47 protein-coding genes and 2 pseudogenes (1 of these 49 running past the window's edge) are annotated in these 57,671 nt (G+C 58.5%); 22 read left to right on the forward strand and 27 right to left on the reverse strand.

The window, feature by feature from the left end; translation table 11 throughout:
• Positions 1–411: 411 nt before the first annotated feature.
• From ACLBW8_RS27205 to ACLBW8_RS27215, 3 genes are read right to left on the reverse strand one after another with little or no spacing between them, the layout of a single operon-like run.
• Entirely contained in the window at positions 412–1,149 is a 738-nt protein-coding gene (locus tag ACLBW8_RS27205) for a CPBP family intramembrane glutamic endopeptidase (protein ID WP_447806773.1), read from the reverse strand.
• Positions 1,150–1,168: 19 nt separating this feature from the next.
• Positions 1,169–1,639: a RidA family protein gene (locus tag ACLBW8_RS27210; protein WP_128592254.1), complete on the reverse strand. Its 471-nt coding sequence runs from the start codon at positions 1,637–1,639 to the stop codon at positions 1,169–1,171.
• Entirely contained in the window at positions 1,636–1,854 is a 219-nt protein-coding gene (locus tag ACLBW8_RS27215; protein ID WP_064452652.1) for a DUF6434 domain-containing protein, read from the reverse strand. Before ACLBW8_RS27215 ends, ACLBW8_RS27210 begins: the two co-directional genes overlap by 4 nt.
• 257 nt (positions 1,855–2,111) lie before the next feature.
• Here ACLBW8_RS27215 and ACLBW8_RS27220 point away from each other — a divergent pair, with 257 nt between their 5' ends.
• The gene (locus ACLBW8_RS27220) at positions 2,112–2,543 is read left to right on the forward strand and encodes a nuclear transport factor 2 family protein (protein ID WP_064452653.1); all 432 of its coding nucleotides are present in this window, start codon (positions 2,112–2,114) and stop codon (positions 2,541–2,543) included.
• A 28-nt stretch (positions 2,544–2,571) separates the two neighbouring features.
• On the opposite strand, the gene ACLBW8_RS27225 is transcribed toward ACLBW8_RS27220, so the two are convergent.
• Positions 2,572–3,897 (reverse strand): aminotransferase-like domain-containing protein, encoded by a 1,326-nt coding sequence (locus tag ACLBW8_RS27225; protein WP_447806799.1) that lies wholly within the window; start codon positions 3,895–3,897, stop codon positions 2,572–2,574.
• Between the two features lie 88 nt (positions 3,898–3,985).
• Between ACLBW8_RS27225 and ACLBW8_RS27230 the strand changes: the two genes are divergently transcribed.
• Positions 3,986–4,876, forward strand: a complete 891-nt coding sequence (locus tag ACLBW8_RS27230; RefSeq protein ID WP_262664910.1) for a DMT family transporter — start codon at positions 3,986–3,988, stop codon at positions 4,874–4,876.
• A 5-nt stretch (positions 4,877–4,881) separates the two neighbouring features.
• On the opposite strand, the gene ACLBW8_RS27235 is transcribed toward ACLBW8_RS27230, so the two are convergent.
• Positions 4,882–5,448 (reverse strand): YceI family protein, encoded by a 567-nt coding sequence (locus ACLBW8_RS27235; RefSeq protein WP_128592259.1) that lies wholly within the window; start codon positions 5,446–5,448, stop codon positions 4,882–4,884.
• Positions 5,449–5,570: 122 nt separating this feature from the next.
• On the opposite strand from ACLBW8_RS27235, the gene ACLBW8_RS27240 reads away from it, so the two are divergent.
• The 3 genes from ACLBW8_RS27240 to ACLBW8_RS27250 all read left to right on the forward strand — a co-directional run bounded on the left by ACLBW8_RS27240 (position 5,571) and on the right by ACLBW8_RS27250 (position 7,601).
• A complete protein-coding gene (locus ACLBW8_RS27240; protein ID WP_432751848.1) occupies positions 5,571–6,065 on the forward strand; it encodes a PaaI family thioesterase in 495 nt (164 codons plus the stop codon).
• A 44-nt stretch (positions 6,066–6,109) separates the two neighbouring features.
• Positions 6,110–6,997: a YghX family hydrolase gene (yghX, locus tag ACLBW8_RS27245; RefSeq protein WP_447806774.1), complete on the forward strand. Its 888-nt coding sequence runs from the start codon at positions 6,110–6,112 to the stop codon at positions 6,995–6,997.
• Positions 6,998–7,298: 301 nt separating this feature from the next.
• Positions 7,299–7,601: a DUF6124 family protein gene (locus ACLBW8_RS27250; protein ID WP_128592265.1), complete on the forward strand. Its 303-nt coding sequence runs from the start codon at positions 7,299–7,301 to the stop codon at positions 7,599–7,601.
• Between the two features lie 338 nt (positions 7,602–7,939).
• Here ACLBW8_RS27250 and ACLBW8_RS27255 read toward each other — a convergent pair whose 3' ends face one another.
• Complete coding sequence (locus tag ACLBW8_RS27255) at positions 7,940–8,482, reverse strand: immunity 42 family protein (protein WP_447806775.1); 543 nt, start codon at positions 8,480–8,482, stop codon at positions 7,940–7,942.
• Between the two features lie 189 nt (positions 8,483–8,671).
• On the opposite strand from ACLBW8_RS27255, the pseudogene ACLBW8_RS27260 reads away from it, so the two are divergent.
• A pseudogene (locus ACLBW8_RS27260) lies at positions 8,672–8,836 on the forward strand (IS4 family transposase); the annotation flags it as partial.
• Between the two features lie 179 nt (positions 8,837–9,015).
• Here the strand turns inward: ACLBW8_RS27260 and ACLBW8_RS27265 are convergent.
• From ACLBW8_RS27265 to ACLBW8_RS27305, 9 genes are all read right to left on the reverse strand, one after another.
• Entirely contained in the window at positions 9,016–9,315 is a 300-nt protein-coding gene (locus ACLBW8_RS27265) for a hypothetical protein (protein ID WP_082895992.1), read from the reverse strand.
• A 169-nt stretch (positions 9,316–9,484) separates the two neighbouring features.
• Positions 9,485–9,709: a hypothetical protein gene (locus ACLBW8_RS27270; protein WP_447806776.1), complete on the reverse strand. Its 225-nt coding sequence runs from the start codon at positions 9,707–9,709 to the stop codon at positions 9,485–9,487.
• A 75-nt stretch (positions 9,710–9,784) separates the two neighbouring features.
• Complete coding sequence (locus ACLBW8_RS27275) at positions 9,785–10,177, reverse strand: DUF2846 domain-containing protein (RefSeq protein ID WP_447806800.1); 393 nt, start codon at positions 10,175–10,177, stop codon at positions 9,785–9,787.
• A 362-nt stretch (positions 10,178–10,539) separates the two neighbouring features.
• Positions 10,540–11,043, reverse strand: a complete 504-nt coding sequence (locus ACLBW8_RS27280; RefSeq protein ID WP_447806777.1) for a pentapeptide repeat-containing protein — start codon at positions 11,041–11,043, stop codon at positions 10,540–10,542.
• Positions 11,044–11,162: 119 nt separating this feature from the next.
• Positions 11,163–11,561, reverse strand: coding sequence for a hypothetical protein (locus ACLBW8_RS27285; protein ID WP_221294922.1), 399 nt, complete (start codon positions 11,559–11,561; stop codon positions 11,163–11,165).
• On the reverse strand, positions 11,561–21,931 hold the full coding sequence (locus ACLBW8_RS27290) for a two-partner secretion domain-containing protein (RefSeq protein ID WP_447806778.1): 10,371 nt from the start codon (positions 21,929–21,931) through the stop codon (positions 11,561–11,563). The genes ACLBW8_RS27285 and ACLBW8_RS27290 overlap by 1 nt, the downstream gene beginning before the upstream one ends.
• A gap of 30 nt (positions 21,932–21,961) precedes the next feature.
• Positions 21,962–23,674 (reverse strand): ShlB/FhaC/HecB family hemolysin secretion/activation protein, encoded by a 1,713-nt coding sequence (locus ACLBW8_RS27295; RefSeq protein ID WP_447806779.1) that lies wholly within the window; start codon positions 23,672–23,674, stop codon positions 21,962–21,964.
• A 365-nt stretch (positions 23,675–24,039) separates the two neighbouring features.
• Positions 24,040–25,224 carry a DUF2252 domain-containing protein gene (locus ACLBW8_RS27300; protein WP_064452665.1) on the reverse strand — a complete coding sequence of 395 codons (1,185 nt, stop codon included), beginning with the start codon at positions 25,222–25,224 and terminating at the stop codon, positions 24,040–24,042.
• Positions 25,225–25,298: 74 nt separating this feature from the next.
• Positions 25,299–26,177, reverse strand: coding sequence for a LysR family transcriptional regulator (locus ACLBW8_RS27305; protein ID WP_447806780.1), 879 nt, complete (start codon positions 26,175–26,177; stop codon positions 25,299–25,301).
• 132 nt (positions 26,178–26,309) lie between these two features.
• Between ACLBW8_RS27305 and ampC the strand changes: the two genes are divergently transcribed.
• The 5 genes and pseudogenes from ampC (at position 26,310) to ACLBW8_RS27330 (ending at position 31,518) form a co-directional block, all read left to right on the forward strand.
• Positions 26,310–27,452 carry a class C beta-lactamase gene (gene ampC / locus ACLBW8_RS27310; RefSeq protein ID WP_447806781.1) on the forward strand — a complete coding sequence of 381 codons (1,143 nt, stop codon included), beginning with the start codon at positions 26,310–26,312 and terminating at the stop codon, positions 27,450–27,452.
• 129 nt (positions 27,453–27,581) lie between these two features.
• Positions 27,582–28,270 (forward strand): annotated as a pseudogene (locus ACLBW8_RS27315) (LysR family transcriptional regulator).
• 32 nt (positions 28,271–28,302) lie between these two features.
• Entirely contained in the window at positions 28,303–28,791 is a 489-nt protein-coding gene (locus tag ACLBW8_RS27320; protein ID WP_447806782.1) for a GFA family protein, read from the forward strand.
• Between the two features lie 94 nt (positions 28,792–28,885).
• Positions 28,886–30,709, forward strand: coding sequence for a serine hydrolase domain-containing protein (locus ACLBW8_RS27325; RefSeq protein WP_447806783.1), 1,824 nt, complete (start codon positions 28,886–28,888; stop codon positions 30,707–30,709).
• 17 nt (positions 30,710–30,726) lie between these two features.
• Positions 30,727–31,518, forward strand: a complete 792-nt coding sequence (locus ACLBW8_RS27330; RefSeq protein WP_447806784.1) for a MipA/OmpV family protein — start codon at positions 30,727–30,729, stop codon at positions 31,516–31,518.
• A 149-nt stretch (positions 31,519–31,667) separates the two neighbouring features.
• On the opposite strand, the gene ACLBW8_RS27335 is transcribed toward ACLBW8_RS27330, so the two are convergent.
• Together ACLBW8_RS27335 and ACLBW8_RS27340 are read right to left on the reverse strand one after the other, a co-directional pair.
• On the reverse strand, positions 31,668–32,945 hold the full coding sequence (locus ACLBW8_RS27335; protein ID WP_064452671.1) for an ATP-binding protein: 1,278 nt from the start codon (positions 32,943–32,945) through the stop codon (positions 31,668–31,670).
• A complete protein-coding gene (locus tag ACLBW8_RS27340) occupies positions 32,946–33,653 on the reverse strand; it encodes a response regulator (protein WP_064452672.1) in 708 nt (235 codons plus the stop codon).
• A 157-nt stretch (positions 33,654–33,810) separates the two neighbouring features.
• On the opposite strand from ACLBW8_RS27340, the gene ACLBW8_RS27345 reads away from it, so the two are divergent.
• The gene (locus tag ACLBW8_RS27345) at positions 33,811–35,010 is read left to right on the forward strand and encodes an MFS transporter (protein WP_447806785.1); all 1,200 of its coding nucleotides are present in this window, start codon (positions 33,811–33,813) and stop codon (positions 35,008–35,010) included.
• Here ACLBW8_RS27345 and miaE read toward each other — a convergent pair.
• Entirely contained in the window at positions 34,966–35,568 is a 603-nt protein-coding gene (miaE, locus tag ACLBW8_RS27350; RefSeq protein WP_447806786.1) for a tRNA isopentenyl-2-thiomethyl-A-37 hydroxylase MiaE, read from the reverse strand. The genes ACLBW8_RS27345 and miaE overlap by 45 nt on opposite strands.
• 157 nt (positions 35,569–35,725) lie before the next feature.
• Here miaE and ACLBW8_RS27355 point away from each other — a divergent pair, with 157 nt between their 5' ends.
• Positions 35,726–36,589, forward strand: a complete 864-nt coding sequence (locus tag ACLBW8_RS27355) for a universal stress protein (RefSeq protein WP_221294930.1) — start codon at positions 35,726–35,728, stop codon at positions 36,587–36,589.
• Positions 36,590–37,776: 1,187 nt separating this feature from the next.
• On the opposite strand, the gene ACLBW8_RS27360 is transcribed toward ACLBW8_RS27355, so the two are convergent.
• Positions 37,777–38,247, reverse strand: a complete 471-nt coding sequence (locus ACLBW8_RS27360; protein WP_064452676.1) for a DUF1289 domain-containing protein — start codon at positions 38,245–38,247, stop codon at positions 37,777–37,779.
• A 395-nt stretch (positions 38,248–38,642) separates the two neighbouring features.
• Between ACLBW8_RS27360 and acnB the strand changes: the two genes are divergently transcribed.
• On the forward strand, positions 38,643–41,252 hold the full coding sequence (gene acnB, locus ACLBW8_RS27365; RefSeq protein ID WP_064452677.1) for a bifunctional aconitate hydratase 2/2-methylisocitrate dehydratase: 2,610 nt from the start codon (positions 38,643–38,645) through the stop codon (positions 41,250–41,252).
• A 50-nt stretch (positions 41,253–41,302) separates the two neighbouring features.
• Here acnB and ACLBW8_RS27370 read toward each other — a convergent pair whose 3' ends face one another.
• From ACLBW8_RS27370 to ACLBW8_RS27380, 3 genes are all read right to left on the reverse strand, one after another.
• On the reverse strand, positions 41,303–42,955 hold the full coding sequence (locus ACLBW8_RS27370) for a SulP family inorganic anion transporter (RefSeq protein WP_064452678.1): 1,653 nt from the start codon (positions 42,953–42,955) through the stop codon (positions 41,303–41,305).
• Positions 42,945–43,562, reverse strand: coding sequence for a ParB-like protein (locus ACLBW8_RS27375; protein WP_221294932.1), 618 nt, complete (start codon positions 43,560–43,562; stop codon positions 42,945–42,947). Before ACLBW8_RS27375 ends, ACLBW8_RS27370 begins: the two co-directional genes overlap by 11 nt.
• A 127-nt stretch (positions 43,563–43,689) precedes the next feature.
• A complete protein-coding gene (locus tag ACLBW8_RS27380) occupies positions 43,690–44,967 on the reverse strand; it encodes a serine/threonine transporter (protein ID WP_447806787.1) in 1,278 nt (425 codons plus the stop codon).
• Positions 44,968–45,379: 412 nt separating this feature from the next.
• Between ACLBW8_RS27380 and ACLBW8_RS27385 the strand changes: the two genes are divergently transcribed.
• On the forward strand, positions 45,380–45,880 hold the full coding sequence (locus tag ACLBW8_RS27385; protein ID WP_447806788.1) for a DUF4822 domain-containing protein: 501 nt from the start codon (positions 45,380–45,382) through the stop codon (positions 45,878–45,880).
• 127 nt (positions 45,881–46,007) lie between these two features.
• On the forward strand, positions 46,008–46,454 hold the full coding sequence (locus tag ACLBW8_RS27390; protein WP_447806789.1) for a hypothetical protein: 447 nt from the start codon (positions 46,008–46,010) through the stop codon (positions 46,452–46,454).
• Between the two features lie 373 nt (positions 46,455–46,827).
• Here ACLBW8_RS27390 and ACLBW8_RS27395 read toward each other — a convergent pair whose 3' ends face one another.
• The 4 genes from ACLBW8_RS27395 to ACLBW8_RS27410 all read right to left on the reverse strand — a co-directional run bounded on the left by ACLBW8_RS27395 (position 46,828) and on the right by ACLBW8_RS27410 (position 49,673).
• Complete coding sequence (locus ACLBW8_RS27395; protein ID WP_447806790.1) at positions 46,828–47,526, reverse strand: hypothetical protein; 699 nt, start codon at positions 47,524–47,526, stop codon at positions 46,828–46,830.
• 71 nt (positions 47,527–47,597) lie between these two features.
• Complete coding sequence (locus tag ACLBW8_RS27400; RefSeq protein ID WP_447806791.1) at positions 47,598–48,497, reverse strand: hypothetical protein; 900 nt, start codon at positions 48,495–48,497, stop codon at positions 47,598–47,600.
• 58 nt (positions 48,498–48,555) lie between these two features.
• A complete protein-coding gene (locus tag ACLBW8_RS27405) occupies positions 48,556–49,233 on the reverse strand; it encodes a hypothetical protein (protein ID WP_447806792.1) in 678 nt (225 codons plus the stop codon).
• Positions 49,234–49,289: 56 nt separating this feature from the next.
• Positions 49,290–49,673: a hypothetical protein gene (locus tag ACLBW8_RS27410; protein ID WP_447806793.1), complete on the reverse strand. Its 384-nt coding sequence runs from the start codon at positions 49,671–49,673 to the stop codon at positions 49,290–49,292.
• 551 nt (positions 49,674–50,224) lie between these two features.
• On the opposite strand from ACLBW8_RS27410, the gene ACLBW8_RS27415 reads away from it, so the two are divergent.
• The 5 genes from ACLBW8_RS27415 (at position 50,225) to ACLBW8_RS27435 (ending at position 55,720) form a co-directional block, all read left to right on the forward strand.
• Positions 50,225–50,752 (forward strand): cysteine hydrolase family protein, encoded by a 528-nt coding sequence (locus ACLBW8_RS27415; RefSeq protein ID WP_447806794.1) that lies wholly within the window; start codon positions 50,225–50,227, stop codon positions 50,750–50,752.
• A gap of 94 nt (positions 50,753–50,846) precedes the next feature.
• Positions 50,847–51,797 carry a 2-hydroxyacid dehydrogenase gene (locus tag ACLBW8_RS27420; protein ID WP_064452684.1) on the forward strand — a complete coding sequence of 317 codons (951 nt, stop codon included), beginning with the start codon at positions 50,847–50,849 and terminating at the stop codon, positions 51,795–51,797.
• Between the two features lie 90 nt (positions 51,798–51,887).
• On the forward strand, positions 51,888–53,744 hold the full coding sequence (locus tag ACLBW8_RS27425) for a pilus assembly protein TadG-related protein (RefSeq protein WP_447806795.1): 1,857 nt from the start codon (positions 51,888–51,890) through the stop codon (positions 53,742–53,744).
• Positions 53,745–53,874: 130 nt separating this feature from the next.
• Positions 53,875–54,942 (forward strand): phosphotransferase family protein, encoded by a 1,068-nt coding sequence (locus ACLBW8_RS27430; RefSeq protein WP_447806796.1) that lies wholly within the window; start codon positions 53,875–53,877, stop codon positions 54,940–54,942.
• A gap of 10 nt (positions 54,943–54,952) precedes the next feature.
• Complete coding sequence (locus ACLBW8_RS27435) at positions 54,953–55,720, forward strand: SDR family oxidoreductase (RefSeq protein ID WP_128591280.1); 768 nt, start codon at positions 54,953–54,955, stop codon at positions 55,718–55,720.
• A gap of 113 nt (positions 55,721–55,833) precedes the next feature.
• On the opposite strand, the gene ACLBW8_RS27440 is transcribed toward ACLBW8_RS27435, so the two are convergent.
• Positions 55,834–56,463 carry a DNA-3-methyladenine glycosylase I gene (locus ACLBW8_RS27440; protein ID WP_447806797.1) on the reverse strand — a complete coding sequence of 210 codons (630 nt, stop codon included), beginning with the start codon at positions 56,461–56,463 and terminating at the stop codon, positions 55,834–55,836.
• Positions 56,464–56,679: 216 nt separating this feature from the next.
• On the opposite strand from ACLBW8_RS27440, the gene ACLBW8_RS27445 reads away from it, so the two are divergent.
• Positions 56,680–57,671 carry the 5' portion of a C4-dicarboxylate transporter DctA gene (locus tag ACLBW8_RS27445; RefSeq protein WP_447806801.1) on the forward strand. It continues 334 nt past the right edge of the window, so the window shows 992 of its 1,326 coding nt (coding positions 1–992); it begins with the start codon at positions 56,680–56,682; the stop codon falls past the right edge of the window.

Genomic DNA, 57,671 nt, shown 5'->3' on the forward strand with positions numbered 1-57,671 from the left:
GCCCGCTCCCACATTTTGACTGTATTTCAAGTCGAGCTCGGTGGGAGCTGTGTTTTAGATCAGGGCATGCAGCGCCACAACGGCCTGAACGCGATCAACCTGTGGGAGCGGGCTTGCTCGCGAAAGCGAAGTGTCAGGCGATGCATCAGGTGACTGACACACCGTCTTCGCGAGCAAGCCCGCTCCCACATTTTGACTGTATTTCAAGTCGAGCTCGGTGGGAGCTGTGTTTTAGATCAGGGCATGCAGCGCCACAACGGCCTAAACGCGATCAACCTGGGGGAGCGGGCTTGCTCGCGAAAGCGGAGTGTCAGGTAATGCATCTGGTGACTGACACCGTCTTCGCGAGCAAGCCCGCCCCCACATTTTGACTGTATTTCAAGTCGAGCCAGGTGGGAGCTGTGTTTCAGATCAGGCCATGTAGGGCACGGCAATCAGCAGGATGGCGGTGCCATGGGCGATCGTCGCCGGCAACACGCCATAACGCATGCGCACCAGCGCGCACGCCAGGCCTTCGATCAGGGTAAACAGCAACACCGGCCAGCCCAATTGGGTGACGCTTAAGGCCAGGAAAGCATGACAGGCTGCAAAGGCCACGCCGCTGATCAACGCCGCCCGCAACGGTGTGACCTGCTGCTCCAGATAGCCCTGTAAAAAGCCGCGAAACAGCACCTCCTCCAACGCATTGGCGCCATACGCCAATACCACCATGCCCGGCAGCCACACCCAGTAGCCGTGGATCGCGGACGCCTCGATGCCTTGGTAAACCCGCAACGGCACGCCGATCAAGCAGCCCACGGCCAGCGCGACAGCCAGGCCAACCGTCGGGTTGCCGATGGACCAGCGCACCCACTGCCACAGCTCCGGTGCTATCCGTGCAAGCAGCACTATCAACAGCAGCGAAAAACCACCCAGCGCCGCCAACACAAAGGCATTGCCGCTGAATGCAATCTGCACATCGCCGCTCAACGACCAGATGCCCAACGGCGTCATCGCATCACGCAGCAACACAAATGCCATCAGCAAGATAAGGATGCGTACCGCGGCCAACGCTTTGGGCGTAAGCGCGAACCACAAGCCAAACAGCAGCACGCCGGGTGCCAGGTAGCGTGCGTAGTTGACCAGCACCACCATGCCTGAGGTAATCATCAACGGTTATTCCCGCAGGTTAAGCGTGAGCAATGGCCAGCATTTCGATTTCAACCGCCGCTGATTTTGGCAACTGCATCACACCAACCGATGTCCGTGTATGCGCCCCGGCGGCACCGAGGATTTCATGCAGTAGGTCGGAGGCCGCATTGGCCACTTCGCTCTGCTGGTCGAAATCTTCAGCGCTACGCACGTACACCGCAATGCGCGGGATTGCCTTGACCTGATCCAGCGAACCCAAGGCCTGCTTGAGCAACCCCAGGCAACGCAATGCGCTGATACTCGCAGCGATTTGCGCCTGGGCCAGGGTCAGGCTTTCACCGACTTTGCCCGGCAGCACGATGGTGTCGCCGACACGGGGAATCTGGCCACTGATGTACAGGTGGTTACCGTCGCGCACCAGCGGCGTGTAGTTGCCGCCGATTTTGAATGCTTCCAATAGATAGCCGATGCGCTCTTGCGCGGCCTGGTATTTCTGATCCGGTGTCATACGCGTGAATCCTCCTGGCGACGTTGCCATTCATCCACCACATCGCCCAGCGTCTTGGGGATGTCGTTGCGAATCCAGGCCATCAACGGCCGGTCGAACTTGAACGCCGAGCCGCAGTGTTCAAGCATGAATCGGCGAACTTTCTGGGTATTTTTATAGTGTGGCGTCACCGGGGTGGCGCGGGTCATGACGCCGCTGTGCCAGTCAAAATCCATTTTGCACCTCGGGCGAGTTGTTGTTTCGGCAGTAGCATAGCGATGTGCTACTGGTGCAGGAAGTGGCAAGCGCAAGCCTTGGCGCTTATTTGATGTGTTGGGACGTCGTATAAGATAGTCTTATTTCCATGAAGCCTTTAGGCCTTAACTTTTTAAGACTTTTAAAAATTTCACTTTCCTTCCCAGACGAAAATATTGCATGGTTGTACGACGACTAAAGTGGTCGTTGCGCCCCCCACAACAATAAGGAAACACCCATGCCAAACGTCAAAGTGCTGATCGGTTTTCTGTGCCTGTTTTCCGGTTATGTCGCAGCGGCGCCTGCCGCCGCTGAAAAGGATGTGGCTCAAGCGGTCGACCAACTGACCCAAGCCATGCTGCACCTGGACCTCAAGCAGCTCCACGCGCTGACGTCCGACAAACTCACCTACGGCCATTCCAGTGGCAAAGTGCAGGACAAGGCGCAATTCATCGCCGATCTGGAAACCCACACCAGCGCCTTCAAGACCCTCGAAATGCAGAACCAGACCATCACCCTGCAAGGCGACACCGCCCTGGTGCGCAACCACTTTCACGCGCTGGCCGTGAACAGCGGCGTCGACGTGCCGACCGACATCGACAACTTTCAGGTCTGGCAGAAGCAAAAAGGCAAGTGGCTGCTGATCGGGCGTCAGGCGTACAAATACTGATGACGGCGTTGAGCCGCCCAAGCTCGGCTCACCACTGCACCACCCTGCGCACGCGCACCAGCGCCGTGCGCAGCGCCGTCATGTCCACCGAGCCCAGTGCCAGGCGCAGCGCATGCGGCACACACGCCGAGACGGCAAACGGCTCGGCGGTGGACACCGAAATGCCCTCGCGTTGCAGGGTCATGGCGACCTGATCGGCCCGCGCCTCTTCTTGCAGCGGCAACCACAAAAAATACGACGAGGGGTGGCTGATGTAATGCACCCCGGCCAACACCTGCGCGGCCAAGGCTTGTCGCGCCTGGGCATCCTGGCGCTTTTGCGCTTCCAGGCGTGCGACGGTGCCGTCCTCGATCCAGGCGACGGCAATTGCGCTCATCACCCCGGGCACGTTCCAGGTGGTGGCCATGATGGTGCGTTCAATCGCCTTTACCCATGCCACAGGCGCCGCAACAAAACCGACGCGCAAGCCGGTGGCGACACTCTTGGACAGCCCGCCGACGTACACCGTGCGTTCAGGCGCCAGGGCCGCCAGTGGCGGCGGTGCGTCCTCGGCCAGGTACGCGTAGGCCGCATCCTCGATCACCATCAGGTGGTGCTGGCGGGCGATGGCCACCAGTTGTGTTCGTTGCTCCAGGCTCATCACCCAGCCCAACGGGTTATGCAGGGTCGGCATGCTGTACACGGCGCGCACCGGCCGCTGGCGACACAGGCGTTGCAAAGCCGCCAGGTCCGGGCCGTGGGCAGTGACCGCGATTGCGACGATTTCCAAGTGCAAGGTTTCCGCCAGCACCTTGAACCCCGAATACGTCAACGCGTCGACGGCGATCACATCCCCTGGCTTGAGCAACGCCATCATCGCCACCGCCAAACCGTGCTGGGCCCCGCTGACCACCAGCACCTGCTCGGCCTCCACCGCCAGCCCTCGGCTCAACAGGTGGCGAGCCATGGCCGCGCGCTCATGCAAACGGCCGGGATGGGGCTGGTAACGCAGCAACGCTTCCAGGTCGCCCGATAACGCCAGTTGGCGCAAAGCCGTGCGCAACAGCTCCGCCTGCCCCGGCAGCGACGGGTAGTTGAAGTTAAGGTCGAGCATCCCCGTCGCGACGGTCATCTGCCCACTGCCCTGCCCAGGCGGCAACGCGATCTCGCGCACAAACGTGCCACGGCCGGTTTCACCGCTGACCAGGCCCATGGCCTCAAGTTCGGCGTACACCCGGCTCGCGGTCACCAGTGCCAGGCGGTGGTCGGCGGCCAGTTGCCGGTGGGTGGGCAGGCGCGTGCCGGGCGGCAAAACCCCGCTGCGGATGTCCTCGGCAAAGGTGTCGACCAGCGACTTGTAGCGGGCGCGCGGCATAGACGGTGTATCCATTACAATTTTTTGATTGTGCTGATATTCGACCCTAGGATGCCCGTCACGCAACCCCTCCTTTCGAGCACAGCCCATGGAACGTACCTCAGCGCTCAACCCCCTCGACAGCAGCACCCAAGGGTGGATCAACGGTTTTATCGGCGTCGTGATTTTCAGCGGTTCATTGCCGGCCACACGCTTGGCGGTGATGGAATTCGACCCGGTGTTCCTGACCATGATCCGCGCCACCCTCGCCGCCGTGCTGGGGTTATGCCTGCTGCGGCTGTTCCAGGCGAAGCGCCCCGCGCGCAATCAATGGCTGCCCCTGGTGATCGTGGCCCTCGGCGTCGTGATCGGCTTTCCCTTGCTCACCGCCCTGGCCTTGCAGTACGTCACTTCCGCACATTCCATTGTGTTTATCGGCTTACTGCCCCTCGCCACCGCAGTGTTTGGCGTGCTGCGCGGCGGCGAGCGTCCGCGCCCGGTGTTCTGGTTATTTTCGAGCCTGGGCAGCCTGCTGGTGATGGGCTACGCCGTGGCCCAAGGCTTGAGCGCCGCCCCCGCCGGTGACGTGCTGATGCTGTTGGCGGTGTTGGCCTGTGGCCTGGGTTATGCCGAAGGCGCCAAGCTGTCGCGCAGCCTGGGTGGCTGGCAGGTGATCTGCTGGGCGTTGGTGGTGTCGCTGCCGGTGGTGGCGCCCTTGAGCCTGATCCTGGCGCCTTCGACCCTGGCCGGCATCAGCCTGCCGGCCTGGCTGAGCCTGGGTTATGTGGCACTGTTCAGCATGCTGATCGGCTTTGTGTTCTGGTATCGCGGCCTGGCCCAAGGCGGCATTGCCGCCGTCGGCCAGTTGCAGTTGCTGCAACCGTTCTTCGGGCTGGCATTGGCGGCGGGCCTGCTGCATGAGCCGGTCAGCCTGGGCATGGTGCTGGTGACGGTCGCAGTGATCGGCTGCGTGGCCGGCGCGAAACGGTTCGCCCGTTAACGGCCCTAGCGTTGTGGCGCGACCATCTTGAATTTGATGTTGATGCCGTTGGACACCACGCTATTACCAGCCCACTCGCCCTCACCAATTTTGAAGTCGTCACGGTTGAGGATGAACTCACCGTCGAACACGCCGATACCGCTTTGCTCCTTGAGCACGACCTCAATATTGACCGGCCGTGTAATGCCCTTGATCGTCAGGTTGCCGGTGATCCTGTAGCGGTTGTCCCCCAGCGCGCGGGCACCGTTGGATTCATACACGCCCACCGGATAGGTTGCGGTGTCAAACCACGCCGGTTGCTGCAACTGGGTGTTGGCGTCCTGGCTGCCGGCATCGATACTGGCGAGCTGGATCTTCAGCAATGCGTGCGCCGCCTCGGGCTTTTGCGTATCGAAGGTCAGGCTGCCCTCGAAGTCGCTGAAGGTGCCGTACACCCGCTGCCCGAATTGCTGGAAGGTAAAGCTGATCTGGCTGGCCGTGCGGTTGACGTCTTTGTACTCCACGGCCTGGGCATTGGAAAACCAACCCACAACCAGAGCCAGCATTACGACCGGGTGCGTTCGACGCTTCATGGAAAACTCCGCAGGAGAAAAGAACACGCGTGCTGAGCTTACACGCCACGCCGTGGATGTATTCCCATCAGGCGTTTGTCCTGTTAAACAGAGTAGTCGCCCCAGAACAATAAGGACTTTGCATGCACACCCCTTCTCTGCAGGACACCACCGCGCCGGAAGGCATCTGCTACGGCTGCGGCGGCAGCAACCCGCACGGCCTGCACATCAAAAGCCGTTGGGACATCGATGGCGTCCATGTGATTGCCGAGCATCAGCCGGACGCCAAATACAGCGGCTGGCCCGACCTGGTCTACGGCGGCCTGATCGCCATGCTGGTGGACTGCCATTCCAACTGGACCGCCATGGCCTACCACTACCGCGCCGAGCAACGCGCGCCCGGCAGCCTGCCGCGCATCGACTGCGTGACCGGCAACCTGGGGATCAAATTTATCAAGCCGACGCCGATGGGCGTAACGCTGAGCCTGCGCGCACGGGTCGAGGGTGACGTGGGGCGCAAAAGCCGCGTGGTCTGTGAGGTGTACGCCGGTGACGTGCTCACGGCCATCGGCGACTCGGTCTTTGTGCGCGTCGATACCGGCCAATTGGCTGCCGCCGCCCATGGCCGCGAAGGCTGATCCTGGTCTACATTGAATGCCACTGCTAATCGAGGACTGCTCCGATGACTCGTCTCACCGCGAAAGACTTTGCCCCCGAACTGCTGGAACTCTATGACGGCTACGCCCACGGCAAGCTCAACCGCCGCGAATTTCTCGACCGCGCCGCGTTGTTCACCTTCGGTGGCCTCACCGCCTCCGCGCTGCTGGCGGCCCTGAGCCCCAACTACGCGCTGGCCGAACAAGTCAAATTCACCGACCCGGACATCATCGCCGACTACATCACCTACCCCTCGCCCAAAGGCAACGGCACCGTGCGCGGCTACCTCGTGCGCCCGGCCAAAGCCAGCGGCAAACTGCCCGCCGTGGTGGTCGTCCACGAAAACCGAGGCTTGAACCCCTACATCGAAGACGTCGCCCGCCGCCTGGCCAAAGCCGGCTTCATCGCCCTGGCACCCGACGGCCTCACCTCAGTGGGCGGCTACCCCGGCAACGATGAAAAAGGCGTAGAGCTGCAACAGAAAGTCGACCCCGAAAAACTCATGAACGACTTCTTCGCCGCCATCGAATGGCTGATGCACCACGACAGCAGCACCGGCAAAGTCGGGATCACCGGCTTCTGTTATGGCGGCGGCGTGACCAATGCGGCGGCGGTGGCCTATCCGGAACTGGGTGCGGCGGTGTCGTTCTATGGGCGCCAACCTGAGGCCAAGGACGTGCCACGCATAAAAGCACCGATCATGCTGCATTACGGCGAGCTGGATACGCGGATCAACGAGGGTTGGCCGGCGTATGAGAAAGCGTTGAAGGCCGCAGGCACGACCTATGAGGCGTATATCTACAAAGGCGCCAATCATGGCTTTCATAATGATTCGACGCCACGGTATGACGAGGCGGCGGCGAATCTGGCGTGGGATAGAACCCTCGGCTGGTTCCACAAATACCTGGCCTGATCACAATCTGAAAGGTGGGAGCTGGCTTGCCTGCGATGGCGGTCTTCCAGTGACAAATGTGCTGGCCGGCCTGGCGTTATCGCAGGCAAGCCAGCTCCCACATTTGATCGGTGCTGCCCGCTCGCCATGCATGGTCAAAGGCCAGCAATCCATATCGCTTTAATTTGCAGGAAGTTTCCTAGACAATCCTTTGGCCTTGCGCCTGCTCACGCCACTGGCTAGCCTTCGCTCTGTCGCTGCCTATCAGCGAACAGGAGTGGAAACCTGAGAACAAGTAGGCCCCCTTATCAGGAGCTTATGTATGAGCAAAAGCCATTCGGATTCAACTCGCTTCACCCCCGACCGCAAGATCTTTGATCGCGCCCTGAGTCACTATCTGCAACCCGCTTCACCGCAATCGTTTACCGTGCATCAAGACCTAAGCTTCGAAGACGCCCTCGCCCAAATCTGCAACCTGCTGCGCTGTGCTGCGGCCACCGCTGCCGACACCACCCAAGGCCTGAGCGGCGATCAACGCCACATGGCGGGTGCAACCGAGCACCTGATCGACATGGCCCGCACACTTGCCGACCGCGCACTGGATTGCCTGCAGCCCAGGGCATAAGCCAGCGCCCCTGACACGGCACAAAACAAAGGTGGGAGCTGGCTTGCCTGCGATGGCATCACTTGGGTCTGGCAGAAAAACCGAGGTGTTTGCATCGCAGGCAAACCAGCTCCCACATTGGACACTCACTGTTGTCGGAATCAATGCTCCAACGCATACCGCCGACAATGGTTCAGATAGCCCTGCTCATGGCTGACCACCAGTTGAACTAAAAATAGAAAAACCGGAAAAGAAAAATAGGGATCAGAATACAATTAAATAAACTAAAACCTTCCAGAGCAACTAAATCGCGGCCTAACCGGGCTTTCTTTTTCCGCTTGTCAAATTTCTTGTCAAACCTATATAGACGCATAGTAATTTTTAACGCTAGCAAGCAGATCTTTCATTTTATTTTTTTCAACATACGCTTCTTTTACATCAAAATTCACTATTCGCTCCCAATGACACCCACCCTTTCCATCTTGCTTTAACTTACTGTGTCTTGCACCGACAACCCTAACCAAGTTATTGTCTGAAACAGCAAAACAAATGTAACCAGAGTCATTAATATTTTCCGTTGATGCCTGAAACCTATAATTTTGCTCAAACTCTTCCGCCTCTTCCCCCCCTATTAACTCTGGGGAAACCATTCCAAGCATGTGAACGAAAGCAGACCTAGCATCTTTCTCAAAAATATCTTTATCTTCCTGAAAAAAACATAAGGGATTCGCGCTATCAAGCAGAGAGCAGATATCTACCCAGAGTGTTGAAGAATTTATTTCTTCCGGAAAAAAATAACCATCAACACAAAAATGAAATACTCCATTTTTGGATAAGCTATCACCCCACTCAGGTAAGTACTGTACCAAAATCGCAAAATTATGCGGATCTCCAAATATCATTTTCTCATCTCCTCTTATAACCCATAAAAATAAAGGTCAGACCACGTTTGAAAAATAAGGGAAAAATAAGGGTCAGACCCTGAGGGATCCCCGATTCTTCTTACCAAAAATCAAGAAGTTGGAATATTGAAGAGGCCTGCATGAGTCGGCAACTTGGTTTGCACCACACAAAAACAAGAACCCGAACCCATGCAGGCCATCCGATTTTTACACAGAGCGCTCGCTCAAGCACTGCCTTCAATCCATTCTCGCCGCCTGACAACGCTGATGAGTTGTGTCAGTTCGTTACTGCAAGGCCGTCGCCTGACGCTGACAGCGCTGGGACGTTTTATGCCAGGTCAGGCGTATCCAAAATGAAAAATAAGGGTCAGACCACGTTTAGTGCTCCGCCAGTAGAATAGTGGTCTGACCGCATTTTTTGCATCATCAAGCGCAGAGCTTGGAGTAAATTTGTGGGGATCCCTCAGGGTCTAACCCCGACTTCCTGACAGGCAGGCGTCAGAAAAACATCTGCTTATCCTTTTGCACTCCAACTACTCACTACGTCCCTCACACACTGCTTTGAGCCCAAGCATTGTAGTTGGAGTAGGCCCCAAATGAGATACGGTGCTAACGAGCATATTGGCGTCTTTGTCTCCTTCTAAATGGTAATCCGCACCACCACAGGCCTTTTTAGCCTCTTGATTAATATTTTCCAATAGCCCCGCCCTTGAATTGAAAATACTACCACTGCTGGTAATCATATACTCACCCGGTGCAATTTTACTGGCATCCGTCCACGTGCAACCTGTCAAATGCAAAGCAACGAGGCCGACCAATATTAATTTTTTCAATTTCACAACCTCACGTAGATTACTTATTTGAAGGCCATTTTTTCTTCGCATCATTTACGCAAGTGAACATCACACTTACCACCCAGACACCTTTATATTAATTACTTTAAAAAAGTTCTGAGAAAATCAAACAACTCTACCGCCCTTTTCCAGCTCTCTTTGTCACACTTCAAAAGTACGAGGCAAAAAAGGGGAGAGATTTATTTCTCAAAAACGCCGCAAGGAACCCACCCTTGGCCGTCACGGCGGGGACGAACGCCGAAAGCACCTCGGCGCTGAACTTGACGATGAAAAAGATCAGCACCGCGATGCCAGATTCGATGATTCGGGCCAGCAAGCGACGGCCAATGCTGTCTAGAATGGTCGGCCGTTTAGCGGGGGCAATTGCGTCCATACAGTGTCACTCCGGCTTATGTAAACAGCAACAACGGCCGAGCTCAGCGCCCGGCCGCCTCAAGCGCTTTTTAACTCACTTGCTTTCTTTTGCCACGGTACCCAACGACGCGTCCTTGACCAGATAACGGCCTTCCACATCGCTCAGCACTTTGAGGCTGTTGCGCGCCACGGCGAAGCCCATTTCGACTTCCTGCTTGAGGTAAACCACCTCACCGGCCTTGACGTTGATCGGCATGTCAGCCCAGTTTTCAGCTTTAGAACTGATCACGTGCTTACCCGGCGTCACGAAGAAATAAATGTACTGGTTACCACGGTTGTAACCCATCTCCGAGTCGGCTTCCTTGTCATCCAGGAACACGTTGAACCGCACCATCATCCCCACGTTGCTTGGGCGTACGACATACACCAGGCCTTTATCGGCGACCGCGGCCTTGGGCAACGAGTAGTTCGCCACGTCAGCCTGCATCTTCTCCACCGACGGCGTCGAGGAGCAGCCAAACAGCGTGGCCAGGGACAATACAACAGCAGCTTTGCAGAACAGCTTGATCATGTACTTCTTCCTTGTGGTGTGACGGTAGAGCGGGTTGAGAGCGCCGGCGATTGGCCGGCGCGGGTTCTTTGATGCGTTTAATCATCGCCAGGGTGTCGGCCATGGGGATGAAGACGTGAAGCGTTGTGCGTGGGTCAGCACTTTGATGCCTTGCGGGGGGTTGGGCGCGGGGCTTTTATTCCGGCCCGTCGCCCATATGGCGATCAGGTTTGGCGACCTGACAAGAGAGTACAAAAGCAACCCGCTTCTTTATTTAATTTTCCGAGGTCCTTTGTTGCTTAAATAAATCCGTCCCCATTTCGCCTTTTATTTATTAAACCATGTTCTTCGGGATTGAAATTCTCCGGCCATATAGTTTGATCATCGTACGAAGCCCCCTCCAGATTACACTGATCCAGCCCGACAACAGTGACGTCCGCACCTGAAAACTCAACGTCTCGAAAGTCCCCCCCAACTACGGTGGCACCTCTTAAGCTTGCCAAGCTAAAGTCAACCTTAGAGAAATCAGAATACATAAGTAAAGATCCAGAAAGATCAACCCCTCTCATTTTGGATCCGATCAATATCGCATTAACCAATGAAACATTTATCATTCTCGCATCATTCAATACAGAAAAATAAAATACAGAATTCCTCAAATCACAACCTGTAAAGTCGGCCTTACTAAAATCTAAGCCCTCAAATATCGCACGATGAAAACTAATACCTTTAAGATGCGCACCAACAAAGGTTTCAATAGAAAGCTCTAGGCAGTCACCTCCCTCAAACTTTACTGTAATCATCTGTCATCCCAGTCCAAAGGTGAAAATTTCAAAAAAACAGAAAAAAGCAGCGGTTAGACCACGTTTAGTGCTCCGTCAGAAGAATAGTGGTCTGACCCCATTTTTTCATTTCTCTTCCTTTACGATGCAAAAAAACACCCGTTTTTATCTATCCAAATCACTCCAGGAATCTCATAAAAATAAACTGTTAATTCTACATCATTTTCAGATTCTGCGCCTTTAGGCCAGCCTTCTCTTAGATAAGAAATAATCTCTTTCACACTTAGATCCCAATGGGCTGCTTCATCATAAATAGAGAGCTTGGGAAGTGGATTACTTGGGGAAATATAGCAATCAGCACCTGGCTTAATGAATTTAATCTTACCGTTAACCAGGAGACACTCGACCATGTAAAAAAACGCATCTTTTCTCTGTTCAAATGTAAATTCAGGGTTCCATGAGCCAATTGAGCTAAAAAGAGCCGATACCCATAGACCAAACGAATCACGCACTATTTCATCAAAAAACTTTACAGTCATCATGGCTTCCCAATCAAAAATTTTATTTCCGGATTGTACGTGGTACCTGTAGCTGCTTTGGGAACATCTATGGTCCACGCAGGCCCAGTCTGACCGGATGAAGACGAGAAGTTTCTCAAGGTGAAGTTCCCTTCCGGAGTACTTACAACATAAATATCACCTTTCCCTGGAATAGTGCGGGGAGAAGGTAAAGAAGTAGACCTTGTTAGCTCTGAAAAATATCGCTTAACCTCTACGTCTGTTGCACCAGAGAATATTTTAGCATTGCCCGTGTTCGGAACCTCAATGAGAGAGCGATCACCAATTTGGATTCCACTTCTGGTATTGGTAGGACTAAACAGCTCAGCTATCTCCGCGCTACGACTTATGCCTGGATTGCCTTTCGGACCTCCATTCGGCCTCATCCCTCCAAGTGTCGCACCTAGTAATGTACCAGCAGCGGCATCCCAAAATGAAGACTGGTCTCCATCTCGCAGTGCAGCCAACTCCGTTGCGATCGTTAAAGTCGCAGTCGTGTTGTTGCTGATGATAATTGCCGCGATCGTAGTGGCTTCATTCGTATGACCTTGTGCATAGAGCGATTTGGCCAATTCACGCAGCTTGGGCTCATCAGCGATTAGTCGACTTGATGCTGCGTCACATGCGGTGGGAGCAGCTTTGCAAACCGATCGCAACTCTACGTTTCTATCCTCGTCAAGTTGCGCGTAACGGGCACGAATCTCATTTTTCTCATCCTCAGTTTTCTTGCTATCAACCTCCTCAATCATCTCCTCTACTTCGTGGTGAAACAGGTAGTTGTACTGTGTCGCAGTACCCGCCACCCATGCCCCCGTTTGCAGACTTTTCGCATCAGCACCATCTAGTACCGAAGCCGCAAGCACACCAATCAACTGCGAGTTCATGACCAGCAAACCTTTCTTCTGGTCATCGGGCATGGCGGCGTAGTTCTTGGCGAGGCTATCTACCAATGCTTCAGTTACGCCAGCTGCCAGCGCTCCTGTGCGGAAGTCGCCTCCAGAAGCCTCTGCTGCCAACCCGCCCATCAACGCATGCAACCCAATCTTGGTAATGCCACCCTCTGCAAACCGGCCCTTGGAAACATCCCCGACCAGGTTAAATCCATAAGCCGCAAATGCATTGGCCAAGCTATTTTGCAACGCCTCCCCAAGACGGGCTTCCCCTCCGAGCGCGCGATCCACCAAGACGGATGTTCCGTTTTGCAGTACTTGGTTGGCCGTGAACTGCCCCACGCCTTGCCAAGTGCTCAACGGACTTACGGTGGCAACAGCGCCAGTGTTGGGTAGTGCGGTGGAAGTACCGGTCTGAGTGCTGGTCCACTTGTCATAAACACCAGCAGTCAAGCCAGCAGTGACACCGGATACCACATAGCCCCTCATCGCATCGCTCGAAGTTACATCCTTCAAGACAGCGCCCAGGTTGCCACGGTTATTGATGGTGCTGATTGCACCGTTACTCGCCATGCCGCCGAGAACGACGCTCCCCGCAGCATTGGCCCAGCCCGCAGCAGAGGTAGCGGTGGCAGCAGCCGTCGCCCCTGCCATCGACGTCCCAGTCCCTGCAGCAGCAATTGCACCGCTGGCGGCACCCATCGTGAAGTACGTCACGATGATTGCAATGATGATTTGCGCGCCGGCGCCTAAGCCTGAATTGCTATATTTGAAACTGTCATGCAGCTCTTTAACCTGGCGCCAATCCACATCTCCGCGCTTCTCGGCCTCTTTCAGCCAAGCCAACTGCGGGTCGGCTTTAACCATCGCATCAATCGTCTGGCTAACCGTATTCTGATCGATCTGCTTGATATCAATCTTCAAGCCATCGACGGCTTTAATCACGACGTTGCCTTCTGCAACTATCTGCGTCTGGCGTAGAGTCTCGTCGGTGTTGCCCTTGCCCTTGGAGCTAGTCCAGGCGAGATCACCCTTGCTCTTGGTGTGGCTCTCGTCGTGCAAATCCTTCACCGCCTCAAACGTCACCGCCCCACCACTGACAATCGCAATATCCCCGCCACTGTCGAGCTTCGCCGCTTGATACTTCTGGTCCCCGCCGCTCTGCAACGTCAGGTCGCCACCGGTCTTGATCTCACTCCCCACATTCGTCACCTGGGTGACTTCATCACGCTGGGTTTTCTTGCTGCCCCAACCGCCCTTTTTGCTCATGTCGTACAGCGAATAGTTGCTGTCTTGCGCGGCCAGCAGGCTCAGTTCGTTGTCGGCGTGTACGTAGGCTTCGTTGCCGGCGCTGATTTTGCTGGCGACCAGGGTCAGGTCGGTGCCGGCGATGGCGATGAGGTCGCCGCCGGCTTTGAGTTCGGCGCTTTGCTGGGTGACGGTGTCGAGTTGGGTGGTGGTTTTGGTGCCGCCTTTTTTGCCTTTTGAGTAGTCGTGTTGTTCGTTGGCGGCGGCGGCCAGGGTGAGGTTTTCGCCGGCTTTGACGCTGAGGTCTTTGGCGGCGCTGACGGTGCTGGCGACCACGGCGATGTCGCGGCGGGCGTCGATGGCGAGGTTGCCGCCCACGTCCACGTTCGAGCCGTGTTGCAGGGTGGTTTGCTCGGTGCCTTTGACGCGGCGGCGTTGGTAGGCGTAGTCGTCCTGTTCGGTCTGGCTGGCGATCACCACGTCGCGCCCGGCGGTCACGCTGGCGTTGCCACCGGCCTTGAGGTCGCTGCCGATGTTGAGCACATCGCGCCCGGCGTTGAGCTTGAGGGTGTCGGTGGCTTCGAAGCGCGAGGCGTCGCTGGCCACGTCGTTGCGCAGTTGGTAGCCCTCGCCTTCCTGTTTGAAGGTGGTGACGGTGCGCTCGTTGAGGATGTCGCCGGTCACGGCGGTGGCGCTGATGTCGCGGGCGTTGATGATGCCGCCACGGGTGTTGCGGATCGAGTCGGTGGCGAGCATTTCCAGGCGGTTGCCGGCTTGCATCAGGCCGCTGTTGTCGATGTTGCCGGCGACCATGCTGAGGTTGTTGGTGGCGCGCAGGGTGCCGCTGTTGTGCAGGTCGCCGCCGGTGATCAGGCTCACGTCCTGGCCCTGAATCAGTGCGCCGTTGGGCGCCAGGCGGTTGTTGGCCTGGGCCAGGTAGAGCACCGGGGTCAGGACTTTTTGGCCGTTGACCTCGGCTTCTTCCATCCACACGATGTCGTGGGTCAGCGCCGCGACTTGTTCGGCGGTAAGCGACACGCCGAGTTGCAGCTTGAGCGAGTCCTTGTAGCTGATGGCGTTGTCCATCAGGTAACGGAACAGCGCGTCGTCACTGGCGATGCCGTCGATGTAGCGCTGGCCGGTGCGGGCCACCACGGCTTCGCGGATCAGGCGTTGCTCATAGAGACCATCGCCCAGGCGTTTCCAGGCGGTATCAGGGTTGTAGCCCAGTTTGCCCAGCAGATAATCGGAGCTCATGAACTGCTTGAGGTCGGTGAGCGCCGGGTTGGTTTCGATGAGGTATTTGTGGCTGTTGTCGACCGCGGCGATTTGCGGCAGCCCTTGCACGCGGGTAACCGTCGGTGCGCGGATGTCCAGGTTCAGCGGGCCCTGGCCAGTGACTGCGCCGCTGAGTGGCTGGCCATCGACGCTGAATCCACGCTCTTGCACGGCGCTGTAGTCCAGCGGTTTTTCGCGGTCTTTGTCGGCAATCTGGCGGCCGCCGACGCTGAAGTCGCCATTGCCCGTGGAGGCGCTGGCGGCGCTGTCCGCCTTGGCTTGTTGGCCGCTCAAGCGGAACAAACCGTTCTGGCCGGTGGGCAGGCTGAAGCCGGGCAAGGTGGCCGGGTTGACTTGGCGCTGGGCCAGGTCTGGCGGCAGTTGCGCGGTAATCGCCGGTTTCACCGTGGAGGCGAACACGTCGGAGTTGGTGTTGTGGTTTTGCGCCGGGGCCTTGATGTCGGTGGCGTTGGGGCGAATCACGCTGTTGTCGATTTTCTGCGTGGCGTTGACCGTCACCGATCCAGCCGCCTGAATCACCGCTTGGGCAATAACGCTGCCGGCGGTCGGCACCACGTAGGTGCTGGTTTCGTAAAAGTTACCGATGCCGGCCATGATCTTGGCCAGGGTCATTTCACCTGGGCGGTAGTCGCCGGAGTTGGGGTTGTTATAGACGTTGAACTGGTTCTGGCGCTCCATGAAGGTGTTGTAGAAGCTGCGGTCACGGGTATAAAAGCCCGAATTCAGGTGCACTTCTTCGCCGCCGGCCGCGCCACGGTTGGTCAGCACGTCGGTGTTGATCAGGATGTTCTTGGCGGCAGACACCGAGCTGTAGAGGTTATCGAAGGTCTGGCTGCCGACGGTCAGATCACCACCGGCGTTGATGAACGCCGAGGCCGAGCTGCCGACCAGCACGTCTTCGTATTTCTCTACGGAGGTGAAGTACAGCTCGCAGCCTTTGCCCTTGCAGAAGTCGTTGGAATAGATATTGAGGTTGCCCGAGACCAGTTTCTTTTCCGTGCTGAACTGGTCGCGGCGGTTGCTCAAGGTGTCGGCCAGCAGGCGCATGTTGCCGGCACTTTCCAGGCTGCCGGAGAGGTTTTCGATCAGGCTGCTGCGCGCGCCCGCATCGTCGCGGGCTATGTCCAGGCCGCCGAGGCTGTAGAAGTCGCCGTAGCTGTTGCGCACATCGTTAGCGCGCAAGGTCATGTCGTTGCCGCTGAACAGCAGGCCCCTGTGGTTGAGCAGGTGGGTGGCGTTGAGGCGGACTTTTTCCGCGCCGCCCAAGGTGCCGTAGTTGTTCAGGGTGGTGGCGTTTACCGTGAGGTCGCCGAGGGCGGTCAGGCGCCCGCGGTTGGTCAGGGTGCTGCTGTTGACCTGGGTGACCGCGCCGCCGGCAATGCGGGCGTTTTCGCCCAGGTCCATGCTGGCGCTGGTGAGGGTCATGGCGCCGAGGCTGCTGACCCGGCCGTTGCCGCTGTAGCCGCCGCTGAGCGTGAGGTTGAGGCTGCCGTCACTCGCCAGCAGGCCGTCGTTGGTCCAGGTGTCGCCCGTGCCGGTCAGGCTTTGTGCGCCCAACAATTGGCCGCTGGCGGTCTGGGTGAATTGGCCGATGTCGAGGTTCAAGCGCCCGGCCTGGATCACGCTGCTGTTGGTCCAGCTCGCTGCCTTGATGTCCAACTGGCCGTTGGTGACAAAGCTGCCGCCGGCACGGGTGACTTGATCAGACGTCAGGTCGAATTTGCCGCTGCCGGTGTGCACGATACGGCCACCGTTGTTGTCGAGGTTGCCGGCTTGCAGGTTGAGATTTTCGTTGGCACTTTCCAGCGCGCCGGAGCGGTTATCCAACAGCCCTGACACGTTGATATCGGTGTTGCCCGCGCGGCCCATGGCGCGCAGGTTGCCACCAGCGTTGTTGAGGGTTTGCGCGGCAAGGCGCAGGGTGTCGTCGCTTTCGATCAGGCCGAAGCGGTTGCTCAAGGTGCCGGTGAGGCCGAAGTCGATGCTGCGGGCGCCGACCTTGCCGCCATTGTTGGCCGCCGTGCCCTGGTTATCGAAGTCTGCGGCGGTGACCTTGAGCAAGGTGTTGGCATACACGCCGCCGCCCTGGTTGTTCAGGCTGCTGGTGACAATGCGGTTTTCACCGCCCAGGGCGGACAGGTGCCCCAGTTGGTTGAGCACACCGCCCTTGGCGTCGATATCCAGCGATTGCGCCTGGGTGATGCCGCCGCCGTTGTCGAACAGGCCGCTGACCAGTTTGATCCAGCCTTTGCCGCTGTTGAGGATGCCGCCGCTGGTGTTGGCCACGTTGGCCGCGTTCAGGTCCAGGTTGCCGCTGAGGCTGTCGACTCGACCGCCCTGGTTGTTGAGGGCGCCGCTCAGACGCAGCAGGTTGTCGGTCTGGCTTTGTAAGGTGCCCTGCTGGTTATTGAGGGTGCGTGCGGCAAGTTCCAGCTTGCCCTTCTGGCTGTAGATCAGGCCGTCTTGCTGGTTGTTGAGGTCACCGGTCAGCAGTTTGATCAGCAGGTCTTGCTGGCTGGCGAGGGTGCCTTTGCCACTGTTGTTCAAATCGCCGCTGGCGAGGGTCAGGTCGAGCCGGTTTTGGCTGACCAGTTGGCCGCCACGGTTGTCGAGGCTGGCGGCGTTCAGCAGCAACGCGCCGCCACTGGCCAGGCGCGCGGTGTTGGCGTTGATCAGCGCACCGCTGAGGGTACCTTGCAGGCTGCCCTGGCTGATCAGTTGGCCGGCGCTGTTGTCCAGGCTCTGGCCGATCAGGTTGATGTTGGCCGCGCTGATCTGGCCGCCACGGTTGAGGATCTGGCTTTGGGCGTGATTGAAGCCCAGCAATTGGCTGGAGGAAATCAAGCCGTTGTTGCTGTTATCCAGGCGCCCGGCAATGCTGAGGCCCACATCGCCCTGACTGGAGATGATGCCTTGGGCGTTGTTGAGGCTCGCCGCGCTGAGGGTTTGCAGGCCCTGGCTCACCAGAGCGCCCGCCGCGTGGTTATCGAGAGCGCCGCTGAGGTTGGCTTGCAAGCTGCCGTTTTTGCTCGACAGCGTGCCTTCGGCGCTGTTGTCGAGGCTGCCGCCGGCCACGGTCAAACCGTTCCAGCCGGAGATCAGGCCCTTGTTGGCGTTGATCAGGGTGTTCGCCTCGACACGCAGTTGATCGGTGCTAAGGATGACCCCGCGATCACTGTTGTCGATACGCTGGGCCGCCACGCTGAACCCGATATTGCTGGAGATTTCGCCTTGTTCGCGGTTGGTGAGGTTAGCCAGGCGCGCAAAGCTCAGCGGCCCTTTGGCGCTGATCAGGCCGGCGCTGTTGTCGAGGTCGCCGCCTTGCAGGTCGATGGCCACGGCGCGTTCGCCGATCAGGTGGCCCTGGCGCTGGATCAGCTTTTGCACGACAAGTTGCAGGTTGCCCTTGGCCGAGACTTCACCGCCAAGGCTTGAGTCCACACGCTGCCCCGCCAGGCTGAGGTCGCCCTGGCTGTTGATCAGGCCTGCGGTGTTGTCGAGGTTAGCGACGTTCAGGCTCAAGGCCTGTTGGCTGCCAATCACGCCGTTGCGGTTGCTCACATCGGCCGCCGTCAGCGTGAGGTTGCCATCACTGACCAGTTGCCCGCCCTGGCTGTTATCCAGCGCGCCGGTGCTGAGGGTTTGGCGGGTACCGGCCGAGAGCCGGCCTTTGTCGCTGTTGTTCAATGCGCCCGCCGTTGCATCCAACGTGGTCGCAGCGCTGATCAGGCCCTGGTTACGGTTGTCCAGGGCGCCAGCGACCTTGAGGTCCAAAGCGCCACGGCTGGCAATCGCGCCACCGGCCTGGTTGTTAAGGCTGCCCGCCTCCACCTGCAAGAGGTTCTTGGCCGACACCACGCCCTCGACGCTGTTATCCAGCGCCTGGGCGATGCGCACCTGCAAGCTGTCGCCACTGATGACTTTGCCGCCACGGTTATTCAGCGTGTCGGCCGCCAACAGGAATGATTGCGTGCTGGAAAGCTCGCCGCCCTGGCTGTTGTCGACGCTGCCGAGGTTGCGCAGCAGTAATTGGCCAGGGGTGGCAATCAGGCCGTGGTCACGGTTGATCAGTTGCCCGTGGTTCAGGTCCAGGTCGATGCTGGTATTGCTGACCAGTTCGCCGCGGTCATGCTGGTCCAGCCCGGCGAGGTTTGCCTGCAGCGTGGACTTGGCGAAGATCGAGCCTTGCTGGCTGTTGTCCAGTTGCCCGGTTTTAAGCAGGATCCCGGCGTCACTGCTGATACTGCCGCGCTGGCTGTTGTTAAGGCCCGCGCTGCGCAGGTCAAGCTGTTGTTTGGCACTGATCACACCGGCCTGGCTGTTGTTCAGCGTGCTGGCATTGAGCGTTAACGCGCCGTCACTGAGTAACACGCCCTGCCCATGGTTAAGCAGATCGCCGCTCAGGTTGATGTTCACGCCCGTTTGGCTGATGACCCGCCCGCCCAGGCTGTTGTCCAGTTGCCCGCCGTTCAATTGCAGGCTTTGGCGTGCCGCCAACAGGCCTTTGTTCTGGTTGAGCAGGCGTTGCACGGTCAGTACCAGGCCGCCGTCACCAATGACCTTGCCGCCACTGTTGGTGAGTTGATCGGCACCCAGCCGCACACGGGCCTGGCTGGAGATTTCACCCTGCTGGTTGAGAATGCTCGGGCTATACAGGTCTACGCCACGGGTGGCGGCGATGAGGCCGCCGTTGCGGTTATCCAGGGCGGTGCCGGTAAAACTCAGCACGCCTTCGCTGACCAATTCGCCAGCTTGTTGGTTGAGCACGCCGACGGTTGCCAGCAGGTCGCCCTTGGCGCTGATACGCCCGGCGCCGTTTTCGATTTGACTGGCGCTGAGGGTCAGGCCGCCGTCGCTGCTCAGTCGGCCGCCAGTGCTGTTGTTCAGGCTGGCCAGTTCGATGCGGGTGTTGGCCTTGCTGCTGATCACGCCCTGCTGGCTGTTGTCGACGCTACCGCCGGTGAGGGTCATCGCCCCGTCGGCAATCACCAGGCCGCCCTGGTTGGCGAGCGTATCGCCGTGCAGTACCAAGGTGTTTTTACTCGATACCAGCCCGGCCTGAACGTTGTTGAGTTGGCCGACGCTAACCTGTTGCGCGCCCTGGCTGATCAGGTTGCCTTGATTGTGGTTATCAAACAGCCCGGCAATGTTCGCGGTCAGGTTGCCCTGACTGGCGACAGTGCCTTGGCCGCTGTTGTCCAGGCTGGCCGCCTGCACGGTCAGCAGGCTGGTGGCCGAGAAGATCCCCAGGCGGTTGTCGATGGCGCCGCTGGCGAGCACAGTGAGGTTGGCGCCCAGCAGTTTGCCGGCGCGGTTATCCAGGGTCGTGGCGGTAACGGTGGTTTGGTTGGCGGAGATTTCGCCTGCCTGGTTGCTCAGTAGGCCGGCGGTTACGTGGGCCTGTTGTTGGCTGGCCAGCAAGCCGTTTTCATTGCCCACTTGCCCGGCAATGAGCGTCAGGGAATTGAGGCCGATCACGCGGCCGTTCTGGTTTTGCAGGGTCGCCGCCGTGACGTCGGTGCTGTTGTCGCTGTGCAACACACCACCGGCGCGGTTATCCAGGCCCGTGGCATTGACCTTGAGGGATGCCGTGCCCAGCACGCGACCGCCACGGTTATCCACTTGGCCTGCGCTGACCACCGCGCTCGCGCCGCTCAACGTCGCGTTCTGGTTGTCGAGGTTGTGTGCAGCCGTCACCGTCAGGGTGCGGCTGGCAACCACACTTTGGGTATTTTTAAGGCTGCCCGCGGACACGCTGACATCGCCGTTGGCATTGCGCGTTTCATCGGCGTTGACGCCAGCCTCGATAATCCCGGTGTTGGTGACCTGGCCAGTGCTGGCCAGGGTGACGCTGTCGCGGGCGGCGAGGCTTTTCTGGTTGACCAGGCCTTGGGCGCTGGTGACCTGCACGCTGCTGCCGGCGTAGACCTTGTCGGTCAGGTTGACGCTCTGTGCGGTGACCTTGATGTTGCCGGTGGCGGCGGTCTGCGCCAGGCTCAAATGCCCATTGGCATCCAGTTGGATATCGCCGCCGCTGGCCGCCAGTGTGCCGTCGAGTTTCACGCCCACGCCGGCTTCGGTGCCCACCAGTTTGATCGCACCGGCGTACATGCCGCCCAATGCCGACGAGTCGATCGCCAGTTCCGGCTTGGCGCTGCCGTCATCGGCACGCGCCGTCGCATTCAAGGTCTGCGCGTTAACGTCGTTGCGCCCGGCGACCACGGTCAAGTTGCGCGCGTTGATCTGGGCATTGATCTTGGCCGAACGGGTGATGATTTCGAAACGGTCGACATTACTGGCGTTCAAGCCCTGGCCGTCGATGGTCACGGCGCCACCATCGACCTGGTAACGGTCCAGGCGGCCGTTGTCGAGCACCGGTTTGCCGGTGGTCAGGGTCACATTCGGGGTGTTGATGAAACCGCAGCCGCTGCAGGTGATGCCGTACGGGTTGGCCACGATAACCTTGGCCGACTGCCCCGCCACTTCGGTGTAGCCGCGCAATTGGCTGGGGCTGCCGCCGTTGACTTCGTTGAGGATGATGTTGGCGGCGCGGCCTTGCAGGTTCGGGTTGCCGAGGATAATCCCGCCCAGTTGGGTCGATTGGGTGCGGTCGGTGGCGTTGTTAAGGATTACGCCATTGGTGCCGACGTTGTAGTCCTTGAACTGGTTGTGGGACAAGCCACTGCCATTGGGTGCTGCGATGTTTACGATCGGCACGCCATTGCCCGCCGCGCCCAGGCTGGTGCCCGGGGCGCTGACCACGATGCCTTCGGCATTGGCCAACAACGGCTGCCAGAACAATGCATTGGCCAGGATCAGCGCCAGCCCGCGTTTGGGCAGGCCGATGAACGAGTCACGGCGTTTCAGGGCAGCAGAAGGCTGGCGAGCGAGGAAGGCAAACTGGCGAACATCCATTTCAAATTCTCGATGCAACTGGGCGTTGAATTAGAGGAAAAAATCCATGCGAAAGTAGATCGGCGCTTCGCGGTCAAGCAGCGCGGCCGGTCGTTCCAGCGAGTGGGCAAAGGTCACGCTGGTGCTAACGTGCTGGCCACGGGCGAACAGCTCAAACGAATTGCTCGACACCCGGCCATGCACTTCCCGGTTGTAGCGAGCGTTACGGATAACACCTTGGTCATAGCCGACACTGGCGCCGTATTCGCCGAACACCGGGCGCAGCCAGTCGAGCGTCACCGGGCGGCTCCAGCGCAGGTCATTGCGCCAATAGCCGCCGCTGTCGCCATTGAGCTGCTGGTCTTTGAAACCGCGTACCGATGAGGCGCCACCGAGGCTCATGCGCTGGGGGCTGAACAACACGTCTTCACTGCGTTGGCCGGTGGCCAGGCTGATAAAACTGAACGACTCGCCCCACAGCTTGAACGGTTGCAGGTAGCTGACGGTGGCGGTGTATTTGCGGTAGCGCGCGTCCGGCACGCCAGGCCCCGGGTTGTGATTGCCCTGGGCGTCGAAGGCGCCGGTGCCGTTCTGCATACCGACGTCGAGGTTGACGAAGGCGCTGCCAATGCGGCGCCCATGGTTGATGCCCAACTGCAACTCACTGAGGCGATTGCTGCTCTCTTTGAGGTGGTTGTCGTTGATGTAGTTGTTGGTGCGCAGGTGGGCCAGGCCAACGTTCACCGAGGTTTTGCTCAGGGCGTCGCGGTGGATCACGCGCTCGGCGCGCAACTGGTGGTTTTGGCTGTCGCCGGTTTGCTTGAAGTCAAAGCCGTCGCCTTGGGCCACTGAGCGGTAATCGCTCTGGTTGTAGCTGTAACTGAAGTTCCACCAACCCCACGGCACGTTGTAGTAGAGCATCGCGTTTTTTGAGGTTTTCTGGTGATCGCTGATGGCGTCGTGGCCACCGCGCAGCACCAGTTGATCAGCCAGGCCCAGCGGGCTATCCCACTCAAAGCCGGTGCCCCACTGCTGCTCGCCGGTGCTGCGTTGCCCATCGTTATTGCGCGACAGGCTGGCACGCCAAGGTTTTTGCGGGTTGTTCTTGACCAACACGGTACTGCCGCCAACGGCACTGCCCGGCGTCAGTTCCATTTGTGCCTGGTTGGAAGGCAAGCGATTAAGCTGATCGATGGCTTGCTCGACTTCTCGCAGGTTGAGCAAGTCGCCGTTGTTGCCGGGAAAGGCCATGGCCAGTTCGCGATCGGACAGCTTGCTGTTGTCGGCGCCTTTTACGCCTTCAAGTTTGCCCTCCACTACCAAGACTTGCAGACGACCACTGGACAGGTCTTGCTGCGGCAAGTAGGCGCGGCTGGTGACCAGGCCTTTGACGATGTAATAGTCGGTAACGCGCTTGAGTAGTTGATTGAGCTGGGAAACGCCCAGGCACTGATCAACATAGGACTTGAGCAGGCGCTCGCGCTCAACGCCAGAAAGGCTGTCGGCACCTTTGAGTTCGATGTGCTGGATGGGGAAACAGCGGGTGTCCACCGGGCCGGCGGGAGCCACCGGGTTTACCTCTTTGCCAGGCAGGTCCTTGAGTTCTTCAAGACGCCGTTGTTGTTCTTCCAACAGGCGGTTTTGCCGGTCGCGAATCAAGTCCTGGTCGCCAGGATTGGTCGCGGCAAATGCGCTGTCAGGGGCACTAAGGCACAATAACGTCAGGCACAGTAATGGCCGAGTCCATGGCGTGAGCAGGTACATATTTCGTTCCGTCGAAAAACAATGGCGGCAAGCTATCATCGAACCTGGAGCATGCCAAGATTCTGGCAACCGTGATATTTACGTTAGAATATTTATTAAGCCATTGATTTATAATCACTTTTTTAATTTATCACTTTAAACAACCATGACTATTTCAGATGAACGGCAAATGACAAGCACTTGACACTCACAAAATAATAAAAATTTAAATAGGAGATCGCCTAGGATTTGCGCGAAACGTCTTAAAAAACACAAACAGTAACAAAGTTACTCTCGTATTCCGCTGTTGCGGCACCTCAACTCCAAGTGATGAAGGGCATCCACTGGAACACCCTAATGTGTTCCAGTGCGACGCCTTAGCGTCGTTAGTGCTCCAACGCATACCGCCGACAATGGTTGAGATAACCCTGCTCATGGCTGCCGACCAACTGCACCACACTGGTCCATAACCACGACGGCGCATCCAGTTGTTTAGAGCGGTTTTCCTGCAATGTTGCCATCCAGTCCTTGCGCGTCTCGCGGTCCATCTGCCGTGCGTGGGCAATGCCGACTACGCGGGCCAGGTATCCGGCGGCGTGCATGGCGTCGGTCTCGCTGAGTTCGTCCAGCTCCAGCTTCATGTCCTGGGGCAGCAATTCACGGATGAAAAAACCATGGTCGAGAAAACGCGTCGCGATCATGCGCCCACCCAGGCCCGGTGACAGCTGGCGGGCGCCTTCCACCACACGCCGGCCATTGTCGCGGGGCATCTTGGCCCGCGCTGCGCGGGGTGCGGCAGCGCCGACGGCTTCCTTGATGTCGATCAGGCAATATTCCTGATCGTCCTTGTCGCCTACGCCCAGCAGCGCCGCATAGCGCAACAAGCCCAAGGAGCTGCAACCCTTGACCCAATAAGCCGAGTCCAGCAGCTCAACCTTGGCGTCTTTGGGCCGGCCTTTGAGTGAGGTGACCAACTGATGAAGCTCATCGGAGGCGCAGAGCGTTTGCAGGGCGCTCTTCTCTGCCCGCGACAACGACCAGAAATGCTTGCCCAGTGGAATCGTCGGCCGTGCATTTTCGATGCGTTCACGCGCCAGGTTTTTCCAGGTGCGCTCCACCGCGCTGCGCATGCCGGCCTTGACCTGGGAGGGGCGTGGCGGCACTTCGTCGGGTTCGTCTTTGAAGGCTTGCTCGTAGCCCACCATCATTTCTTCGAGCATGCGCGCGGTGGTCACCCCCGGCAGGTCCGAGCCGCGCGCGGCGGTGGCCAGGGATAAGGCCAGACGCACCAGGTCGTGGGCCGGGTTGCCGATCACGGTCTGGTCAAGGTCACGTATATGCATGTCAATGCGGCCCTTGTTGTCGCCGGTAGGCCCCAAGTTACCCGCGTGACAATCACCACAAATCCAGATCGCCGGGCCGTGGGGCAAACGGCGGCCAGGGAGACTGTGCAGCCATTCATAGAACTGCACCGTGCTGCCACGCACGTAGGCGTGGGCGGAACGCGCCATCTTCAAGTTGCGCAATTGCGTGAGGTGGGGCATGCGATCGGAGGGACGCGGGGTTTTCATGGGTGAACTCGTGACGAGGGAGACAGTAGAGGGTAGCCCGTCGAGAATGTTTCATTTTGTTTCAAGGAAAAATCTCATTGCTGTTGTGCACACTCGGTCAGCCAACTTTTAAACGCGTGCATTGCCGAGGTTTCAGCCCGCGACTGCAAGCGCGTCAGCCAATAACTGCCAGTGGTGATGCCCACGTCGAACGGCTGGCGAATCACATCCGTCGCCAGTTGCCGCGAGAACATCATCGCTGGCGCCAGCGCCACGCCGATGCCTTGCAAGGCTGCCTCCATCATTGCCAGTGAGGAGTCGAACACGATATTGCGCGGTACCAGGGTGTCGGCCGGCAGCCCGGCGGCCTGGAACCACAGGTTCCACTCATCGGCGCGGTAGGAGCGCAGCAAGGTATGTTTGAGCACATCGGCAGGTGTGTGTAATTGCTCGGCGAGTGCAGGCACGCACAGCACCGTCAACGGCGCTTCCAATAATTGGCACGCTTCGGTGCCGTGCCAAGCGCCTGCGCCAAAACGAATAGCGTAATCCAGACCTTCGGCGGCCACGTCGACGCGGTTGTTGTGCGTAGACAGTCGCAGGTCGATAAACGGATAGCGGCTCTGGAACTCCGGCAGGCGCGGCAACAACCAGCCGACGGCAAAAGTGCCGACCGCGCCCACGGTGAGCACTTCGCGGTAATGCCCGCCCTCGAACTGGCCTAAGGTATGTGCAATACGGTCGAAGGACTCGCGCAACACCGGCAGCAGGGTTTCGCCCTCACTGGTCAGCATCAAGCCGCGTGGCAGGCGCTTGAACAAGGTGACATTCAGTTGGGCTTCCAGGCTTTTGACCTGATGGCTCACCGCCGCCTGGGTCACACACAGCTCAATGGCTGCCCGGGTAAAGCTCAAGTGACGGGCCGACGCCTCGAATGCACGCAGGGCATTGAGCGGCAAGTGGGAACGCAGCATGGCTTACCCCAAATTTTTCTAATGGCTGGTGCGAGATATCATCGTTTGTCGAAGGGGCAAAATCCACTTAGATTTGCGGCGCCTGCGCAGGCCTCGATTGTCAGAGCACCATTTATAGGGAAGCGAACCACCATGAACCACACACTACAAAAAATACTGATATCGGCCTTATTGCTCGGCTCCGGCACCTGCATGGCAGACGCCGATATTCGCCAGGTCGTCGACACCAGCGTCGTACCTTTGATGCAACAACAAGGCATCCCCGGCCTGTCCATCGCCGTGGTCAACAAAGGCAAGGCGCAATACTTTAACTACGGCGTAGCGAACAAAGACACACAACAGCCGGTGACCGAGGACACCCTGTTTGAAATCGGTTCAGTGAGCAAAACCTTCACCGCCACCCTCGGCGGCTATGCCCAGGCGACCGGCAAGCTCAAGCTCTCGGACAAGGCCAGCGAGCACCTGTCCGCACTGGCCGGCAGCGCCTTCGACCAGATCAGCCTGCTGCAACTGGCGACCTACACGCCAGGCGGCTTGCCCCTGCAGTTTCCCGACGCCGCCGACAGCGCCGAGAACATGCTCGGCTACTTCCAGCATTGGAAACCGACTTACGCACCGGGCGCGCAACGCCTGTATTCCAACCCGAGCATCGGGCTGTTCGGCTACCTCTCGGCGCAAAGCCTTGGCCAGCCGTTCAACGTGGCCATGCAGAAAACCCTGCTGCCGAAACTGGGCTTGACCAACACCCACGTCAGCGTGCCCGCCGACAAATCCGGCCAGTACGCCCAAGGCTATGACAAGCTCCAGAAACCCGTGCGCGTGAGCCCTGGCGCACTCGACAGCGAAGCCTACGGCATCAAGACCAGCACCCAGGACCTGGCTCACTACGTGATGGTGAACATGCACCCGCAAACCCTGGAAAAGCCGCTGCAACAAGCCATCGCAGCGACTCACGCCGGTTACTACACCGTGAACGGCATGACCCAGGGCCTGGGTTGGGAACGCTACCCCTACCCGATCACGCTGAACGCATTGCTGGACGGCAACTCCACGCCAATGGCGATGGAGCCGCACAAGGTCACTTGGCTGACACCCGCACAGCCGCAGCCGGCCAACGTGCTGTACAACAAAACCGGCTCAACCGGTGGTTTTGGGGCGTACGTGGTGTACGTGCCGAGCAAGGACATGGGCGTGGTGATTCTGGCAAACAAGAACTACCCGAATGCTGAGCGGGTCAAGTTGGCCTATACGATCTTGAGCGCGCTGGACCACTAACGCCTGGCAAAAACCAAATGTGGGAGCGGGCTTGCTCGCGAAAGCGGCGTGTCAGTCAACACATCTGTGGCTGATACACCGTATTCGCGAGCAAGCCCGCTCCCACACTTGGATCTTTATTGTGATGAGATTCGTGTACACACCGGAGCCGCCAAGCACTTCGATCTCGCCGACCTGCGCCTGTTTATCCATATCGCCGAATCCCCCAGCCTGAGCCAGGGCGCCAAGCGTGCGTTTCACTCGCCGGCCGCTGCCAGTGCGCGGATCACGGCGCTGGAAGGCCAGTTGGATACGCGCCTGTTGTACCGCGACAGCCGTGGCGTGGAAATCACCCCGGCGGGCGATCGGTTGCTGCACCCTGCGCGGCTGATCATGCGCCAGGTGGATTACCTGAAAAGCGAATTCACCCAGTACGGCGTGGACTCCGCGGGGCATATCCGCATCTTTGCCAACACCACGGCGGTGACCGCGTTTCTGCCGGGGGGTGCTGGCGGGCTTTTTGTCCCAGCGCCCGGACGTGACCGTCGACCTGCAAGAAACGCCTGTCCCGCGATATCGTGCGCGGCGTGCTGGATGGCACCAGTGACATGGGCATCATTGCCGAGCCGTTAGAAGCCGCGGGCTTGCAGGTGCTGCACTTCAGCACGGATGAGCGGGTGTTAATGGTCCCGCTAGACCACCCGCTGGCCAATCAGCCCTCGGTGAAGCTGGATGAGCCCTGGACCATTCGCGAACGCAGTATCCTGGTGCGTGAACTGGAAACACTGCCGAGCACCCTTCGGGCGTTGATTGCCACATTGATGCCGCAAAGCGCCTAAGCTCAACAGTCACCTTGCCAGAGGAGACTCCCATGCAACTTGAAGGGTCCTGCCATTGCGGCGCCGTCACGTTCAGCCTGACCAGCCAGCACCCCTACCCCTACCAACGCTGCTACTGCTCGATCTGCCGCAAGACCCAGGGCGGCGGCGGTTATGCGATCAACCTGGCCGGTGATACGCAAAGCCTGAAGGTTCAAGGCCGCAAACACATTTCGATCTACCACGCCCGCCTCAAGCCGGACGGCGCCAGCCGCGCCCATGCAAGCACTGCCGAACGGCATTTCTGCTCGCAATGCGGCAGCGCCCTGTGGCTGTTCAGCCCAGAGTGGCCGGAACTGATCCACCCCTTCGCGTCGGCCATCGACACGCCGTTGCCGGTACCGCCGCAACACACGCATTTGATGCTCGGTTCCAAGGCCCCATGGGTCGAAGTCAGCGTGCGAGAAGGCGACGTGCAGTTCGATGAATACCCCGAAGAGTCCATTGCCCAATGGCATGAGCGATTAGGGCTGACGCGTTAACAGTCTTTGACAGTTTCCCGACAAAGCTCTCAAAGATTGTTGGCCGGCGGCGCCCTAGCATTCGAGCATCCAAACCACCATCCGGGTGCTCTTCATGTTTCGCACATTGCGCGGTATTCCGCTATTGGGTTGCCTGCTCGGCAGTATCGGTTGCCATGTGCAACCGCCTGCCCCGCCGCCGATTCCCAAAGGCGATTACGGCGCGATCATTCGTTACCTGCAAACCCGCATTCCCCAGGAAATGGCACGTGAGAACGTACCCGGCCTGTCGATTGCGCTGGTCAATGGCCAGGAGCTGATCTGGGCGCGCGGCTTCGGCGTGGCCGACAAGGCCCAAGGTGTGCCGGTGACACCCAACACGGCGTTTCGCGCCGGCGGCATCGCCAAACTGCTCACGGCCACGGCGGCGCTGCAATTGGTCGAGCAACAGCGCCTGGCGCTGGATGCGCCGATCCAGCAGACGCTGCGCGAGTTCCACGTGCGCTCGCGCTTTCACAGCGACCAGGCGGTCGCCGACAGCGATATCACCCTGCGCCGCTTGCTCAGCCACCAGTCCGGTTTGCCCAGCGAACACCTGCGTGACGTGCGCAGCACTTTCGCCATGGGCCAGATGCCGATGCGCGTATCCGGTGTTTGGCTAAGCAGCCCGCCAGGCTCGCAAGTCGCCTATTCCAACCTGGGTTATTCGTTGGTCGGCGCCGCCATTGAACGCAGCAGCGGCAAAAGTTTCGAAGCGCAATTGCAAAGCAGCCTGCTCAAGCCACTGGAGATGAACCAGTCGAGTTTTGTCGGCACCGGTACGCAGTTGAGCTTCCGCGCGTTGGGCTACGAAGACGGTGTGGCGAGTACCGATGCACAGGTACGTGACCTCGCCGCCGGGGGCTTATGGGCAAGCCCCAAAGACCTCAGCCACTACGTGCAGATGCTGTTCGCACAAGGCCTCTATAAAGGTCATCGTGTGTTGGGCAGTGCATCGATTGATCAGATGTTCACCCAGCAAAACACCGGCAATGCCCTGGATTTCGATTGCCAGATGGGCCTGGGCTGGTTTTTGGCACCGTGCGGCGATGAACCGATCGGCCCCGGTGTGCGCACCTATCAGCACAGTGGCGGCGGCGACGATTTTGCGGCGCAGTTGAGCGTGCTGCCGGACCAGCAATTGGCGGTGATCATCATGGCCAATGACGGCAACGCCGAAGAACTGGTCGCCCGAATGGCCACCGAGACGCTGCGCCTGATGCTCCAGGCGCAAACCGGCCAATCCATCTGCGCCGACGACTGCCAGGCACCCAACCATGGGCTCAAGTTGCGTCACGTGCCCGCCGCCATCGACCGCAAGCGTCTGGCCGGCTTTTATGCCACGGCCTGGGGAGTGTTCCGGATCAAGGATGACAATAAGCGGCTATCCGGCGAGCTGGCCGGGTTCGACTTCGAATTGTTGCGCGATGAGCACGGCTGGCTGCGCGCGCAGAAAAAAGTCCTCGGCGTCTGGCTCAAGGACCTCGGCGAACTGGGCCGCGTGCAGTTGGACGTGGTCACGGTGCAAGGTCGCCAGATGCTCACTGCTCGTAGCCACGGCCAGCGCCTTGCCATCGGCGAGCGCATCGAACCGCCGCCTTTGCCAGTGGCCTGGGCCGACACCATCGGCACCTACCAGGTGCTTAACACCCATGAGCCCGACGCACCGCTGAGCGGTATCAGCGTGCGCCTCGAAGAAGGCTTCCTGGTGATTCGCGGCCAATTGCACAACGAGCCGCTGACCGACTACATCCTGCTCCCGGTCGACAACGCTCACGCCGTGCTGGCCGGCAATGGCTACGGCCTTGGCGACACCGTGAGCCGCCAGGTCAACGGCCTCAGCGCTTCGGGCTACTCCTTCAAACGCACGCAATCGCCCCACAACCTCTTGAATTTCTAACACGGAAGAACCGCCTGATGCGCTCAAAAAACCTGTGCCTGTCATTCACCTCACTGTGCCTGCTCGCCGCCGCCGACACCGCGATTGCCGAAGACTGGCAATACAGCCTCAAGGCCGGCGTGGCCAACGCGCCACGCTACAGCGGCAGCGACGAACGCATGACCGCGCCAGTGCTGGGCGGCGAAATCGTCAGCCCTTGGGGGATCTTCCTCGATACGAGCAAGGGCTTGGGCTGGGGTTACGAAGGCAATGCCCTGAGTTTTAGCGCCTATGTGGGTGCCAGCGCCTCACGCAAGGATAAAAACCAAAGTTTGCATGCCGGCTCCAACCGCCTCAAAGGCCTGGGCGAGATCAAGTCACGCGCGCAATTGGGCGTGAGTGCGGCCTACAACCTGGGCGGTGTGATAGTCGGCGTAACCCTGGAACACGCGCTCAAGGAAGATGACCACAAGGACACCGGCAAGGCTTACACCCACCTGGAACTGAACCTGGGAACCACGCTTTATGAGGGCCGCTTCGGCTCCGTCGATGCCGGCCTCAGCAGCCACTTCGGCGACCGTAATTACCTGCAAACCTGGTACGGCGTGACCACCGGCCAGGCCGCGCAAAGCCGGTTCAAGGCATACAAGGCCGGTGCGGGCAATATCAGCAATGGCATGAACCTGGTGTGGAGCCTGCCGATTAGTGAGCACACCCAGTTCTCGACCTTGCTGGATGTACAGTACCTGGCAGATGAGGCGGGCAAAAGCCCGATTGTGGAGCGACGGTTGCAGACGTCGGTGATGGGGGTTGTGGAATACACGTTCTGATCGGGTAGCCTGATAAAAATGTGGGTGCTGGCTTGCCTGCGATGACAGTGTGTCAGCTATACAAATATTAGCTGACCGTCCGTTATCGCCGGCAAGCCAGCGCCCACACTGAATCGGTTAACAGAACAACAGCCTGCTTGCCTCAAGCCTTACTCGGCATACGCCCACGTCATCCGGAACGACGCCCCGCCCCACTCCGAATCCAGCACTTCCACCTGCCCGCCGTGCCACTGGCTGACCCGTTTTACCAGCGCCAGGCCCAAGCCGAACCCACCCGTGCGGCGGTCGCGGCTGGTGTCCAGACGCAGGAAAGGCTCGAAGATCTTGGCGCGGCCGTCCAACGGCACACCCGGGCCATCGTCATTGACCTGCACCGCGTAACCGCTGCCGAACTTGACCAACGACACTTCCACACGACGCTCGGCATAACGAATGGCGTTGCGCAGCAGGTTGATCACCGCGCGGGCCATAAAGCGCGGCTCAATCTGGATAAAGTCAACCTCACACGTGCGCAACGTCAGCTGCACCCCCGCCGCTTCCGCCTCCAGGGCCACGCTGCCGATGACACTGTCGAGCCAACTGTGGGCCTCGATATTTTCCCGGGTGACCTGGGTGGCGCCGCGCTCCAGGCTGGCGTAGGTGAGCAGTTCGGAGACCATTTCTTCCAGTTCGCCCAGGTCGGCATACATGTCGGCGATCAGCGCGCGGCTCTGGCGCGGGTCGGCCTGTTGTTTGAGTTGATCGAGTTCAAACGACAAGCGCGCAATCGGCGTGCGCAACTCGTGGGAGACGGCGTTGGTCAGTTCACGCTGGTTGGCGATCAGGCTTTCGATGCGCTCGGCCATCTGGTTGAAGTGCCCGGCCAGCTCACGCACCGTGGAGCGGCGCGGCAGCAGGATGCGCGACGCCAGGTCGTTGTCGCCAAAGCGTTGCGCAGCCAGGCGAATATGCTCCAGGTCGCGCCAGTGCGGGCGTACCCAGAAATACAACACGATCGCCAGGCTCACCCCCAGGAAACCATAGGCCCACAGGTACAACCATTTGGGCTCTTCGGGCAACTTGATGTCCAGCAACTGCGGGCCGTCGTCAATATTGGTGATGAACTCCATAAAGTCCCCACGCACCACCAGTTGGCCGTCCGCCAGGAGTTTTTGCTCGCGCTCATCCAGCGCCAGGCTATCGCGCAACACCAACTTAAGGCGCAACCCGTAATGGGGTTGAAGCTCTGCCAGGCGAGCGTCCCGGGCCGGCCCTTGCAGAGGCCGCAGTTGCTCCACCAGCCCGTAAGCCGGGCCGCGCAGGGCTTCGCGGTTATACACTTCGTTGGCCTCGGGCAATAACTCGTCGAAGGTGTAGTTGACCAACCAGATCGCCCCCGCCAAACCGAGCGCCAGAATCACATACAGGCGCAGAAACAGGCGCAGCATCTAAACCTCCCACGCAAACGGATTGAACAGGTAACCCTTGCCCCAAATAGTCTTGATGCACACCGGCTCACGAGGATTGTCGTTGAGCTTGCCGCGCAATTTGCTGATGTAAACGTCGACGCTGCGGTTAAGGCCGTCGAAGGCAATACCGCGCATGCGGTTGAGAATGTCGTCGCGGGAGAGGATTTTCCCCGAGCTGCTGGCCAACAACCACAGCAACTCGAATTCCATGGTGGTGAGGTCGATCTTCTCATCGCCCAGGCTGACCACCCGGCAACTGCGATCAATCGACAACCGGCCAAACTCCAGTGAACCACGCACGGTGGGCTCGGGCACCTGGCGGCGTTGCAGGGCGCGCAAGCGTGCCAGCAATACCGGCGGTTTGATCGGTTTGATCACATAGTCGTCGGCCCCGGACTCCAGGCCCAGAATATGGTCCAGGTCATCTTCCTTGGCGGTCAGGATCACGATGGGCGTGTCGGATACATTACGAATCTCGCGGCACACGTGCAGGCCGCTCTGGCCGGGTAACATCAGGTCGAGCACGACGATCTTCGGCTTGAAGTCGAGGAATGCCGCCAGGGCCTGATCGCCTCGGTGCACAACGCGCACCTCGAAACCGTGTTGTGACAGGAAATGCGCGATCAGCCCTGCCAGCTTTTCATCGTCCTCAACGAGCAGGACCTTGCCCAGACCCAGGTTTTCCATAAATTCTCAGTGTGGATGCGCGGATTGAAGTGCGGGCATTATAGGTGGCAAGCTGAACAACAGAAGCAACCGGCCATTACGGGCCGACGAAGCTTCATGCTTTTAAGAGTTTTTAACAAATACCCCGCAATCTTTAACGCCATTCACAGGGAGTTGTATGCGCAAGGATTACCTGGCGTTTTTTGTTTCGCTGTTCCTGTCGCGGCTGGCTGACCAGATTCTATTGTTTATCGTGCCATTGATCGTGTTCCAGACCACCCAGAGTGTTTCATGGGCGGGGCTGGCATTCTTTGTCGAATCACTGCCGCGTTACCTGGCGTTCCCGGTGTGCGGCGCCTTGTGCGACAAGTTTTCACCCGTGCGCATTCTGCATATCAGCCAGGTTTACCGGGCGCTGGCGTGCGTGGTGGCAGTGGCGCTGTACGGGGTGTTCGACGGTATTTACTGGCTGGTAATCCTGTCTGCGCTGTGCGGCGTGTTGACCACCCAGGGCATCATGGCGCGGGAAGTGGTCATGCCGCATATCTTCAAGCACTACACCTACGCCAAAACGTTGTCCTACTCGCAAATCGCCGACCAGAGCGGCCTGGTATTGGGGCCGCTGGTAGCGGCACTGATGCTGGAAGTCTGGCGCTGGCATTGGGTCGTCATCGGGATTGCCGGGCTGTTTGTGCTGGCGGACCTGGCGATGCGGGTGTGGCAGCGCAACACCACGGTGAATTTAGAGCGTCATGAACAGCATCGCGATATATGGCTGCACCCCCTGCGCGTCGCATTCGGGCATATCTGCAACCTGGTGGAATTGAAGCGCATCATCACGTTGGCAGTGGGTGTGAACCTGATCATCGGTGTGACGCTGGCGACTTCGGCGGCGATGGTCACCGGCCAGTTTGCAGCGGGCAAGGATGCCTATGCCTTGCTGCAGGCGGCGGGCGCTGTGGTGACGATCGGCATTCTGTTTTACCTGGCACGCGCCACACTGCCGTTGAAGGTAGTGGGTGGGCTGTCGTATTCGATGATTGCCGTGGGCGCGTTGATCACGGCCATCAGCCCCGGGGTTGGGGCCTACACGGTTGGTTTCCTGCTGGTCACCGGCTTCGACAAGATGTTCAACGTGTACCTGCGCAGCACCCGTCAGCGGGTGATTCCGGTACAGGACTTTGGCAAGACGGTGGGCGTTATCACATTATTGAACAACCTGGCCCAGCCGCTGGCGGGCCTGGCGATTGCCGTGCTGGCCGCACCTTTGGGCACGCAGACGGTGATCCTGCTGTTAGCCGGCATCACCGCACTGATTGGCGTGGCCGTGGCCTCAGGCTGGCACGCCACTGTGAAAGCGGAACTCGACGTCGGGTGATTCGATGAGCGCCCGCTCGGCAGCCCTTACCCGCTCAATCACCTGAGCGATGTCCTTGGCGTCACCGTACTGGTACGCCAGCTTCAGGTAACCCTGAAAGTGCCGCGCTTCGCTTTTGAGCAAACCGAAATAGAACTTGCCGAGTTCGTCGTCCAAATGCGGCACCAACGCTTCGAAACGCTCGCAACTGCGCGCTTCGATAAAGGCGCCGACCACCAGCGTATCCACCAGCTTGACCGGCTCGTGGCTGCGCACCACTTTGCGCAAACCCGAGGCATAACGGCCGGCGTGCAGTTGGCGCAGCTCGATCTTGCGCTTTTTGATCAGGCGCATCACTTGTTCGTGGTGCACCAGTTCTTCGCGGGCCAGGCGCGACATCATAGTGATCAGGTCAACATGGGCGTGGTACTTGGCGATCAGGCTCAAGGCGGTACTGGCAGCTTTGAATTCGCAGTTCTTGTGGTCGATCAGCAGGGTTTCCTGATCGGCCAACGCGGCCTGGACCCAGGCGTCGGGGGTGCGGCAGCCGAGGAATTCGTGGATTTCGGGCAGGTTCATCGGGCTCACGGGCAAAAGGATCACAAAAGGGCGCCGATTATACCGACCCCGCTGCAGACCACCAGCCGCAGGCTTTGATGTGCATCAACATGACGTCTGGCGGGCAGCAACTATAGTTGTCCCAGGCCCCTCTTCTTCCGTCTCTGGAGATCCGTCCATGCAAGCCATCCGCAGCATCCTCGTGGTCATCGAGCCCGAGCATTCGGAAAGCCTGGCCCTCAAGCGCGCCAAGTTGATCGCCGGGGTAACCGGCGCGCACCTGCATTTGCTGGTCTGCGACAAAAAACACGAGCACTCGGCGATGCTGAGCCTGCTCAAGTCCGGCTTGCACGAAGACGGCTACAGCGTGACCACCGAGCAAGCGTGGAATGACAGCCTGCACGAAACCATCATCGATGTGCAGCAGGCCGAGGGCTGTGGCCTGGTGATCAAGCAACACTTCGCGGACAGCCCGCTGAAAAAGGCCCTGCTGACGCCGGCGGACTGGAAATTGCTGCGCTACTGCCCCAGCCCGGTGCTGCTGGTGAAAACGTCAACGCCCTGGGCCGACAAGGTCGTGCTGGCGGCAATTGATGTGGGCAACCGTGACAGCGAACACCAGGCGTTGCACAACACCATCATCGACCATGGCTTCGACATTGCACGGCTGGCCAAGGCACAATTGCACGTGATCAGCGCCCACCCGTCGCCGATGTTGTCGGCGGCAGATCCCACATTCCAGCTCAAGGAAACCATTGAGGCGCGCTATCGCGAGCAGTGCAAGGCGTTCCAGGCCGAGTTCGACGTGGATGACGCGCACCTGCATATCGAAGAAGGCCCGGCCGATGTATTGATCCCACATGCTGCACATGCCTTGCAGGCGGCGGTGACCATCATCGGCACCGTGGCGCGCACGGGTATTTCCGGGGCGTTGATCGGCAATACGGCGGAAGTGGTGCTGGATGCGGTGGAAGGCGATGTGCTGGTGCTCAAGCCGCAGGAGCTGATGGATCACCTGGAGGAGCTGGCGAACAAAGCCTGAGACAAATCCTTCAGACAATGAGGCGCCCTTGTGGGAGCTGGTTTGCCTGCGACAGCCATAGGTATCTACACATTTTTTTACGGGTTGAGTGCTGTGGTTGTTGGGGGGGGGGCGCTGAGTACATATCCGTTGTTTGGGTCACGGCTGACATGGGTTCCGCCCTTACGGCGGGTCACTTTTGGAAAAGAGCCCCAAAAGTAACCAAAAGGGCTCTTGCCCCACCACTCGGCACCTCGCCTAGGCTCGGTGTGCCCTCACGCAGGCTTTGGACCGTGGGCCGCCGCCATGGGCCATCCTTGGCCCATCGCGGCTAAACCGGCGTCCTGCCGGTTTACCCACGCTCCAAAGCCTGCGTTCGGCCAGCGTGGTTGACGGGGCGCCTAAGATCAAAATCAAAAACAGATCAAGATCAAGATCAAAAGCAGAGCACGGCGGCCTAGTAGCCGACCTGAGTGGTTAGATCAAAAGCAAAACCGAGGCGGCCTGACAGCCGACCTGATCTTGGAAGCTGAACCTAATCAAATGTGGGAGCTGGCTTGTCGGACCGCCGAACCGCTGCGATAGCATCAACTCGGTGTACTTGGTGGACCGAGGTGTCCGCATCGCAGGCAAGCCAGCTCCCACAGAAAAGCAGTTCTGCTTCTGCTGTGCTTCTGCTGTGCTTCTGCTGTGCTTCTGCTGTGCTTCTGCTGTGCTTTTGCCCTGCTTTTGCTTCAACCACTCAGGTCGGCTTTCAGGCCGCCGTGCCCTGCTTTTGATCTGCTTTTGATTTTGATCTGACAGGCCCCGTTAACCACGCTGGCCGAACGCAGGCTTGAATCCGTGGGTAACCCGGCAGGACGCCGGGTTAGCCGCACTGGGCCAAGGATGGCCCATTGCGGCGGCCCACGGATTCAAGCCGGAGTGAGGGCATGCCGAGCCTGGGCGAGGCACCGAGTGGTGGGGCAAAGACCTTTTGGTTACTTTTGGGGCGTTTGCCAAAAGTGACCCGCCGTAAGGGCGGAACCCTAAGCCGCCGTTACCGCAGCAACGGATATGTACTCAATCTACCTAAACTCCTCACAGGCTCAGAGCAACATAAAGAATTGCGTAGCTACCTATGCTGCGATAGCGATAGATCAGTCAACGTTGTGTCGCCTGGCAGACAGCCATCGCAGGCAAGCCAGCTGCCACATTGACCTCTGCCGTCAGTGTCCCAGCGCGTCTTTCAAAAACCCCGGCGCGATATAACGCTGATAATGCGCCTCGGACAGGATAAAAAACTCCCGGTCGATGGCATCACGCAACTCCGGCAACGCCCAGTCACGAAACTCCGGCAACAGCACCATGCCATAGGCTTCCAGGTTGGAAATCACCCGTGCGCCACGGGCGATCAACTGGTAGGCCCAGCAGTACTCGGACTGGTGCGGCACGAAGCGAATCTTGCGCTGCTCCAGTTGCCCGCGCAGCATCTTGGGGTCGAAGACTTCCAGTTTACCGGCCATTACCAGCACCAGCAGTTGCTCGAGCCTGAGCCAGACTGCGCGTTTTTCTTCTTCGTTATAGCCATTCCACTGGATGACTTCATGGTGGAAGCGCTTGCAGCCACGGCACACGAGATCGCCGTACACCGTGGAGCACAGGCCGACGCAAGGGGTCTTGATGGTTTGGTTGGGCATGGGTAACGACACGCAAATCAGCGAAACAATGCGCCATGTTAGCCCTTTGTCTAAGATTCATCACCCAGCAAACTTGGTTAGGCAACTTACCTTTAGATTTTTTTTGCCGTAGAATCATCCGGCCTTGTAAGGCGCCAATAATCCGCTGGAAGCTGTTTTCAAAGCGTCACGAGCACAGTCGTTCCTTCAGAACGGTGTTGGCGTGGATTTGACCCGGTAGGTCAGAGCCCGCGCCAACCCTCATCAGCTCCGTTCTGCAGGCGTAAAACTTTGAAAGCAGCTTCTGTGAGGAATGCCGGCAGCGCTGGCTTTGCGGCCCAAAAAGCCCCCGAGCGCATGCGTGCCGTTCATTTCTGGATGAGCGTCCCGTGGGACCACTGATGAGGGTAATAACTGTGCTTGAAGCCTACCGCAAACATATCGAAGAGCGCGCAGCACTGGGTATCGTTCCCCAGCCGCTTAACGCCGAACAAACCGCAGGCCTGGTCGAGCTGCTGAAAAATCCTCCGGCTGGCGAAGAAGAATTCCTCGTTGACCTGATCACCAACCGCATTCCACCAGGCGTTGACGAAGCTGCCTACGTCAAGGCCGGTTTCCTGTCTGCCCTGGCCAAGGGCGAAGCCACTTCCCCCCTGATCGACAAGAAACGCGCTGTTGAACTGCTTGGCACCATGCAAGGCGGCTACAACATCGTGACGTTGGTCGAGTTGCTGGACGACGCCACGCTTGCACCGGTAGCTGCCGCCCAACTCAAGCACACCCTGCTGATGTTCGATGCGTTCCACGACGTGGCTGAAAAAGCCAAGAACGGCAACGAACACGCCAAAGCCGTAATCCAGTCCTGGGCCGACGGCGAGTGGTTCAAGAACCGCCCGACCCTGGCCGACAAGATCAGCCTGCGCGTGTTCAAGGTGACTGGCGAAACCAACACCGACGACCTGTCCCCGGCGCCTGATGCCTGGTCCCGTCCAGACATCCCGTTGCACGCTCTGGCCATGCTGAAAATGGCCCGTGAAGGCATCGTGCCGGACGAGCAAGGCAAGACCGGCCCGATGAAGCAGATCGAAGAGATGCGCGGCCAGGGCTTCCCGATCGCCTACGTCGGTGACGTGGTCGGTACCGGTTCGTCCCGTAAGTCGGCGACCAACTCCGTACTGTGGTTCTTCGGTGACGACGTTCCTTACGTGCCGAACAAGCGTGCCGGCGGTTTCTGCTTCGGCAGCAAGATCGCTCCAATCTTCTACAACACCATGGAAGATGCGGGCGCACTGCCAATCGAATTCGACGTTACCAACATGAATATGGGCGACGTGATCGACCTGTACCCGCATGCTGGCAAAGTCTGCAAACACGGCACTGACGAAGTCCTGACCACCTTCGAAATGAAGACCCCGGTGCTGTTGGACGAAGTGCGTGCCGGTGGCCGTATCCCGTTGATCATCGGCCGTGGCCTGACCGAGAAGGCTCGCACCGAACTCGGCCTGCCGCCTTCGACCCTGTTCAAGCTGCCGGAAGCGCCGGCTGAAAGCGACAAGGGCTTCACCCTGGCGCAGAAAATGGTCGGCCGTGCATGCGGTCTGGCAGAAGGCAAAGGCGTTCGTCCTGGCACCTACTGCGAACCGAAGATGACCACCGTAGGTTCCCAGGACACCACCGGTCCTATGACCCGTGACGAACTGAAAGACCTGGCGTGCCTGGGCTTCTCGACCGATCTGGTAATGCAGTCGTTCTGCCATACCGCGGCCTACCCAAAGCCGATCGACGTGACCACCCACCACACCCTGCCTGACTTCATCATGACCCGTGGCGGTGTATCGCTGCGTCCAGGCGACGGTATCATCCACAGCTGGCTGAACCGCATGCTGCTGCCGGACACCGTCGGCACCGGTGGTGACTCCCACACCCGTTTCCCGATGGGCATCTCGTTCCCGGCCGGTTCGGGCCTGGTGGCGTTCGCTGCAGCCACTGGCGTTATGCCACTGGACATGCCGGAATCGATCCTGGTGCGCTTCAAAGGCAAAATGCAACCTGGCATCACCCTGCGTGACCTGGTTCACGCCATTCCTTACTACGCGATCCAGGCTGGCCTGCTGACCGTAGAGAAGAAAGGCAAGAAGAACGCCTTCTCCGGCCGCATCCTGGAGATCGAAGGCCTGAACGACCTGACGCTGGAACAGGCTTTCGAGCTGTCCGACGCTTCGGCTGAACGTTCGGCTGCCGGTTGCACCATCAAGCTGTCGAAAGACTCCGTCACCGAGTACCTGAACTCCAACATCACCCTGCTGCGCTGGATGATCGGCGAAGGCTACGGCGATGCACGTACCCTGGAACGTCGCGCCCAAGCGATGGAAGCCTGGGTTGCCAACCCGGAGCTGATGGAAGCCGATGCCGACGCGGAATACGCCGAAATCATCGAAATCGACCTGGCCGAAATCAACGAGCCGATTCTCTGCGCGCCAAACGACCCGGACGATGCTCGTCTGTTGTCCAGCGTTGCCGGCGAGAAGATCGACGAAGTGTTCATCGGTTCGTGCATGACCAACATCGGTCACTTCCGCGCTGCCGGTAAGTTGCTGGAACAGGTCAAGGGTCAGCTGCCAACCCGTCTGTGGCTGTCGCCGCCGACCAAGATGGACGCTCACCAACTGACCGAGGAAGGCTACTACGGCATCTACGGCAAGGCTGGCGCGCGCATGGAAATGCCGGGCTGCTCGCTGTGCATGGGTAACCAGGCACGTGTAGAGCCGAACTCGACGGTTGTGTCGACGTCGACCCGTAACTTCCCGAACCGTCTGGGTGATGGCGCAAACGTCTACCTGGCTTCGGCTGAGCTGGCGGCTGTAGCTTCCACGCTGGGTCGCCTGCCGACCGTCGAAGAGTACATGGGCTACGCGGCCAAACTGGACACCATGGCCAGTGACGTTTACCGCTACCTGAACTTCGACCAGATCGCCGAGTTCCGTAAAATCGCAGCAAGCGCCAACATCCCGGTGATTCAAGCCTAAGGTGTGTTGACGTAAAGGACGCCGCGTATCGAAAGATGCGCGGCGTTTTTTTATGCCTGTGAATTGACGCTCAGCGCAAGCTGTACTGCGTCGTCAACGCTCAAGCCGCTGAGCAATACCTGTGGCGCCGAGGCTTCAGGCAACGCCTGCAACACCTCGCGGGCCTCATGCCGCACGCGCGCCAGTACCAGGCGCTTGCCCTCCCCCCGCACTTGCGCGAAAAAAGCTGCCAGCGCTTCGATACTGGTGCCGTCGAGGTCAGGGGACTCTTCCAGGCTCAGCACCACGGCCTCGGCCTGCGATTGACGCATCAGGCGCAACGCCGCGCCGAGGACGCGTTCGGCATTGGCGAAAAACAGCGCTTCGTTGGGCCGTACGATCAACACGCCAGGTACGTCCAGCGCATCGGCATGGTGCTGGCGATCGACAAAGTCGTGACTGTCAGCCAAACGCCCAAGCACCTGAATATCTGCCGACGACATCTGGCGCAACATCAACACCACACTGATCGCCACGGACACCAGCAGCCCGTCCAGTACGCCCAGCAACAGCACGGCCGCCACGGCACAGATCACCAGCAAACGGTCACGCCGCCATAGGAAGTAGCGCCCCAAAGGTTGCAGGCTCAAGCCGCGACCCAGCGCATAGATGACAATGGCGGCGAGCACCGGCTCCGGGGTCAGCGCTACATACGGCAGCACCGTCAACACGATCACCAACACCACCAGCGCGGCAACGATGCCTGCCAGCCGCGAGCCGGCGCCAGCGGCTTCATTGGCCGACGTCGCCGAATAGCCTGCGCCGGCCGGCATGCCGTGGAACAATCCCGAGATCAGGTTAGCCGCACCCAACGCGAGCAAATCGCGATTGGATGAGACCCGATCGCCGTGTTTAAGCGCGAACGAACTGATGGAGCCGTAGGATTCCGCATACAGGATCATGACCAGGGCAAACGCCAATTCGCCCAGGCGCAACCAGTCCGCGAACGGCAGGACCGGGAAGTGGCCCAATTCCAGCCGCAGGTCGATCAGGCCGATCAACGCTACGCCGTGGGCCTGTAGATCCAGGTACTGCCCGGCGCCGATACCGAGGACCACCACCAACAATCCGCCTGGCAGGCGCGGTATTCGCGCGCACAGCCACAACACGACCAACGCAGCCGCCGCAACCAACGCAGCCGGCCAATTCCAACGGGGCAGTTGCTCCAGCAACTGCGGCAGGAAGCGGATCAGGTTGTTGTCGACCAGGTGCACGCCCACCACGCTGGCCAACTGCTTGAGGATGATGGTCAGCGCCAGGCCGAAGGCAAAGCCACGCAACACCGGCTTGGCGATAAACGACGTTACACCGCCCAGCTTGAACAACCCGGCCAACAGGAAAAGCACCCCGGTGATCAACACCAGCCCAAACGCCAGGGACAGCCTCAGCGCCGGGTCATCGCCCGCCAGACTGGACGTGGCCGCCGCCAACACCGCCGCAGAAGATGACGTCGCCGAGACAATCGCAAAGCGACTGGTGCCGAACAGGCCGTAACACACCAGCCCGGCAAACAAGGCAATCACACCGGCCTGGGGCGGCAGCGCGGCAATGCTCGAATACGCCACGGCCTCCGGCAGCAGCAAACCGGCAATGGATAACCCGGCGAGGATGTCCTGGGTACGATTGGGCGGTGCAACAACAGGCGTTTCGGTTTCAGTTTTCAATCGGCCCAACCCATCCTGGCAAATAACGCGCTTCCTGGCTGCGCGCCAGGACCATGACCTTGCTCAACAACTTGGGGTTTGGCTGGCTGGCCACGTCGCTGCCAATGCGGCTGCGCAAGAAATCCGCCCACAGAAACTCGCTGAATGGCGTCGCGTCCTTGGCGTAACCGCCGGCCGTGCGCAACATGCCCGCCAGGCTGCGGTAAGGGTCGTCCTGCAAATCGGTAATCTTGCGCGGAATGGCTTCGTAGGTACGCCGCAAACCACGCGCATCGTAAGGGTGCACCCATTGATTGAACGCCATGACGTTCCAGAACGTGCTGCGGTCCACAAATGACAGGTCCTTGAGCATCAACAAGGACACACTCTTGACGCCCTCCAGCATCAGCGCCAACCCGAAGTGGTGATGATCGGTGATGTAATAGCGCTCGTCCGGGCCGAGCACGCAAGGAAACCAGTGCTTGTCGAGCGCGGCGGCGCGCTCCTTGCGCTTGAGTTTGGTCCAGGCTTCGCGCTTGGTGGCGACTTCAGCCAGGCCCACTGTCAATTGAGTGGGGTGCAGTTTTTCCAGCTTGCCTGTAACCAGTTGCGGACGGGGCCGGGCCATGGGCGTCTCCAAAAAGGGAACCAATAAGCCGACAGCTTAGCCCTCATTGATTGGCCAGTTTTTTCAGCGCGAAAAAAAAGCCGATTCGCGCTGTGCGCGAATCGGCCTTGGTGCGTGCAGCCTGCCGTCAGGACAGCAGCGAATAGATCAACGCAGTAATCGCAACCAAGCCTACCGCCGTGACAAACACGTTGGACGCCTGCCCACGGTATTTGGCCATGGCCGGCACTTTACGGATCGCGTACATCGGCATCAGGAACAGGATCGACGCGATGATCGGGCCGCCCAGCGTCTCGATCATGCCCAGGATACTCGGGTTAAGCGTGGCGACGATCCAGCACACCACCAGCATGAACGCAGCTGTCATGCGGTCCAGCACCTTGGCTGCCGGACGGCGACCGGTTTTAAGCACCAGGCCCTTGAGGCCTTCGCTGGCACCGATGTAGTGGCCCAGGAACGACTTGGCAATCGCCACGAACGCAATCAACGGTGCGGCGAAGGCGATGGTCGGGTTGTCGAAGTGGTTGGCCAGGTACGACAGGATCGACAGGTTCTGCGCTTTCGCTTCGGCCAACTGCGCCGGCGACAGGGTCAGCACGCAGCTGAACACGAAGAACAGCACCATCACCACCATCAACAGGTGCGCACGGGACAGGATCTGCGAACTGCGCTCATCGGCGTTGGCGCCGTACTGGCGCTTCTGGTCAACCGCGAAGGCCGAGATGATCGGCGAATGGTTGAACGAGAACACCATCACCGGAATCGCCAGCCACAGCGTGCTGAGCAACGCCGACGGCGCCGGCACCTCACTGGCGGTGCTGAGAATGCCGCCGGTCCAATGCGGGATCAGGTACACCGCCAGGAACAGCAAGGCGACGATAAACGGATAGACCATCAGGCTCATGGCCTTGACGATCACTTGTTCGCCGCAACGCACCACGGCCAACAGCCCGAGAATCAGCACAAATGCCAGGATCGCGCGCGGCGGCGGCAGGATGTGCAGTTGGTGTTCCATAAAGCTACTGACGGTGTTGGTCAGCGCCACGCTATAGATCAGCAGGATCGGGAAGATGGCGAAGAAGTACAACAAGGTGATCAACGCACCGGCTTTGACACCGAAATGTTCTTCAACCACGTCGGTAATGTCGGAACCTTCGCGGCCGGACAGTACGAAACGGGTTAGCCCACGGTGGGCAAAGAATGTCATCGGGAATGCCAGCAGCGCCAGGATCACCAGTGGCCAAAAGCCCCCCAGGCCCGCGTTGATCGGCAAAAACAAAGTACCGGCGCCGATGGCGGTGCCGAACAGCCCAAGCATCCAGGTGGTGTCCTGGCGGCTCCAGCTTGTGAGGGTTGCAGGTGTCGTTGCATAGCGTTCGTCGACGCTATTGGCCTGATCATTCATCCGGTCGGATCTCCGCATTTTCACGGCCGGGGCGAGTCAGAAAAACCTGACAGGCAGCGCCCCGACCACAATAGGGGCGCGATTGTCCGGGATTCTTGTGAATAAGCAAAGACTTAGCAGAGGAATGGTTAGGCACGGCAGCCGTTCACAGACAGCATTGGCTGCGGTTTGTGAACACTGAGGAGTCGCGTAAACACTGCACATCAACAGCGCACATCCCTTTAGGAATTCGAGCTTTTCAAGAAATACCCTACAGCACGACAAGACACTGCCTGCATCTAAATTATATTTTCACTAAAACACCACTTTAACTGTTACAGGAACATTCATAGCCATTGAGCAATCTCGGCCACCCACACTAATATCCCCACGCACTGGAGGTAAACACTGACTAAACTCCCAGGAGTTAAACATGCGAAGACTCACTCTTGTATTGGCCGGCCTGCTTATGGCTGGGATATTCAACCCATCCAAAAGTTACGCACAACAAGCGGAGCCTGAACGGGATATCCGTGCGCTGGCGTCCTCCCCTCAATGGTTGACCACCAAGGTCTATATCGAAGGGGACCCGGAAAAAGACGTCAAGGCAAACTACCCCGGCGTAGTGGGCATATCAATGTGGGACCCTCAGCGAAACCGCTATGAGTTCTTTTATACCGATACCGGGCGATCAAAATACGCGGATGGCGGTGGCGGGTATTTCCTGGTCACGGGCGACAGGAAAACCCACATTCTGGTGCCTGACGCTGGACCTACCAGAACCGTTGTCAGACGGCTGGAAAAGCTGGATAGCAGCGAGTTCACCTATTCTCGAGAAGTACCTCGCGACATGGTAGCCAATCAGCCAACGGTTCGAATTTATGTGGTGCACGCCCCTTACAACGGCCCCATAAAGACAGCCATGTCGAACTAAGCGAACTCAAACACTGCATTAGAATGCCACGTTGACTCGGCATACCCACCGCAATGTTATTGGCGCGCACTGCCCTCACTTGGCTATATGAGCACGCCTTTCTATAAAAAAAGCAAGGTACCGACACATGAACATACTCACTCCTCGTACGTCACTGTTAATACCTGCACTGCTCGCGATTATCCTGCTGCCAGGCGTGGTCACCGCGCAGGCCGGCGCAAGTTCCAGCGCAAAAGATATTACCGCCACAGCCGACAACGCCGTTATGTTGACCGTATTTCTTAAACACGATCAGTCACGGCCGTTAAGTGCGTTGAAAGCCCAACTGGCCAAGCAGGAGTTTCACAAAGTATTTCCGCCTGCCGGCGTGGAAGTCGTGAGTTGGAATATCACCATGGGCATCGGACAAGTCATCGTCCTGCGCCTTCCGGCATCGCGCCTGGCTGAGGTCAATTTAGCGATCGAAAACACTGCCTGGGGCGTTTACAAGACGGAATTCTTCCCCACCTATGATTTCATGCCGATAGCACAGGCAGAGCAAATCAAGGCGCGGCAGGCTGGCGCGGCTCAATAGGGACACCTCGCGGCTGAACGGTATGGCGTCACCCTCGCTCGCACGATACGCAGCAGCAGGTTTGTCAGACGAGTTCCTTGAGGCCGTTCATTACACCCAGCGCCCCGACCACAACAGGGGCGCGATTGTCCGGGATTCTTGTGAATAAGCAAAGACTTAGCAGAGGAATGGTTAGGCACGACAGCCGTTCAAAGATGGCAATGGCGGCGATTTTTAAGCGCGCGTCGGATTTGGCACCGTCTCGCAGGATACTTGGCATAAAGAGCGAGACTGAATCAGCAAGGTATTAGCAATTTGTTTGGCACCCTTGAGCACTCACCAAAACCCCGCACAGAATAATCTACCAAGGAGCCTCATCAGACGTCGTCCGTCGTCAGCGCTTTTGATTCGCTAAACACTTATAAATAACAAGCGCAATCAACAAGCCTACAACGATCGCGGCCAAATCGATGATGATCTGAGCCCACTGGAATCGAAGGTGTGCCCAGACACAAGGGCTATCCGCCCCTACCAATTGCGACCAAGTGATGCCCTCGCTTTGTTTCCAACCACAAGCGCGCAGGGCTGGCTCCCAAAAAAACTCACATCCCCAGGATACTGAGAGGCAGCCAAGCGTTGGAACAACCCAAATAATCATGTTCGGGTATTTTGCACTGCGCTTAGGACTTCTCATCCAAAACACCATTGAAACAGATACGACTACAGCTATCAGAGCAGACACCACAAAAAAGTAGGGAAAAACACCCAGATCAACGACCTTAGCCAGCACGAGCATAAAACCCAGCACAATGGGAATGATAAAAAAATGGAATTTCAACATCCCCTTAAAGGTCATCGAGTAAAGATAGGACCAACCAAACAACATACAACCAATGAACCCAAAAAAGTGAACAGCTTCTCTCCCGCCCACAAACCAGTTTCGCCCCTCAATACCAAATAGCTGAAAAAAATATTGATCCTTGAACGGCGGATACCCGCTGAGCACGTGCATTAAAATAATGAGACCCAGCGCTGTTACTGCAACACTCAGCAGTGCAATAGATGTTTTAGTTGGAGCGAATACTAAACCCATGCAAATCCCTTGAAAATCAATTGACAACTACCGAATACAACTCTCGCTTAATCCAGACTTTGCTAGATCAACTAATCGAAATAAGACTCCAACACTTCGGGGTAGTTAACGCCCAACACGAAGACCGACTCAAGTTTAGCCACAGCATTGATCTCCCCCGCCAAATAATTGGCCGCGAGGTACAGCCGCCGTGTCCGACCAGGCAAAGCACCATACGCCTGTTCACATTGCGCCACAAACACCTCGACGTTGGCTAAAAAATTTTCACTGTAACCAGGCACCCGCACTACTTTGTAATGATTTTGTTGCTCACCCTCTGCCAAACACTCAAATTCATGCGCCGCATTATTTCGTAAATCCCTTAATAAATCCAAGCGCGCACAACAAGCGACGGTCAACAAATCATTATCACGACAGTGTACTATTTTTTGAGAAAAAGACATTTTTTCAGCAGACTTGCCACTTCCAGCCACGACACATTCCAACATCGCGTCAATATAGGTGGCGATTCCAATAGCAATACCTCGTTGCCGAAATTCGGACACGTCAATAAAATGAGGCTCGTGTTCACTTGACGTCCCACCCCGCTCCCCGACAGACGTCGCACGAACGCGATAGGCATGCGGCATTACCTCAAGCGCAGTGTGTAGCTGATGACATTTAATGCTGATCGCGATAGGTAAGCTCTTGCTCCTCATGCCAAATGACAGATTAACCGGCCCGCTGAGGAAGACCTGTTTGAATAGTTGCACAGGGATATCAAACGTCACATAGCCCGCGTCCAGCCGATAATCCGCAACCACCGATATGCCAAAATTAGATAGCGCCTCAACGAGGCCTTTCAACTCCTCGTTGCTTATAGTTATTTCAGAAAGTTTCTGCATAGACCAATCAACATCAATACTGACAGCAGTAACGGTAGCGCCGCGCTGAAAATCAACAAACTCATTGAGACTATTATTACCTGACACTCTTTTCCTCCCCCATTCAAGAACCCACAGGATCTATACTTTTCGACCCCACACTTCCCTACTGGCAATTCACACACGTCGGCACAAACAATTGTCGAGCGAGTTTCGTGACTGGACTATAACCTTCATTATTACTATAGACATCCAGCATGGCTTCCCTGCCTTGACCAAGCGTATACACCTGATTGTCATCCATCTTTATCTGGTACTTCGCAGACAGCAACACAACCGCAGCAGGGTTGCCAATCACCCCCCAACTTATCAGCTGTTGTAGACTATCAATATCGTTGCGGCGAATTTTTCCAAGTCTTTCAAGGCCCTGCTCACTCGCTGCTATTTGTTTAAGTTTCCCTTGCTTCATCACGTCGCAGGCACTCACGCTGCTATCATCTTCAAACGTACAGGGTGGTGTTTTCTTCTGTAAGTCAATCAGCTGATGATACGTAGAGATGGCTGACTCGATGTCAGTGGCGATACGCGAATAGCTGGCCTGCAATACATCATTAGAAGCGCTTGGCCGTAACTGGCACTTATAGGTTACGACTTGCCTTCCGCCAGCATCGACACTTTCACTCCATTCATAGGATGAACACCTCTCCCGATGTTCAAGCGCCGCGCCAAGCGTGCGAGAGGGGTCAAGGTCCTTGATGACCTGATTTTTAACAATGCCGATATTTTGACTTTCACCGCCACAGGCGACCAACAGAAAAGGCAGTAGCAATAAGACTTTTTTCACGTTCACATCCCTGTTACACACTTCCAACAATCGATAAACAAAAGCGCTCTACAACGTTACGTTTCCGTGCTCGGCTGTTGCACAATCGGCGAATAGCCCTTGAACTTTATAACCCGCTTTGTGACTCGCCGGCCTTCACCCGCCAGGCCGAGGGTGACGGCTTCTGCCTCTGCCTTGAGCCCTGCGCTTGCCTTACCCGAGACGTCGTAAAACTCTTCAATCTCTACTTCTTCGGCACTGTCTATACGGCGAGATATAGCAAGCTCTTGCTCGACTTTCGCTTGTGCAAGCAGAGCTTTGGCTTTTATTTCAGCACGCAACGACTCTTCTTTGAGTGTATTGATTGGAACAGAATTGTCCGAGTCTGAAATATTCTCGACAATTTTCTTAATACCCAAGCTGATTAAATAACCGGTGGGATTTAATAAATTTGAGATCATTCTCACCTCTCGAGCGTATTAAAATGGAGAAACAAATCTTGAACGGCTTTGCCGGGCCAAATCATTAGAGGCAACAGGCGCTTAGGAGAAGGCTGCCACAAAGAATAGCCAAATGCCACCATTCAAAAAAGGATCAATTGGAACCATTTGGCTGCGACTGACACGTACGCCACCTTGGACATCAGCTCGATCCTAAAGAAAATGCAAATGAAGGCACTTGTCCTGCGCCTTCCGGCATCGCGCCTGGCTGTGGTCAATTTAGCGATGGAAAACACGGCCTGGGGGGCGTACAAGACGGAATTTTTGCCCATCTGTTATTCAAAGAGACTCGACGCCCCCGTTGACAGTCGCGCGCACACGCCAGCATGATCGAGCCATGAACTTTATTCAGCGACGCCTCACCCGCACCACCACCACGACCGCTTATGGCGGGTCGTGCGGTTGCTGTGGGTGCGTGAACTAGAGACACCCAGAAACAACCCAAGGCCCCGCCAGCAATGGACGGGGCCTTTTTATTGCTCCGCCCTCTGGCCACTGCAAGGAGCAAGACCATGGCAAACGCCCTGCTGATCATCGATATGCAAACCGGTTTATACGACGGGCCGGAAAAACCCTTCAAGCGCGAACGTGTGCTCGACACCATCAACCAGCTTATCCATCGCGCCCGCAGCGCCAACGCACCGATCTTCGTTGCCCGGCACACTGGCCCCGCGGGCTCGCCGATTGAAGCCGGCAGCCCACTCTGGCAGCTGTGGCACGGCCTGGAGGTCGAAGAAGCGCGCGACCACCTGTTCAATAAAACCCGCCCCAGCTGCTTCCTGGGGACTGATCTGGCGAATCAGTTGGCCGCCGCGCAGGTCAATGAACTGGTGATTGTCGGGATGAAAACCCAGTTCTGCATCGACACCACTTGCCGAGTAGCGGTGGAGCTTGGGTTTTCGGTGGTATTGCCGCAGGACGGCCATACTTGCATGGACACTCCGACGTTGTCGGCCGAGGCGATCATCGAGCATCACAACGCGACCCTGGCCGGGGCATTTGTGAAGCGGGTGACAGCGCAGACTATTGATTTCCAGTGATACCTATGCGGGATTTTTTTGTGACTGAACAAAACGTTCCGTCTTACAAATCCCGCATACTCATTCTCTCAAACCCTTCAGGAAGAGCCTTCCGATGTCCACCACTGTTCTGGTCCTGGTTGAAACCATCAACGAATACCTGCAAATCATTGAGAGCAACGACTTTCACGTGATTCTGGCGCCGACGCCGGCCGAGCGCGCCCAAGCGATCAAGGCCCATGGTGGGCAGATCAAGGCGGTGCTGACTCGTGGGCCGTTGGGCTTGTATGCCGAGGAAATCGCCGCGCTGCCGCTGCTGGAGATCATCTGCGTGATCGGCGCTGGCTACGAGCATGTGGACCTGCAGGCGGCGAGCAATCGCGGGATTGTTGTGACCAACGGCGCGGGTGTGAACGCACCGTCAGTGGCCGACCACGCCATGGCGTTGCTGCTGTCGCTGGTGCGCGGCATTCCGCAAACGGACGCGGCCGTACGGCGCAGCGAATGGCCGAAGGTGATGCGTCCTTCCCTGGGCGGTAAACACCTGGGCATTCTCGGCCTTGGCGCGGTGGGCATGGAGATCGCCAAGCGCGCCGCCCTCGGGTTCGGCATGGAGGTGAGTTACCACAACCGCCAGCCCCGCGATGACGTGGATTACACCTACTGCGCAACGGCCGTGGAGCTTGCGCGCACATCGGACTTCCTGATCCTGGCGACACCCGGTGGCGCAAGCACCCGTCACCTGATTGATCGCCACGCTCTGGACGCCCTGGGGCCGCACGGTTACCTGGTGAACATCGGGCGCGGCAGTGTGGTTGTGACCGCTGACCTGGTGACCGCCCTTGAGCAGCGGCGTATCGGCGGTGCCGCACTGGATGTGTTCGACGATGAGCCCAAAGTGCCCGACGCCCTCAAACACCTGAGCAATACCGTGCTCACCTCCCATGTGGCCGGCCTGTCGCCGGAAGCGGCCCATGACACCGTGCAGCGCGTGGCCGACAATCTGGTGGAATACTTCGCGGGCCGCCCCGTTCTGACGCCCGTTACCTTGCCGCCACGCAACTAGTAGCGATTAGCCAGCGCCTGCGCAAAACCTGACTACACTGTTTTCGGGGATGCTCAGGACGTCGGTGCATGACCGGCGAAGGAACGCACAATGTTTGGCCATGGACTCGGCCCGGCCCGCCAACGCGGGGTCATCGGCCTGGTGGGCGCTGTAACCCTCGGGATCGCGTTGTTGTTTCTGTTGCTGGTGATCGACAGCGGTCGCTTGTACCTGGAGAAGCGCAAGTTGCAGCGCGTCGCCGATACCGCGGCGCTGGAAGCGGTGAGCCGCGGCGGCACATGCGCGGCGCCCAATAACAATGCAGCGCAATTCGCAACGCAAAGCGCGGAACGCAACAACTTCAAGGTCGACGCCGATCGCACGCTGGCAATCGCCTGCGGCACCCTGGCCACCGGTGCCGACTTTATGCGCACCTTCAGCGCCGATCCCAACAAGGCCGACGCCATCCGGGTCATCGCCACCCATCGCGTCGCGACCAGCGTTGGCCACGCCATCCACTCATTATTCTCGGGACGAACCCTCAGCCAGACCTCTCTCTTGAGCGCCACGGCGGTCGCTGCCGCACCCTCGCCGCCCGTGGCGACCCTCACCGTTCGCAGTACCTTGTTGACGGTGGACAGCACCAAATCGGCGGCACTCAATGGCTTGATCGGCGGTTTGCTGGGCGGCAAATTGCAAATCGATGCGGTGGGTTGGAAAGGCTTGATCAACACGGACATCAGCTTGCTCAGCTACCTGGACGCGTTGGCTATCCGCCTGAATGTCAGCGCCGGCAACTACGACCAGTTGCTCAAGACCGACGCGACCGTCGGCCAGTTGATCCAGGCCGCCATCGATGTGCTCAAGCTGGGCGGTGATGCGGTCAAGGTGGTGATCAATAACCTCGAAGCAATCAAGCTGATTGCGCCAGGCACGCAGATCCTGCACCTGGGCGACCTGATCAATATACAAAACGGCACGGACAAGAGCGCCCTGGACGTCAACCTGCAACTGTTCAACCTGATTCAGGGCTTTGTGCAGCTATCCAACAAAGCCAGCGCGGTGGCCGTCGAGTTGCCGGTGGACGTACTGGGGCTGCTGAATATCACGGTCAAGACCCGTGTCATCGAACCCGCGCAGATTTCTGCAATTGGCAACCCGCAGTTGATCGACACCCAGCCGATTTTCGTCAGGACCGCGCAAGTCCGCACCTGGATTTCCCTGAAGTTGCCCGTCATCGACGTGCTCAATAAAGTGATCGGCCTGGTCACCGATGTGGTGGGTTTGCTGCTGGGCAGTTCACTCGACCCTGTGCCGGGCACGCAAATAGACATAGCCCTCGAGGCCGCCAGCGGCAGCAGTTACGTCACCGGCTACCGCTGCAACGGGCCCGCAGACAAATCACTGTCCGTGTCAGGCAGCACGTCTGCGGTGCGATTGATGGTGGGCCAGATAGATCCGAAAAACCTGTTTTCCTCCACCGAAACCCTGAAAGTCGACGATTTTCCGCTGCTCGACCTTGGCGTCAAAAAATGCAGTCAGGGCGTGTGCGAGCCTAGGCAGCCCTACGCAGTCGGCGGCCTCAGCCTGAGGGTCGACAGCAGCGTGGCCGAGACCACGCGCAACCATGTCTACGTGGCGCCTCCGGAGGTGAAGCAGCCACCGAGCTATTTCAGCTTCAGTGCCAATAACGTCATCGGCAGCTTGAGCAACACCCTCAACGGTATTCGGCTGACCAGCCATACACCGACGCTCGACGGGCTTCTAGGCTTAGTGCTCGGCCTGGTGGTCGGCATACTGACCGAGGTCCTGAACCTGCTCAGCGGTATCATCTCAAGCCTGCTCAGCCCATTGCTCGACCCACTGGTCAACAGCCTGCTCGCCGGCCTGGGCATCGACCTGGCAAAAGTCGAAATAGGTGCCAACCTGTCCTGCAACCCCGGTGGCCGGGCGATGCTGGTGATTTGAACACATCAAGCCCGCTGATCATCATCCAACACGCTAACCTATTAAGCCGCCCCGACCTTGTCGCTGGGCGGTGGTGCGCATTAGATTAGCCAATAGTCCAAGGCCTTTAGAATAAGCAGAAGGGATAAGCATGGCGCTTAACGACCAATCGACCCAGATTCGCCCAGGCGAAGAACTTGATGCCAGCCTGATCGATCCCTACCTCAAGGCCCACATTCCGGGCTTGAGCGGCACGGTCAAAATCAGCCAGTTCCCCGGCGGTGCGTCGAACCTGACTTACTTGCTTGAATACCCGGGCCAGGAATTCGTGCTGCGGCGCCCGCCGTTTGGCCACAAGGCCAAGTCCGCCCATGACATGGGCCGCGAATACCGCATTCTCAACCAGCTGAAAGACGGCTTTCCCTATTGCCCCAAAGCCTATGTGCATTGCACCGATGAGTCGGTGATCGGTGCCGAGTTCTATGTGATGGAACGGGTCAACGGCATTATTCTACGCTCCGACCTGCCGCCCGAGCTGGGCCTGGATGCGGCCAGGACCGAAGCCCTGTGCAAAAGCTTTATCGACAAGTTCGTCGAACTGCATCAGGTCGATTACACCGCCTGCGGCCTGGCCGACCTGGGCAAGCCTGAAGGCTACGTAGAGCGCCAGATTCGCGGCTGGAGCGACCGCTACGAAAAAGCCCTGACCCCCGATGCCCCACGCTGGGAAGCGGTGCGCGCATGGCTCAACGACAAGATGCCGGCCGACCACCCTACCTCCAGCATCGTGCACAACGACTACCGCTTCGACAATGTGATCCTCGACCCCAACAACCCGATGCAGATCATCGGCGTGCTGGACTGGGAGCTGACCACCTTGGGCGACCCGCTGATGGATTTGGGCAACACCCTCGCCTACTGGATCGAAGCCGCTGACCCGGCGCCCGTGCAACTGATGCGCCGCCAGCCGAGCAACGCCCCCGGCATGCTCACGCGCCGTCAGTTCGTCGATTACTACGCCGAGCGAGCCGGCATCCAGGTCGACAATTTCGATTTCTACTACACCTACGGCCTGTTCCGCCTGGCCGGTATCGTGCAGCAGATCTACTACCGCTTTTTCCACGGCCAAACCCAGGACAAACGCTTTGCGCAGTTCATCCATATGAACAAGCTGCTGGAGCAAATGAGCCTGAATGTCATCGGCAAATCCGCCCTCTGAAGGAAACCTTATGTCCAAGACTCACCTGTTCGACCTCGACGGCAAGATTGCTTTTGTTTCCGGCGCCAGCCGCGGTATCGGTGAAGCCATTGCCAAGCTCCTGGCCCAGCAAGGCGCCCATGTGATTGTCTCCAGCCGCAAGCTTGAAGGCTGCCAGCACGTGGCCGATGCGATCATCGCCGCAGGCGGCAAGGCCACCGCCGTGGCCTGCCATATCGGCGAAATGGAACAGATCACCCAGGTGTTCGCCGGCATCCGTGAACAGTTCGGGCGCCTGGATATCCTGGTCAACAACGCCGCGACCAACCCGCAATTCTGCAACGTGCTCGACACCGACCTCGGCGCCTTCCAGAAGACGGTTGACGTCAACATTCGCGGCTACTTCTTCATGTCCGTGGAAGCCGGCAAGCTGATGCGCGATAACGGCGGCGGCAGCATCATCAACGTGGCGTCGATCAACGGTATTTCCCCAGGTGTATTCCAGGGTATTTACTCGGTGACCAAGGCCGCCGTGATCAACATGACCAAGGTATTTGCCAAAGAGTGCGCGGCGTTCGGCATCCGTTGTAACGCCCTGCTGCCTGGCCTGACCGACACCAAGTTCGCTTCGGCGCTGGTGAAGAACGACGCGATCCTGAAAATGGCCCTGGCACAGATCCCACTCAAGCGCGTAGCCGATCCCAGCGAAATGGCCGGCGCGGTGTTGTTCCTGGCCAGCGATGCCTCCAGCTACACCACCGGTGTATCGCTGAATGTGGACGGTGGTTTCCTGTCCTGACCCGCCAGGCACAACCACATCCCTCTGAGAGCTGGCACGCCCGCGACAGCGGCGTGCCAGCCATTGGATTGACCGGCACAGCGCGATCATGCGCAAGCTTGAAGCCGATTGGTTCAGGGGCGCTTGAACTGTTGGCGTAGCGCTTCGATCCGCGGTCGGCAGGCACACCCTTCCAAGTGGTCATTGACCATGCCCATGGCCTGCATCAGCGCATACATCGTGGTCGGGCCGACAAAGGTCCAGCCGCGTTTCTTCAAGGCTTTCGACAAACGCACCGAAGCCGGTGATGTCGGGTTGCCTGTCCAGTAAGCCATGTCCACCACCCGCGGACGCTCATCATCCACAGGTTCAAATGCCCACAGCCAGCGCGCCAGCGAGCCGGTTTCATCCACCAGTTCACACGCTCTGCGCGCATTGTTGATGGTAGAAACGATCTTCGCGCGGTTGCGCACGATGCCCGGGTCATTCAGCAGCCGCGCGATGTCGGCCTCGGTGTATTGCGCCACGCGGCGAAAGTCAAAGCCCTCAAACGCGGCCCGAAACTGCTCGCGCTTGCGCAAAATGGTGATCCAGGCCATGCCCGCCTGAAAACCTTCCAGGCAGATCTTCTCGTACAGCTGGATATCGTCGGCTACCGGCACGCCCCATTCATCATCGTGGTAACGCGGGTACTCCGGCGCCGCCGTGCGCCAGGTGCAGTGAGTCAGCCCTGCTGCATTCGTGGTCAGTCCTGGTTTGTCCATCATCACCTCGCGTAACAAGCGGCGGATGATAAGCGAAAATTTTTCCGACCCGCCAACCGCTCAAGCATCGCAATCACCGACCAACTGGTCAGACCGGGACCAGTCAAGCACCGAATATTTACTTGTGGTTTCAAAAAAACCCGGCGTAGACTGGCCGCGCACTGGACTTACCGGTAAGACCACAACAATTAAGCCCTGGAACCACCAGGGCACCGAATAGAGATCCCTCCCATGCTCAGATGGTGCTCGCGTTCGATTTTCCTGCAAGTCGTGATTGGCCTGATGCTCGGCATCGTCTGCGGCCTGGCCCTTCCCGAATTCTCCTCGCAACTCAAACCCTTGGGTGACGGCTTTATCAAGCTGATCAAGATGCTGATTGGCCTGATCGTGTTTTGCGTGGTGGTCAGCGGTATTTCCGGGGCCGGCGACTTGAAAAAAGTCGGGCGTATCGGCCTCAAGTCGGTGATCTACTTTGAAGTGCTCACCACCGTCGCCCTGGTGATCGGCCTGATCATGGCCTTCAGCATCGGTATCGGCACCGGCGCCAATATCCACCTGGAGCAGTTGTCCTCCGCCGGTCTGAATGAACTGGCCGACAAGGGCCAGCATATCCGCGGCACCAGCCAGTTCCTGATGGAGCTGATTCCCAACTCGGTGATCGGCGCCTTCGCCGACAACAATGTGCTGCAAGTGCTGCTGTTCTCGGTGCTGTTCGGCAGCGCGCTGAACCTGGTGGGTGAAGCCGCTTCCGGCATCTCGCGGCTGATCAATGAACTGAGCCATGTCATCTTCCGCATCATGGGCATGATCGTACGCCTGGCGCCCATCGGCGTGTTCGGTGCCATCGCCTTCACCACCAGCACTTATGGCCTGGATTCGCTGCAACACCTGGGCAGCCTGGTGGGCTTGTTCTACCTGACCTGCTTTGCCTTTGTCGGGCTGGTGCTTGGCCTGGTGATGCGCCTGTCCGGCCTGCGCATGCTGCCGCTGCTCAAGTACCTGCGCGAAGAGCTGCTGATCGTGATGGGCACCGCGTCGTCCGACGCCGTGTTGCCACAGATCATGCGCAAACTTGAACACTTGGGCATCGGCAGCTCGACGGTCGGCCTGGTGATTCCAACCGGCTACTCGTTCAACCTCGACGGTTTCTCGATCTACCTGACCCTGGCCATCGTGTTTATCGCCAATGCCACCGGCACGCCGTTGTC

Source organism: Pseudomonas sp. M5A4_2d (genome assembly GCF_053345295.1).

Excerpts from the sequence above, each read along its gene's own strand:
- ACLBW8_RS27340 (WP_064452672.1), bottom strand. The coding sequence starts at position 33,653 with ATGGAAAACCTGGGTCTGGGCAAGGTCCTGCTCGTTGAGGACGATGAA.
- ACLBW8_RS27205 (WP_447806773.1), bottom strand. The coding sequence starts at position 1,149 with ATGATTACCTCAGGCATGGTGGTGCTGGTCAACTACGCACGCTACCTG.
- ACLBW8_RS27380 (WP_447806787.1), bottom strand. The coding sequence starts at position 44,967 with ATGAATGATCAGGCCAATAGCGTCGACGAACGCTATGCAACGACACCT.
- ACLBW8_RS27360 (WP_064452676.1), bottom strand. The coding sequence starts at position 38,247 with ATGCCCAACCAAACCATCAAGACCCCTTGCGTCGGCCTGTGCTCCACG.
- miaE (WP_447806786.1), bottom strand. The coding sequence starts at position 35,568 with ATGAACCTGCCCGAAATCCACGAATTCCTCGGCTGCCGCACCCCCGAC.
- ACLBW8_RS27275 (WP_447806800.1), bottom strand. The coding sequence starts at position 10,177 with ATGCAGGCTGACGTGGCGAACTACTCGTTGCCCAAGGCCGCGGTCGCC.
- ACLBW8_RS27335 (WP_064452671.1), bottom strand. The coding sequence starts at position 32,945 with ATGCTGCGCCTGTTTCTGCGCCTGTATGTGATTCTGGCGCTCGGTTTG.
- ACLBW8_RS27435 (WP_128591280.1), top strand. The coding sequence starts at position 54,953 with ATGTCCAAGACTCACCTGTTCGACCTCGACGGCAAGATTGCTTTTGTT.
- ACLBW8_RS27255 (WP_447806775.1), bottom strand. The coding sequence starts at position 8,482 with ATGATATTTGGAGATCCGCATAATTTTGCGATTTTGGTACAGTACTTA.
- ampC (WP_447806781.1), top strand. The coding sequence starts at position 26,310 with ATGAACCACACACTACAAAAAATACTGATATCGGCCTTATTGCTCGGC.
- ACLBW8_RS27220 (WP_064452653.1), top strand. The coding sequence starts at position 2,112 with ATGCCAAACGTCAAAGTGCTGATCGGTTTTCTGTGCCTGTTTTCCGGT.
- ACLBW8_RS27300 (WP_064452665.1), bottom strand. The coding sequence starts at position 25,224 with ATGAAAACCCCGCGTCCCTCCGATCGCATGCCCCACCTCACGCAATTG.
- ACLBW8_RS27375 (WP_221294932.1), bottom strand. The coding sequence starts at position 43,562 with ATGGCCCGGCCCCGTCCGCAACTGGTTACAGGCAAGCTGGAAAAACTG.
- ACLBW8_RS27425 (WP_447806795.1), top strand. The coding sequence starts at position 51,888 with ATGTTTGGCCATGGACTCGGCCCGGCCCGCCAACGCGGGGTCATCGGC.
- ACLBW8_RS27250 (WP_128592265.1), top strand. The coding sequence starts at position 7,299 with ATGAGCAAAAGCCATTCGGATTCAACTCGCTTCACCCCCGACCGCAAG.
- ACLBW8_RS27325 (WP_447806783.1), top strand. The coding sequence starts at position 28,886 with ATGTTTCGCACATTGCGCGGTATTCCGCTATTGGGTTGCCTGCTCGGC.
- ACLBW8_RS27330 (WP_447806784.1), top strand. The coding sequence starts at position 30,727 with ATGCGCTCAAAAAACCTGTGCCTGTCATTCACCTCACTGTGCCTGCTC.
- ACLBW8_RS27280 (WP_447806777.1), bottom strand. The coding sequence starts at position 11,043 with ATGATTACAGTAAAGTTTGAGGGAGGTGACTGCCTAGAGCTTTCTATT.
- ACLBW8_RS27440 (WP_447806797.1), bottom strand. The coding sequence starts at position 56,463 with ATGGACAAACCAGGACTGACCACGAATGCAGCAGGGCTGACTCACTGC.
- ACLBW8_RS27410 (WP_447806793.1), bottom strand. The coding sequence starts at position 49,673 with ATGATCTCAAATTTATTAAATCCCACCGGTTATTTAATCAGCTTGGGT.
- ACLBW8_RS27295 (WP_447806779.1), bottom strand. The coding sequence starts at position 23,674 with ATGTACCTGCTCACGCCATGGACTCGGCCATTACTGTGCCTGACGTTA.
- ACLBW8_RS27270 (WP_447806776.1), bottom strand. The coding sequence starts at position 9,709 with ATGGACGCAATTGCCCCCGCTAAACGGCCGACCATTCTAGACAGCATT.
- ACLBW8_RS27385 (WP_447806788.1), top strand. The coding sequence starts at position 45,380 with ATGCGAAGACTCACTCTTGTATTGGCCGGCCTGCTTATGGCTGGGATA.
- ACLBW8_RS27345 (WP_447806785.1), top strand. The coding sequence starts at position 33,811 with ATGCGCAAGGATTACCTGGCGTTTTTTGTTTCGCTGTTCCTGTCGCGG.
- ACLBW8_RS27240 (WP_432751848.1), top strand. The coding sequence starts at position 5,571 with ATGCACACCCCTTCTCTGCAGGACACCACCGCGCCGGAAGGCATCTGC.
- ACLBW8_RS27215 (WP_064452652.1), bottom strand. The coding sequence starts at position 1,854 with ATGGATTTTGACTGGCACAGCGGCGTCATGACCCGCGCCACCCCGGTG.
- ACLBW8_RS27320 (WP_447806782.1), top strand. The coding sequence starts at position 28,303 with ATGCAACTTGAAGGGTCCTGCCATTGCGGCGCCGTCACGTTCAGCCTG.
- ACLBW8_RS27290 (WP_447806778.1), bottom strand. The coding sequence starts at position 21,931 with ATGGATGTTCGCCAGTTTGCCTTCCTCGCTCGCCAGCCTTCTGCTGCC.
- ACLBW8_RS27395 (WP_447806790.1), bottom strand. The coding sequence starts at position 47,526 with ATGGGTTTAGTATTCGCTCCAACTAAAACATCTATTGCACTGCTGAGT.
- ACLBW8_RS27235 (WP_128592259.1), bottom strand. The coding sequence starts at position 5,448 with ATGAAGCGTCGAACGCACCCGGTCGTAATGCTGGCTCTGGTTGTGGGT.
- yghX (WP_447806774.1), top strand. The coding sequence starts at position 6,110 with ATGACTCGTCTCACCGCGAAAGACTTTGCCCCCGAACTGCTGGAACTC.
- ACLBW8_RS27355 (WP_221294930.1), top strand. The coding sequence starts at position 35,726 with ATGCAAGCCATCCGCAGCATCCTCGTGGTCATCGAGCCCGAGCATTCG.
- ACLBW8_RS27230 (WP_262664910.1), top strand. The coding sequence starts at position 3,986 with ATGGAACGTACCTCAGCGCTCAACCCCCTCGACAGCAGCACCCAAGGG.
- ACLBW8_RS27390 (WP_447806789.1), top strand. The coding sequence starts at position 46,008 with ATGAACATACTCACTCCTCGTACGTCACTGTTAATACCTGCACTGCTC.
- ACLBW8_RS27210 (WP_128592254.1), bottom strand. The coding sequence starts at position 1,639 with ATGACACCGGATCAGAAATACCAGGCCGCGCAAGAGCGCATCGGCTAT.
- ACLBW8_RS27415 (WP_447806794.1), top strand. The coding sequence starts at position 50,225 with ATGGCAAACGCCCTGCTGATCATCGATATGCAAACCGGTTTATACGAC.
- ACLBW8_RS27305 (WP_447806780.1), bottom strand. The coding sequence starts at position 26,177 with ATGCTGCGTTCCCACTTGCCGCTCAATGCCCTGCGTGCATTCGAGGCG.
- ACLBW8_RS27420 (WP_064452684.1), top strand. The coding sequence starts at position 50,847 with ATGTCCACCACTGTTCTGGTCCTGGTTGAAACCATCAACGAATACCTG.
- ACLBW8_RS27430 (WP_447806796.1), top strand. The coding sequence starts at position 53,875 with ATGGCGCTTAACGACCAATCGACCCAGATTCGCCCAGGCGAAGAACTT.
- ACLBW8_RS27225 (WP_447806799.1), bottom strand. The coding sequence starts at position 3,897 with ATGCCGCGCGCCCGCTACAAGTCGCTGGTCGACACCTTTGCCGAGGAC.
- ACLBW8_RS27285 (WP_221294922.1), bottom strand. The coding sequence starts at position 11,561 with ATGACTGTAAAGTTTTTTGATGAAATAGTGCGTGATTCGTTTGGTCTA.